This is a genomic window from Mucilaginibacter sp. (genome assembly GCF_028288225.1).
In the GTDB taxonomy this organism is placed as follows: domain Bacteria; phylum Bacteroidota; class Bacteroidia; order Sphingobacteriales; family Sphingobacteriaceae; genus Mucilaginibacter.
In genome coordinates, this window is sequence record NZ_JAQBOC010000014.1 from 1 (window position 1) to 57,671 (window position 57,671).

Here is a 57,671-nt window from a genome sequence, read left to right on the forward strand (position 1 = left end):
TCCCATTCTAATCGGGTCATCGGCTAATGCGCCTGATGTTAAAGTAAATGACCCTTTCGGATTGATGTAATGCTGGCCGATCAATACCAAATTAACCTGACCCATCAATTTACTGTTAACGCCAATCATGAAATCAGCATCCTTCATAAATGCCAAAGTCACGAACTGCGCGTCCCCGGCAGCACAAATTAAGGCATCAAATTTTCCTACCTGCTTGTAAAAGTTTTCTATCGACTCGGTTGATGATATGTCTACCTGTATATCACTGCTTTTTGAACCGGCCTTAATTACTTCATGATCTTTTTGTAATGCGGCAGTTACGTGTTTTCCGATGGTACCTGTGGCACCTATAATTAATATTTTCATATTCGCTTTTTTTGACAAAATTGATCCAAAACTTTACCTTTGTCAAGTAATGGCACATTTGTCAAGTATTGACATCAAAGACACTAATACACATTTTCAGCATGTTAGCAGAGAAAATAATTGAAAAAAAAGTAGCGCCGGATTGTGATTGCTCAATAATAGGATCAATCAGTATCATAAGTGGCAAGTGGAAACCCGTTATTATCTGGATGTTATTATCAGGCCCCAAGCGATTTGGTGAGCTTCATAAAGCAATTCAAGGTATAGCACTAAAGGTATTATCCAGGCACTTAAAAGAACTGGAGGCTGACGGTATCATCAATCGGAAGGTATATGCCGAAGTTCCGCCAAAGGTGGAGTATACACTCACTGAAAAGGGGATGTCGCTCAACGATATAATGCAGCTATTAGCAGAATGGGGTAAAAAGAATACATTAGCCGAATAAGATATTTTAGCATATATCAAAGAATACCTTCGCTATTCGGGATAGGGATTAGCATAAGTCATACCACCCATAGTTCAGTCGCATTAGTCGTTACGGAAGGGAAAATCGATTGAGTGTCTTCAAGCATAAATGAATTATTATCAGCTTGTTAACTTTTTCAAATCTTGCAAAAAGTGGTTCGAAAATTGTCCTGTCAAGACGACTTTAACGATACTAATTGTAAAACCTCTTCAGCGTAATTTGGAGAGGTTTTTTTTATATGACCATATGTAATAAATTACGACCTGGAATAGAGATCGTATACTTGATAAAGCTCGCCATGCAATTATTTCATAAAGTATTTGCGTAACTTTATGATAAAACCGTTTATCATTTCCTTTCAGTTTATTACTCAATATTATTGATTTATAGGTGGTGGTTTAATGAGTCCAAAATAACCCAATATGTTACAACAGGTTTTATCATACCAGATAGCTGACAGTATTGATATAAAAACGTTCAAATCTGCATTTAAGTCAGATTTGTATTTTAGCGATACTGATGAATTATTTTACATAATAGCTGAAGGTCAATATATTTATGTTTTTAAATATGGCGTTGTTTGCTTTTTAAACTATGATGCGATCAGGGTATCTGAATTTTTAAGGTTAATATCTCCTTATTGCAAAAACAAATTTGATCAAAGTTTGGAAGAGGAATTTAAGATCCAAACGAATTCCGTGAAAAATAAGATAGGTTTCAATTCAATTGAGATCATAGGATCAGATATTGAAGTGTTGCGTTTAATAATGCTGAATGTTTCACAATCAGTTGCACTTGACTATTATCTTGAGCAAACAACTAAACTGATGGAGGAAACAAACTACCATACTCAAATACTGGAAAGCAGGGGGCGTCTTGATCTTTCAGGAATAAACTTGAAAAAATACATAGGGAGAACACTGGTATTGAAAAACCGGATCGCTGAAAACCTCTATATTTTTGATTCTCCCCCTGAAACCTGGGAAGATGAAAATCTAAATAAAATTCATAATGATCTTAGCCGAACCTTTGACTTGAAAGAAAGGTTTAGAAACATCCAGGAAGGATTAAATATTATAAAAGATAACTACGAACTTTTCAGGGATCTGTTGCAATATAGAAATAGTTACAGGCTTGAATTAGTTATCATTCTGCTGATTTTAGTGGAAGTGCTTAACATTTTCGCTCAAAAAATATTCAGTTGAATTAATTGCGGGAGCTAAAATTATCAGGATTTACTTAACTTACTTAATCACATTGGGCGGCGCTTCGTTGTTTTGAAAGGCTTTAAAGATTCAACTTTAAACAGCCAAGCCTTACAACAAATCTTCACTTCATCATCTATATTAAACATTCAGTGTCGGACATTAATAACATTCCAACTTTAAAACATTTCAACGTTAGAACACAATACATATATTTGCCTCATGACTAAAGAACAGATCCAGGATTTAAGGGATAGAGTAACTTCCCTGAGGAGGCATCTTTGACATCGACAAGAAACTCGATGCCCTGCAATTAGAACAAGAAATAACTATTGGCCCCAATTTTTGGGACCACCCTAAAGAAGCTGAAAAAGTTCTGGCTTCAATCAAAGTAAAAAAAGTATGGACCGATGCTTTCCAAAAGGTAGTTGCCACGGTTGAAGATACAGGTGTGCTTTTTGAATTTTTCCAGGCTGGCGATGCCACCGAAGCTGAAATGCAGGAGCAATATAACACCGCCATTAAAGAGGTAGAAGAGCTGGAGTTTAAAAATATGCTCTCTGCTGAAGAAGACCAGTTTAATGCCGTATTACAAATTACCGCCGGAGCTGGCGGTACTGAAAGTTGTGATTGGGCAGGCATGCTGATGCGTATGTATATTATGTGGGGCGAAAAGCACGGTTATAAAGTAACCGAGCAGGATTTCCAGGAAGGTGATGTTGCCGGAGTGAAAACCGTCACGTTGCAAATTGAAGGCGATTTTACGTACGGTTATTTAAAAGGCGAAAATGGCGTACACCGTTTAGTACGGATCTCGCCATTTGATTCAAATGCTAAACGGCACACCTCGTTTGCATCTGTTTATGTATATCCGCTGGTGGATGATACCATTGAGATCGAGGTGAAAGATGCAGACATTGAATTTGAGACTTTCCGGTCAGGCGGTGCCGGTGGGCAGAACGTGAACAAGGTAGAGACTGCCGTTCGTTTATATCACAAACCATCAGGCATTATTATCAAAAACCAGGAATCGCGCTCACAATTGCAGAATAAGGAAAATGCAATCAGGTTGCTGAAATCGCAATTGTATGAGGCTGAAATGCGCAAGCGGATGGAATTAAGTAATGCGGTAGAAGGGAACAAAAAGAAGATAGAATGGGGCTCACAGATCCGCAACTATGTATTACACCCGTATAAACTGGTTAAGGATTTGCGTACAGATCATGAAACATCAAACGCTGCCGCAGTATTGGATGGCGACCTTGACGAATTTTTAAAGTCGTACCTAATGGAGTTTGGCGGCCCGAAGAGTTAATGTTGAGTTAATTAGGTTGATTTTGTGAGTGGTTGATTAAGTTGTATAATCAATAAGAACACCTAAAGAAATTATTAGTTATGAAAACAATAGTTAATCCGGTTGATAGTGTAGTTCAATCCATGCGAAAAATCAGAGATGAAATAAGTAGTGAGATAAAGGATATGACGTTTGCCGAAGAGCGCGAGTATCTGGATAAGCTGTTAAAAGATGGGCGCGAAAAAATCAACACACAAAGGATAAAGAGTAACTCGTCTAAAAGTTAATCATTATGAAGACAATTTTGTGTGCCCTGATGCTTATGAGTGCCGTTATTTTAACCCATGCGCAGGAAAAACCGTGGCCTTTGTATCCAAATGGGGTACCTAATGCAAAACCAACCCCCAAAACCTATATTGAAAAAATTGATAAGGATTGGATCTTCAAAGTAACCACCCCTACCATCACACCTTACTTGCCTGGAAAGGGAACTGCAAATGGCGCAGCAATAATTATATTTCCGGGCGGCGGGTACTCCGGTCTTTCAATGGAAAACGAAGGATCAAGTATTGCGCTGGCCTTTAATAAAATTGGGGTAACAGCCTTTGTAGTAAAATACCGTTTGCCCAGCGACAGTATTATGGTTGATAAAACCATTGGCCCTTTGCAGGATGCACAACAGGCTGTTTTAATGGTACGTAAAAATGCTGATAAGTGGGGTTTAAAGACGGATAGAATAGGTATCATCGGTTTTTCAGCCGGGGGACACCTGGCTTCAACAGAAGGAACACATTTTGATAAGGTTGTTATTGATAATAAAGATAACATCAGCGTTAGGCCTGATTTTATGATGTTGCTTTACCCGGTTATCTCTTTTGGCCCCATGGCCCACGCCGGCACACGCGAAAGCCTGCTAGGCAAAACCCCAACAGCCGATCTTTTGACCCTGTATAGTAATGAAAAGCAGGTAACAGCCAATACCCCGCCAACCTTTCTGGTCCACGCAGAGGATGATACCGTTGTTCCGGTACAAAACAGCCTGATGTTTTATGAAGCCTTGCTAAGCGCAAAGGTTAAAGCCGAGATGCACCTTTTCCAGGCAGGCGGCCATGGTTTTGGGTTAAATAACTCCAAAAGCAAAAACAAATGGATGGATTGGGCTAAGAATTGGTTGGAAGAAAATGGATTTATTCCCCCAGCCCCCTAAAAGGGGGAGCTTTTGAGTTGCCCCGGGCTTTATGCTTCCGTTCCCCCTTCAGGGGGTTAAGGGGCTATGTCTCAATTATCTCTAGCAACTCATTCAATTCGTCAACCTTATCTGATGATCCTAAATGCTCATAAGAGCTGATGAGGTTGCGGAGTACCCGCCTGATAATATCAGTATTTGAACAGGGCTCATAAAATTGTTTATCAAACTTTAAATTCAGCTGCTTTAAAAACATATCCACATCCCGGCGTCCAAAAATAAAGCCTTTGTTAAAAGCATTTATGTAAAATAAAATGCCGCCTTCAAACTCGCTTTGCAGGCTATCATCAAGATAGGCCAAAATAAAATGCTGTGGCAGGTTTACACCATAAACCGGAATGTCCAGCTTTTGGGCTATGATAGAATAAATTATCGCCAGCGAGATCTGGTTGCCCTTCTTTGTTTCCAGCACCTGGTTTATGTAACTGTTTTGCGGGTCCTGGTGATTGGTGGTATTGCCGCTAAAACCATAAATGTTGTAAAACACATGGTTTATAAGCTTGATCTGCTCCGCCGGACTCGCCTCATTCATCATCTGGATCCAGATATCGCGCTTAATGGTTTCTATCTGGTTAATAACCTTTTGTTCGTCAAGATCGGGGTATTGATAACGATTAATGATCAGGATGCCCTGCAGCAGGTCGAATGCGCCGCTTTGATGCCAAAGCTGGAGGTCTTTTTTTACGATATCAAACTGGATCTCGTGCACCAGGTTGGCTATGCGCTCCTGTTGGATAGTGTCAAAAGCCTGCTCCCAGGCTTGTTCTAAATATTCTATGGCTTCCGGCCCGTAAGAGAGTAATTTCTGATGAACGTGCTCAAATATCTCCCCATCCGGATCGTCCAGTAAACGTATCAATGAATTTACTTCTGTTGGATTTATCATGCTATACTGCTAAAATACTAAACGTTTGTATATTTTTACAGCCATGTTTAATTTAAGGTTCGCGAAAGACTACCTGTTTCATCGGCTTAAAGCAAAAAACAGGCATGGTGTGCACTCTCCATTTGTTTACCGGCTGATTGATAATGTAATTTACGATTTTGAATCAAAAAAAGTATATGCCGAGGTTGAGAATGTGCGCAAGCAGCTATTTATTGACAATAGAATTATAACCATAACAGACCTTGGCGCGGGATCACACGTAAATAATAACCGGCAAAAAAAGATCAGTGACGTTGCTCATAACGCCCTTAAACCGCCAAAGCTGGCTCAGTTACTTTATCGGCTGGTAGCTGATCTTAAGCCCAATAATATTATTGAATTAGGCACTTGCTTAGGTATTACAACCCTTTACCTGCAAAAGGCAGCGCCCGGTGCCAAAGTTTACACCATGGAGGGCTGCCCCGAAACTGCCAAAATAGCCAAAGAAACATTTAAAAAAGGGAGCATAGCAGCTGTTGAACCGGTAATAGGCAATTTTGATGATACCCTGCCCGGAGTTATTGAAAATTTAGACCAGCTTGATTTTGTTTTTGTAGATGGCAACCACCAGAAAGATGCCACGCTGCAATACTTTAAATGGTGCCTGCCCAAAGTGCACGAGAACACCATGCTTATTTTTGATGATATTTACTGGAGTACCGGCATGAAAGAAGCCTGGGCGCAGATAAAAGCGCATCCACAGGTTACCGTTACTATTGACCTGTTTTGGATTGGACTGGTATTTTTTAAACCGGGACAGGCAAAGGAAGATTTCCTTGTAAAAGTATAGTTAATGTGCAGATGTGCAAATTTCTGATATGCGGATAAAAGGATGGATAATCTTTTCAGTATACTTCAATAAAACTTCATCCGCACATTTGCGTATCGTTTCTCATTCGCACATTTGCATATCTGCGCATTCGCACATCGTTTCCTCATCCGCACATTTGCACATTCGAAATCCGCACATCAATCAAAAGCTTTGTCCCAGCGCTATATAAAACCCGCTTTCCCTTTTCTCGCCTGCAGGCTTTTGACCTACACCATAATCTAAGCGGATAGCGAGGCCTTTTTCAACATCAAAAAAGTAACGTACGCCGCCACCATAGTTAGGCTTTAACTGGGCTGTGCTAAATGTGGAATGAAATACTTCTCCTGTACCAACAAAGCCAACTATCCCAAAGCGGTTATCAACCCGGTAACGTAATTCCGTTTGTCCTGCAATATAATTCCTATCGCGGTAGCGGCCCTGGTAATAACCCCGCATCATTTCGTCACTTCCCATTTGTGGTAATAAATAAAACGGTGAGCGACCGCCGGTAAGGCTCTGTTCCTGGATATCGAACCCTAAAACCAGCTTGCGGGCCAGCAAAAAGAATTGTGAATATTCAATATTAAAAAAACCGCCCCTATAGCTGTTATTGGCATAAGTGCCATGCATTATGTTATAATAACTGCTGATGATCATCCCTTTAGTGGTGTAAGTGTTGTTATTACGGGTATCAAATGTAAAGCTCGGGCCTATGTAAGCACTTGCACCGCCATGCCCATCCTGAACCGCAGGATCGGAGTTTATCGTGCTGTTTAGATTAGGATCGTATTTGTAAAAATATTTTATTACGCCTGCCACACAACCCAGGTAAAAATAATCGCCAAAACGCTTTTCACCCGCGATGCCAACTTTATAACGCTTTTCAGCCACATGATCCAATGCAGACAGTTTGGTATTGTTACCCACACCATAAAAGCTAAAGGGGTAGTTGTAATAGCTGATTACCCCGGTATAGTGAAACTTGTTTTTTGGGGTCCAGTAATTGACATTAAGGCTAAGCTTTGCCTGCCCCTTTGTGGTGATGGTTGAATAGCCGAAAAGACTGGATACCCTGGTATCATGGCCAAGCGTATCGGTATAAAAAGACAGCAGTGCTGCGCCGCCAAACTCAATTCCGGTTTCGGGTGCTGAACTTAGCGCAGGCAATAATACAAAGCTGGGTTTACGGCTGCTATCTTTCTTAAAATACATTTGCCTGATAAACTTTGGCAAAAAATTCAATTGTGCAAAAACGCCCTGGAAGCTAAACAGGAATATGAGTAGAATAAAAAGTTTTTTCATGTAACGCAGATGTTGCGAAGATAAGGGCATTTTGGGTATAATAAATACTTAAGAGATAAAAAGCTTGTCTCCGTGTTGCCTCCGTGATAATGAATTAACCACGGAGATCACAAAGGACGCACAGTGATCACAGAGATCAAATTACAAGCAGAAATTGAGGCAGGGACGAACTTTTGCTTCTTCAAATCAATTATAATCCATCAAAATACCTACTTTTGCACCAAATTTATTGATCTGAAAAATGAGCACTACAAGAGGTCCGATATCGCAGTTTATTGAAAGAAATTACCTGCACTTTAATGCAGCAGCATTGGTTGATGCCGCAAAAGGTTATGAAACACATCTGCTTGAAGGCGGTAAGATGATGGTAACCCTGGCCGGAGCCATGAGTACAGCCGAGTTGGGCATTTCATTGGCCGAGATGATCCGCGAGGGTAAGATTGACATCATATCATGCACAGGCGCCAACCTTGAAGAAGACATTATGAACCTGGTAGCACACTCGCACTACAAACGTGTTCCCAATTACCGCGACCTTAGTCCGCAGGATGAGTGGGACCTGCTCGAAAATCATTATAACCGCGTAACTGATACCTGTATCCCGGAGGAAGAAGCTTTCCGCCGTTTGCAAAAACATATTCATAAGATCTGGAAAGATGCCGACATCAATGGCGAACGCTTTTTTCCGCATGAGTTTATGTACAAGATCTTAAACAGCGGCGAACTGGAGCAATACTACGAGATCGATCCAAAAAATTCATGGATGCTGGCCGCAGCAGAAAAAAATCTTCCAATTGTTGTACCGGGATGGGAAGACAGCACAATGGGTAATATCTTCGCATCATATGTTATAAAAGGCGAAATAAAACCAACCACCATGAAGAGCGGTATTGAGTATATGGCATGGCTTGCTGATTGGTATGTAAAAAATTCCGCAGGCAAGGGGATAGGCTTTTTCCAGATTGGCGGTGGCATTGCCGGCGATTTCCCGATCTGTGTAGTGCCAATGCTTTACCAGGACATGGAAATGCCTGAGATCCCTTTCTGGAGCTATTTCTGCCAGATCTCTGATTCAACAACATCATATGGCTCATACTCAGGCGCTGTACCGAACGAAAAAATAACATGGGGCAAGCTGGATATCCACACGCCTAAATTTATTGTTGAAAGCGACGCTACTATTGTAGCACCGTTGATTTTTGCGTGGATTTTAGGGCAATAGATTAAGATTTTTCGTCTTATAAGGGCCTGGTATTGTCAGTTGACAAGTACCAGGCTTTTTTGTTGGGTGTCGTTTTCATACAAAAAACATTCATAATTCTCCATTTAATTGATCCCTGATCATTTTGCCGATGTCGGTAAAATGATCCATTAGCTAAGATGAAAAGTCAAGTAAACGCCTCAGACCATTTTACCGATGTCGGTAAAATGGTTAGTTTGATAAGCGGCAAATGTGGACTTATATATTGCAGATCATTTTCGTGATGCCACGAAAATGATCTGTTAGTTAAGATAGAATTGGGGGTTCAAAAAGCACCATTTTCGTGACCTCACGAAAATGGTCGCTATAATGGCAAGTTGTGAAAGACACCGGCCTTGTTCAAACAAATGTGAATATATTCCGTATATTGCCTATACGATACCTCTTTATGAAAAATTACTGCCTGTATTTATTACTGATTTGTATTATAGCCATATCCGCCTGCTCGCCCAAAGGGCCTTATGCACTTACCAACAAAATATATAAAGACAAAACAAAAAATTTTACCGAAACCATAAAACAGGAACTGCCAGCGGCACTTGCTGATAGTACCGGGGCTGTTATCCCTTCGGAGTTTATAGGCACAGTGAACTTTGGCATCCGCAAGCCCAATTTTGTTATCATCCATTTTACTGCGCAGGATTCGGTGCAGCAAACGCTAAAAACTTTTACTGTTACCCAAACACAAACCAGCGCACATTACGTGATAGCTAAAAACGGCAAGGTGTTTCACATGGTAAATGATTACCTGCGTGCTAATCACGCCGGCGTAGGGAAATGGGGTAGTGTTACAGATATGAACAGCTGTTCGATAGGCATCGAGATCGACAATAATAGTAATGAACCATTTACCACTCCGCAGATAAACAGCCTGCTGGTATTATTGGCCCAGCTTAAAAAGGCCTATAATATTCCACAGGCAAACTTTATTGGTCACCAGGATTTTGCCCCCAAACGTAAACCAGATCCTGGTCCGTTATTTCCATGGAGCGTATTAGCACAGCATGGCTTCGGCTACTGGAGCGATGATATTTTGGAATTGCCGCCGGATAATTTTGATTATACCATTGCCCTGCGACTGATAGGCTACGACACTTCGGATATTAATGCCGCCATAGTAGCATTTAAGCGGCATTTTGTACAAACAGACATTAGTCCGCAATTAACGCAGCTGGATTTAAATGTGCTGTATAATGTATTTGTGAAATACAGTTTGCAGTAGGATTATAAATACTGCAAACTGTTTACTAACAACCACCGGCTACTTCTTAACCCAACCATCCTTTAATGTCACCGTTCTGTTAAACACCAGCTTATCAGCCGTCGAGTTTTTATCCAGCGTAAAATAGCCCTTACGCATAAACTGGTAGCCTTTACCGGGTATAGCTGCCGCCAAATCAGCCTCTATATAAGCATTGGGCAATATCTGCAGGCTGTCCGGGTTTATATATTCTTTAAAATCGCCATCTTCGTTTGATGGGTCTTCAACCTTAAATAAACGATCATACAAACGCACTTCGGCGGTTTTGGCATGTGCTACGCTCACCCAATGGATGGTGCCTTTTACATGGATCCCGCTGGTATCGTTCTGTGATTTTGATTCCGGGATATACGTACAATGGATCTCGGTCACATTCCCGTCTGCATCTTTAACAAAGCTATCGCATTTAACAATATAAGCACTTTTAAGGCGCACCATCAGCCCAACACCCAGGCGGAAAAATTTCTTTGGAGGTTCCTCCATAAAATCATCCCGCTCAATCCACAATTCATTGCTGAACGGGATGTCCCTGCCGCCTTCGCCGCCTTCAACCTCGGGGTTATTTTCACTGAAAAGCATTTCAGTCTGGCTTTCGGGATAGTTCGTGATCACCATTTTTATTGGATCGAGCACTGCCATGCGGCGCCAGGCTGTTTTGTTCAGATCCTCGCGAATGCAGAATTCCAGCAGACCTACATCTATCATATTCTCGCGCTTGGCAACACCAATTCGCTCACAGAATTCACGAATGGAACCGGGAGTATAGCCCCTGCGACGTAAGCCGCTAATGGTAGGCATGCGCGGATCGTCCCAGCCGTCAACAAAATTTTCCTCAACCAATTGCAGCAGCTTGCGCTTGCTCATTACTGTGTAGTTAAGGTTTAAACGTGCAAACTCGTATTGTTTTGACGGAAAGATCTCCAGTTTTTCAATGAACCAATTGTACAGGTCGCGGTGCGAAACAAATTCAAGCGTACAAACAGAATGGGTGATCTCTTCAATAGCGTCTGATTCGCCATGGGCAAAATCATACATCGGGTAGATACACCATTTATCACCCGTGCGATGATGATGTGTATGTTTAATACGGTACATCAACGGATCGCGCATCAGCATATTTGGCGAAGCAAGGTCAATCTTTGCACGCAGCACTTTAGCACCATCAGGATATTTACCGGCCTTCATATCGGCAAACAGCTGCAGGTTCTCTCCCACGCTGCGGCTGCGGTATTGGTTTGGCGTACCGGCTTCAGTAGGTGTTCCCTTTTGTGCGGCAATTTCCTCGGCTGTGCTGTCATCAACATAAGCCAGGCCCTTTTTTATCAGGTCAATAGCAAATTCGTAAAGCTTGTCAAAATAATCAGATGCATAAAGCTCATTGGCCCAATCAAAGCCAAGCCATTTTACGTCTTCTTTAATGCTGTCGACATATTCAGTTTCTTCCTTGCTGGGGTTGGTATCATCAAAGCGAAGATTAGTTTGACCGCCATACCGCTGTGCCAGGCCAAAATTTAAGCATATAGATTTGGCGTGCCCAATATGCAGGTAGCCATTAGGCTCGGGCGGAAAACGGGTAAGCACCCTTTTGCCGTTTTTACCGGCAGCTAAATCCTCTTCGACTATTTCTTCTAAAAAATTTAATGATCTTTCTTCGCTCATGATATTTGTACAATCCCGCAAAAATAAGAAATTCATATTGGTTAGGCTAATGGTATCAAAAAGCTTTGCTCAGGTCACAAACATTTTTTACCCCCTCCCAGCCTCCCCCTAAGCTTAGGGGGAGGAGCGATTTGCGAGGTGTAGAAAAAAAGTTGCAAGAAAAGTCTACCACATGTTTTTTTCCCTCCCCTTTTTAAGGGTAGGCCGGGTGGGGTAAGAAAAGGCTTATGGTTTCCACCGTTTCATGCCCTGGTTGAAGTTGCCGGAGCTTCTTCGCACAGGCATTTCTTTTATCACAAACATTTTTTACCCCCTCCCAACCTCCCCTAAGTTTAGGGGGAGGAGCGATTTGCGAGGTGTAGAAAGAATAAAATATTCTATATCTTTAAATTATCAACCATTCTTCTTCCTCCTCCCCCTTTTTAAGGGGAGGCCGGGAGGGGTAAAAAATGACTGTCAGAACCATGAACCCCGTCACAGCCTTATGTCGCCAGCTTAGAAACAATGCCACTCCTTCTGAAAAATTGTTATGGGCTGAAATAAGAAGACGCGACATCGGCGGTGAAAAGTTTTTGCGGCAGTTTCCCATATTTATTATCCAGGGGATGGGGCGAAAAGCTTTTTATATTGCCGATTTTTATTGTGCCCAACATAAGCTGGTTATTGAAGTTGACGGTCCGATTCATCTGTTAAAAAAAGAATATGATAATAACCGGGATCTAGTGATGCGGGAGTGGGGTTTTGATATTTTGCGTTTTACCAATGACGAGGTTGAGCGTAGTTTAAATAACGTAATAGGAAAGATTGAAGCATATATTTCGACCCGGTCAAAGAATATTAACACTTTAACCTAAATTATGATATGGAAACTAAAGCTATTCCTTTCAAGTAACTTCAGTTAAACTGTGGTAAATGCGATACAATACTTATTTCATTGCCGTCCCTTTTTAAGGGACGGATAAAATAGCCAAACATATAGGGGCTTTAGCCAAATTATTCGGTAAGCTTAGTCTTCATTTTGTTCTCAATTTTCTTCTTACTTTTACAGCCAACCAATCCGCTTTAAATGAGCACACCTTTTAATCGCCCTATCCGTGTTTTAGTTGCCAAAGTTGGGCTCGACGGGCATGACCGCGGCGCACGTATTATTGCTACTTCCCTGCGTGATGCAGGTATGGAGGTGATCTATACCGGACTGCGCCAAACGCCCGAAATGGTGGTAAATACTGCCCTGCAAGAGGATGTTGACGCTATTGGCATCTCTATACTTTCAGGAGCGCACATGACGGTTTTCCCAAAGATCATTAACCTTATTAAAGAAAAGGGCATGGACGATGTGCTGGTTACTGGTGGCGGCATTATTCCGCAGGATGATATGGATGCGCTTAAACAGATTGGCGTGGGTGAACTTTTCCCACCGGGCACCACCACACAGGATATTGTTAAATACATAACCCATTGGGTGCATCAGCACCGTAATTTTTAATTGCTGAACATCATGTTATTCCAAAATTTACTGATAGAAAATAAAGAACGGATCCGGTATATTATTATTAACCGCGAAAGTAAACTGAACGCGCTTAATAAAGCTACCCTTGCCGAATTACATACTGCCATTGTTGATGCCTTTAACACGGCAACCGTTGGCGGCATTATTGTAACCGGTGCCGGGCAAAAAGCTTTTGTTGCCGGGGCTGATATTGCAGAATTTGTTGACCTTGATGCCGCAGGCGGCCGTCTGCTGGCACAGCACGGACAAACAACTGTCTTCGATGTGATTGAGAATGGCAACAAACCCGTAATTGCTGCTGTTAACGGTTTTGCTTTGGGCGGAGGATTAGAGTTGGCCATGGCCTGCCATATCCGCGTAGCATCCGACAATGCAAAAATGGGTTTGCCTGAAGTTTCTTTAGGCTTGATGCCAGGGTATGGCGGCACCCAACGCTTAACCCAGCTGGTTGGCAAAGGAAAAGCTTTGGAAATAATCCTTACGGCCGATATGGTAACTGCAGCTGAAGCGCATCAATACGGTTTGGTTAACCATGTGGTAAGCCAGGATGAGCTATTACCTAAAGCCGAAGAAATTTTAAATAAGATCCTATTACGGGCGCCATTAGCAATAACGGCTGCAATAACCGCTGTAAATGCAGGCACAAAACATGGCGTTAATGGTTTTGAAACGGAAATAGAAGAGTTTGGAAAATGCTTCGGAACGGAAGATTTTAAAGAAGGTGTTTCGGCCTTTTTAGCGAAACGAAAACCCGATTTTAAAGGGAAATAGGCCAATTTTTACACTGTCCTGACTATTATGCCTCAATGGTCAAAAATTAATTTACTGTTAATCAAACGATTGAATAATCGTGACAATAGGATGAAAAATCGTGTTAATTTGTGATGTTACTTTGCTTCGTGTTTAATAAAAACACAACAATTTAATAACACATACAGTCATGAAAAGTACATTAAAAATTTCAGCTTTAATTTTAGCTTTTGCCGGATTAACACTGGGCGCAAAAGCACAAACATCAACAACAACTACTACTAAAACTTCAACTTCGTCAAACGGGGTAATTTTAAGCGTAGGCGTTGACGCGGGTATCCCTACAGGTAAATTATCAGATTCATACAACTGGAACATTGGTGGTTCAGTGCAGGCGGATATCCCGGTCGCACAAAACTTATTTGTTACTGTTAATGCAGGTTACAACAGCATCCAGGGTAAAAACAACATCACAGTTGTTAATCCGGGTGGTACGGCAACTTTTGATGCTGCCAACATCCAATTGTTACCAGTAAAGGCCGGTTTAAAATACTTCGTTGTACCTAACTTTTATGTACAGGGAGAAGCCGGTGCTGCATTTGCTTTAAACAAGTCAGACGTTGGTTTTGATAAATCAGCAGCATTTGTTTACGCTCCGCAGGTTGGTTACCAGTTTCCGTTAGGTGGCAAAAGCTATCTTGATGCAGGTGTAAGGTATGAAGCCTCAACCAAATTCAACAGCAATATTGATAACAGCAAAGTAAACTTCTTTGGCTTGCGCGTTGCTTATGCTTTCGGGCTGTAAGCAAGAAAAGAGCCAGGGAATCAAGCGTCAGGAATCAAGGAAGAAAAAAGAAATCAAAAATCAGGACAGAATAGTAAACTGCTAATTTTTCCGCTGTCCTGACTCTTGTCATCTTGATTCCCGACTCTTTTTTCCGCACACATCTACCTATAAAAGTGAGGGAGGCCGCAAGCCTCCTTTTTTAGTTTATATAACTTTTTATCGCTCAAAAACGTATGATGGGATATAATTTATAAATTAGCGGATTAACATGTCAATTAACGTGTAAAAAAGCCACTTATCAGTAAACAGTAATTGCTTTATGAAGAAAATACTCATCATTGATGATGAAGTTAATGTTGCGTTATTACTTTCAAAGTTTTTAACGCGCAATGGGTTTGATGTAACTACGGCCTCAACCGGAAGTATTGGTATGGAGTATCTTAAAAATGGAGATTTTAACCTGGTGTTATGTGATTTCAGGCTGGAGGATACCGATGGGCGCGAGATGCTTAAAAACATAAAAACGCAATATCCTAAAACCGGGGTGATCATCATCACCGGTTATTCTGATATTAAGATGGCAGTTGAGCTGATAAAGATGGGCGCCTATGATTATATCACCAAGCCTTTATATCCCGATGAGATTTTAAATACAATTACCAAAGCTATAGAAACACATTATGCCCTGGTTGAAGATAAAGCTGTACCGGCAAGTAATGACAAATCGAGCCGTGAGAGCAAAAAACAGGTTTTTGCTAATGAATTTGTAACCGGCACCAGCAAGGTATCAAAAGAGCTGACCAGGCAGATAGAGCTGGTTGCGCCAACTAATTACAGCGTAATTATATTAGGCGAAAGCGGTACAGGTAAAGAATCGGTTGCAAAAAGCATCCACTTAAACAGCCCGCGTTATAACCAGCCATTTATTGCGATGGACTGCGGCTCGCTTACCAAAGAGCTTGCAGCAAGTGAATTTTTTGGGCACGAAAAGGGCTCATTTACCGGCGCTTTATATACCAAAATAGGCCATTTTGAAATGGCCAATGGAGGTACTTTGTTTTTGGATGAAGTGGGCAACCTATCATACGAGATCCAGGCAGCCTTACTCAGGACTGTACAGGAAAGAAAAGTAAAAAGAATAGGCAGCACAAAAGAAATTAACCTTGATGTACGCATTATCATAGCTACAAACGAAAACCTGCAGGACGGGATCCAAAAAGGAAAATTCAGGGAAGACCTTTATCATCGCTTTAATGAATTCAGTATATTTATACCGCCCTTGCGCGAGCGTGGCAATGATATAATGCTGCTTGCAGATCACTTTTTAAAAATTGCCAACCACGAGCTCGGACGCAATGTAAGCTCGTTTTCGCCGGAGGTTGTTGAAAGCTTTATGAGCTACCGCTGGCAGGGGAACATCCGCGAGATGAAAAATGTGGTACGCCGGGCTACCTTGCTTACCGAAGGTACAGAAATAACTATGAAAGCCTTGCCGCTTGAAATTTCAAACTTTAAAATGCCTGTGTTTGATTATGCACCGGTTGCAGAAATGCAGGAAATAAGAGAGAACAGGCACGATTTAAAAAATGCAGCCCTTGAGGCCGAATATGAAACGATATTAAAAGTATTAAGGGAAGTTAATTTCAATAAAACCAGGGCCGCCGAAATCTTGAACATCGACCGCAAAACTTTGTATAATAAAATGAAGGCCATTAATATTAAGTGATATGAAGGTATCTGCAAAAGTTGACAAAGCACAACCCGCAGGCATTAATAATCAAACAATGCGGGCTTTAAAGCATGATGTTAAAAACCAGCTTTCAAATATTTTACTTGCCATTGAACAACTGCGTTATGAAATTCCCGAACCTACCGCCGATTGTATGTTCTACCTGGATTCCATCTCTCTGAGCTCGGCCAGGATTGACGCCTTATTGAAGGACGTTGATTGAATGAGTCCGAAAGACGGTAAAGTCCGGAAAGGCTGAAAGAAGCTTCAATTAACGGGTTTAAAATTTGATCTTATGAACATTCCAACCTTTCAACAGGCAAGTAACAACCAAATCAACTTAATCTAACCTAATCCAACTCAATCAACTAATTTATTTCTTCCCTCTCCAAAACATTTTTCGCTCCCTGCGTTTAATAGGTATAATTTAGGCCTTAATGTCAATTTTTAACTATAAGCAACGCAATAATATTATACTTACGGGTATTATAGTACTTGGTTGCTTTTTGGTTTATGCATTAAGCGGCCTGTTTAGTTCTATCCTCGGGGCCATTGTGCTTTTCACCATATTCAGGCCCGTGTATATTCACATGGTAGAAGTTAAAGGTTGGAACAAAACACTGGTTACAGTAATGATCATTTTAACATCGCTTATAGTGATCATTATTCCCATGATGTCATTAAGCATTATGGTGGTTGGCAAAATCAGCAGTATTAATAAAAATTCATTTAATTTACAGGAATGGGTTTCAAAAATTGACGACTATGCCGGGTACAATTTTAATCAGCCGCACATCGCCGAAAATACACTTCAAAAATTAGGCTCCTACGCAACTGAGTTGTTCCCTTCTATTTTAGGCAGCGCTGCCCAAATTATAATAACCTTGCTGGTAATGTATTTTCTGCTCTATTTTATGTTTACCCAAATGCGTGAATTTGAAACAGGGCTGTTAAAATATGCTCCCTTCCGGGAGCAGCATGCTGTAAAGTTTGCAATTGCTTTGCGTAATTCCACTTATTCAAATGTATTGGGCCAGGGTATAATTGCGTTAACACAGGGAACGTTGCTGGCCAACGGTTTCTGGATCTTTGGCATCCCCGACCCCGTATTTTGGGGTGTTATAGGCACTTTTATATCATTTTTACCTATTGTAGGGGCGCCCACCCTAACCATACCGGCCGGCATTATTTTAATTGCCGGCGGCCATAGTTTAAAAGGAATTTTACTAATGGCTTATGGCTTGCTGTTTATTGGCAATATTGATAATGTAATAAGGATGATAATTAACAAACGGGTTGGTAATACCCACCCTATAATATCCATAATCGGGGTTTTTATAGGCATCCCGCTTTTTGGAATTTTAGGATTGGTATTTGGCCCATTATTGTTATCTTATTTTTTGTTATTATTGGAGATCTATGAAACCAACCGAATGGCTGCCGACAGGCTCGAGCGTATCAGGACCGGGCCCGATGGATGAGTAGAAGAGAGTCCATGGCCCATAGTCGATAGTCCATAGAGAAGTAAAAGTTTAAAGAATATCATAAACCATGGACTATGGACAATATAACAATGAACTGTTATATTTGCAAATACGGGCAATTGAAAGACAAAAAGTCCGTTTTGGTAACATTTGTCAGGATATTTAATCATAATTAAAACAATTATTCAACTTAAAAATTTATAGTATATGAACGATAACTCAAAAGTATTTGTCGCATTGCTGGTAGGGCTGGCGGCAGGAGCAGCATTAGGCGTACTATTTGCACCTGATAAAGGTAACGAAACACGTGATAAGCTCGCCGAATCATTAAAAAACCTGGGCGATTCAATTAAAGAAACAGCTTCGGCCGAAATTGAAAATCTTATTAGTTTAAAAGATAAGGTTGTTGACAGCATTAAATCAAAAATTAGCAGCGCTGAAGAAGAATACCAAGACGATTTGGAACACGCATAATTAAGTCCTGGGTCTTAAGTCTTGAGTCATTAGTGGAACTGTTTACTGACTCCGGACTTAAGGCTTACGACTATAGACTTAAAAAAATGGAAGCCGGAAAAGAGACACCACCACCTATTATTGATCAGCTTAGAGAATACGCTGAAACGCGTATTAAATTGGCAAAGTACCAGGCAATTGAAGGAGGAACCTCAATTGCAGCAAGCCTTATTGCCGATGTTGTTGCAGTAATGAGCATGGTGCTGGCTTTTGTATTTGCCAGCTTTACCCTTGCGTTTTATTTAGGTAGTTTATTTGGCGCCGATTGGATGGGATTTGGATGCGTTGCCGTTTTATATTTAATAATAGCACTCACCATTAAATATAATAAATCGGCTATTGAAAAGCCAATTGTTAATGCGTTTATCCACAAGATCTTTAAAAACTAATGCAAATGGATGTACCTATCGGAAATATAAATGATCTAAGGAATGAAATATTAAGGCTGAAGGGGCAGGAGCGTGAGCAAAGCGTTGCCATTGGCCTGCGGTTTAAAAATTTCTCATCAACCATATCAACTTTAGGATCGCTGTTCCCCAGGTCATTTTCGGCTGATGGCAAATCTACCGGCTTTTTCGATCAGGACCTTGTAGGGCTAATTTCCCGCTTTGTTTTACCTTTCACGCTTAATAAGACCATATTCCGGCATTCAGGCTTTTTGGTAAAAGCCCTGGTAGGCCTTGTTTCACAAAAAGCATCACATTTTATATCTGAAGATTCTGTGATGGGCCTTTGGGATAAAATAAAAACTCTTTTTGCCGCGAAAGAAAAAAAGAGTAAAAATCCTGAACGTAACACTATCCCTCCTTTAAGCGAAACTTATTAAGTAAGTCATTAGCCCGGAGTCAAAAGTCATTAATCGTTTTAATGGCAATACTTATTACTATTGACTTAACACTAAAAACGTATATTCGAATAAATTTTTATTCGATGAACGCTTATCTCATTATCAAACAACTTCATTCGGGGTTCAGGTACATTGTATTTATATTAATACTGGTAGCCATTATTCAATCCCTCCTGGGCTGGCTGGGGCAAAAACCATACACCCAGCTTAACCGCAAGATCAATTTGTTTACCCTGATATCGGCACATACCCAGCTGCTTATCGGCTTGGTGCTGTTTTTTTTAAGCCCTCTTGTGCAATTTAACAGCGGCACCATGAAAAATGACGTTACCCGCTATTTCACTGTTGAGCATTGGGTAGGGATGATCATTGCCATTGTTTTAATAACCATTGGGCACAGCAAATCAAAAAAGATAATATTGCCCGAAAGCAAACACCGTACGGTTGCAATTTACTATATCGTAGCTTTTTTAATAATTGTGGCTACAATAATGGCTGGTAATCTGCCTGTTTTAGGTTCACAATCATAAAAAAATGCAGAAAAAATTTGCTAATTCAATTTTCTTTATAAATTTGTGACCGTAATGATCAAGATCAATCATAATAATAGCTGGTGGCACCAATTAATTTTGGCAGCCGGCTAACTTTTTGATCTGATCAACTAATCAATTGTAAACCTAATAGGAAACCCGGCGAACCTCATTCGCAGGGTTTTTTTTGTTTTTAAGACTTTTTTAAAAGGATATGAAGAAATATAAAATTATAACAACGCTGAAAAAAATGCTTGCCGATACCACAACTCCGGTAAGCATTTACCTGCGCTTGCGCGATGTTTTCCCCAACTCGTTACTGCTTGAAAGCTCTGACTACCATAGCCGTGAAAACAGCATGAGCTATGTTTGCTGCGAGCCGATAAGCGGCTTTGTTTTAAATGATGGCGCACTTAAAGTAACTTATCCGGATAGCACTGAAGAACACTTTACGCCAGGCAATTTTGATCTTATCAGCAAGATCAATGAATTTATAAGCAGTTTTGAAACCAATCCAATCCCCGGTAAAATTATATCCAATGGCATCTTTGGCTATTTTACACATGAAGCCGTTGAACATTTTGAAACCATCCGCCTGAAACAAAGTGCAGATACCGCCCGCAAGGTGCCGGTTATGCAGTACCATATTTACAGGTATATCATTGCTATTGACCATTTTAAAAATGAGCTCTATATTTTTCATAACCAGCCGGAAGGCGAAGCAGATAATAACGGCCTTGAAAAATTAGCTGATCTTATCCGCAACAAAAACTTCCCTGAATATCATTTTGAAAGCAAGGACGGGGAGCAATCAAACCTAACCAACGAAGAGTTTATGGCTGTGGTTGAAAAAATGAAGCAGCATATTTACCGTGGCGACGTGTTCCAGATTGTTCCTTCGCGCGGATTTTCTAAAAAGTTTTTGGGCGATGAATTTAATGTGTACCGGGCATTGCGCTCCATAAACCCATCGCCTTATTTGTTTTATTTTGATTATGGCGATTTCAGGATCTTCGGCTCATCGCCCGAGGCGCAGATAACGGTAAAAAATGGAATAGCCAATATATTTCCAATAGCCGGCACATTTAAGCGCAGCGGCGATGATGAAAAGGATGCCGAAATAGCCCGTCAGCTGGAAAACGACCCTAAGGAATCTGCCGAACACGTTATGCTGGTTGATTTGGCCCGTAACGATTTAAGCCGCCACTGTGGTGAAGTTGAAGTTAAGGCCTTTAAAGAAGTGCAATATTACTCGCACCTCATTCACCTGGTATCACATGTGAGCGGTAAGCTGCTGCCTGGTGTATCATCCTTTAAAGTAGTTGCCGACACTTATCCCGCGGGTACTTTAAGCGGCGCACCAAAATACCGTGCAATGGAGATCATCGACGAAAATGAAAAAACAAAACGCAGCTTTTACAGTGGGGCAATAGGCTTTTTGGGTTTCAATGGTGATTTTAATCATGCCATTATGATCCGCTCGTTTTTGAGTAAAAACAGCACCCTGCATTACCAGGCGGGTGCAGGCATAGTTGCCGGCTCAATAGCAGAAAGTGAACTAAAGGAAGTTGATAATAAGATAGCTGCTTTACGGAAAGCGATAGAATTGGCTGAAGAGCTTTAAGGCGGCCCCCTAACCCCCTAAAGGGGGAACAGGAGATGAATAATTAAAAAATAAAATGACAAATAGCAATGATATAAGCTCCACCTCCCCCTTTAGGGGGCCGGGGGGCCGGATTTTAATAATAGACAATTACGATTCATTCACCTATAACCTGGTGCACCTGGTTAACGAAATTGGCATGCAATGTGAGGTGTGGAGAAATGATAAATTTAATATTGATGATGTGGACGCTTACGACCGCATTATCCTGTCGCCCGGCCCCGGAATACCAAGCGAGGCCGGTTTGCTGCTGGAAGTAATTGAAAAGTATGCACCAACAAAAAGCATCTTTGGCGTATGCCTTGGTCAGCAGGCTATAGCCGAGGTTTTTGGCGGCAAGTTGTATAACCTTAGTCAGCCGATGCATGGCATTGCAACTCCTATTAAAGTAACCGATAAGCAGGAAAAGCTTTTTTTAGGCTTGCCCGAAAGCTTTAAGGTGGGCAGGTACCACTCATGGGTTGTAGATGGAGATGCGCTGCCGGATTCATTGACTGTTACCGCAATTGACGAAGCCGACAACTCATTAATGGCCCTGAGCCACAAACAGTATGATGTGCGCGGCGTGCAGTTTCACCCGGAATCAATATTGACTGAGCATGGGAAAGAGCTGATGCAGAACTGGTTGAAGCCGGGCCCCCCGACCCCCTAAAGGGGGAGAGAATAGCGGGGTGGCTTTTCTGAATATTAATTAACATATTGCAAATCAAAAACTCCCCCTTTAGGGGGTTGGGGGGCTAATGAACATTTTAGATAAAATCGTCATCAACAAAAAGCGCGAAGTACTGGCTGCCAAACGCCGTACATCATACACAAAGCTGGAAGAATCAGACTTTTTCCAAAGGGATTGCTATTCTTTTAAAGATTTTTTGCTTGATCCCGGGCGGACTGGCATTATTGCTGAGTTTAAGCGCAAATCGCCCTCAAAAGGAGTAATTAATGATAGGGTGAGCGTTAAGGCGGTTACCAATGGGTATGCAACAGCGGGCGCTTCGGCGTTATCGGTCTTAACAGACCGCAATTTTTTTATGGGCAAAAAAGCAGATCTTGTTGCTGCCCGCCAGGCCAATAGCATTCCCATTTTGCGTAAGGATTTTATGATTGATGAATATCAAATAATTGAAGCAAAATCATTAGGTGCTGATATTATTTTACTGATAGCGGCTATCCTTACACCCGCCGAAATTCAAACGCTGGCATCACTGGCGAAAAACCTGGGATTAAATGTATTGTTGGAAGTGCATAACCTCGAAGAACTGGAGAGAAGCATCAACCCCAACCTGGATGCTATTGGTGTAAACAACCGTAACCTGGCAGATTTTACAGTATCCGTTGAAACCTCTTATAAGCTGGCCCCATATATTCCTTCTGAATTTTTAAAGATCTCGGAAAGCGCCATCAGTAATCCTGAAACCATCAAACAACTAAAAATAGCCGGCTTTAACGGGTTTTTAATAGGCGAGAATTTTATGAAACAGGAAGATCCCGGATTGGCCATGCAGGAATTTGTGAAAGAACTGTAGAAGATGTGCGGATGTGCGAATTTTAAATGTGCGGATGATTGAATAGTATTTGGTATTATTGAAAGGCATCCGCACATATGCATATCCACACATCCGCACATCATCTTCACATCATTTGCCAATCCACCCCAAATTCCCTATTTTCACAAATCACATTCATCCCCGTAAATATGAAAAAAAAACTTACGCTCGCTTTTATTGCAATAGCTGCAGCAGCAAGTGCCCAGCAAAAAACCATCAGCGGTTTTACAGCAGCTTCGGCAGCTAAAGAACTGCAAACCGAACAAGCTTTTGATGCCTCATTAAGCGCTCCGCGTATAGGCGAAACTATTAAGGAGCTTACAGCATTTCCGCATAACGTGGGCTCGCCGGGAAGCAAGGCGGTGGCCGAAAAGATCCTGCAGAAATACAAAAGCTATGGGCTTGATGCTCATCTTGAAACGTATACAGTGCTTTATCCTACCCCAAAAACGAGGGTATTGGAGCTTATCGGTCCAACAAAATACAGCGCGCTGCTAAAAGAGCCGGCATTGACCGAAGATGCCACATCCGGCCAGGCTGATCAATTGCCAACCTATAATGCCTGGAGTGCCGATGGTGATGTAAGTGCGCCACTGGTATTTGTAAACTATGGCTTACCCGATGATTACGAAACGCTTGCCAAATTGGGCATTGATGTTAAAGGTAAAATTGTAATTGCCAAATACGGCCGTTCATGGCGTGGAATAAAGCCTAAAGTAGCCTATGAACATGGTGCAATTGGCTGTATTATTTACTCCGACCCTAAAGATGATGGCTATACTGCCGGCGATGTGTACCCTAAAGGCGCATATAAGAACGAATATGGCGTTCAGCGCGGTTCGGTGATGGATATGGTGATTTATCCCGGCGATCCGCTTACACCCGGCATTGGCGCTACTAAGGATGCCAAACGTTTAGACAGGAAAGATGCCGCAACCATATTAAAGATCCCCGTACTCCCAATTAGTTATCATGATGCCCAGCCATTGCTGGCGGCATTGGATGGCACTGTTGCCCCGCGCGACTGGCAGGGTGGCTTGCCTATAACCTATCATGTTGGCCCGGGAAAAACAATGGTACATTTAAAGCTTGAGTTTAACTGGGATATGGTGCCGGCTTATGACGTTATAGCCAAAATAAAAGGCTCGAAATGGCCGGACGAATGGGTAATGCGCGGCAATCATCATGATGCCTGGGTAAATGGCGCCGGCGATCCTATAAGCGGTCAATCGGCTATGCTTGATGAGGCAAAAGCACTTGGCGATTTGTTAAAAACAGGCTGGAAACCAAAACGAACCATAATTTATTGTTCGTGGGATGGCGAGGAGCCGGGATTGCTGGGCTCAACAGAGTTTGCCGAAGGGCATGACAAGGAACTGCAGGAAAAAGCGGTTGTATACATTAACTCAGATGGTAACGGACGCGGTTTTTTAGGATCGGGCGGCTCACAGGCGCTTGAACCTTTTATGGACGAGATAACCCAAAATGTAAACGACCCGCAAACTAATGTAAGTGTGTTTGCACGTAAAAAAGCGCATGAGCTTGTTGGTGCATCATCAGTAAAAGACAAAAAAGAAATACTGGACAGGAAAGGCGGTAAATTGGAATCATTAGGCTCCGGATCTGACTATTCTTCATTTTTACAACACCTGGGGATCCCAACTTTAGACCTGGGCTTTGGCGGTGAAGACGGCGGAGGAGAATATCATTCAATTTATGATTCATATGATGATTACCGCAGATTTAAAGACTCATCATTTAAGTATGGTGTTGCTTTATCACAAACTGCCGGGCATGCTGTTTTACGTATGGCCAATGCCGAGCTGCTGCCGTTTGATTTCCGCAACCTGCAATCCACCATTAATAAATATGTTACCGAATTGAATGAGCTGGTTGATAAAATGCACGAAAACACCGCTATGGATAACCAGCTTATAAAAGCAAACGACTTTGCTTTAGCCGCCGATCCGACAAAACACGAGCAGCTTCCGGTTGCAAAAGACAGCGTACCAAAGCTTGATTTTACCGCTTTAAAAACCGCGGTTGATACGCTCAAAAAAGTTGCTGATAAACTGGCAGCAAGCTGGACAATTGCATCACAAACCAATGGCAATAATGACAAGCTGAACAAATTGCTTTACCACGCCGAACAGCAATTACTATCTGCCGGCGGTTTGCCACGCCGCCCGTGGTACAGGCATACCATTTACGCCCCTGGCTTTTATACCGGTTATGGTGTAAAAACCCTGCCCGGCATCCGCGAAGCAATTGAACAGCGCAACTGGAAAGAAGCACAGGACCAGGTTGGCGTTGTAGCAAAAAGTATAAATAATTTGGTGGAATATTTGAGCGCGGGGAGTTAAGATTTTTTAATTCCCCTCCCTGGAGGGGGCGCGTTGGACAGTGAAGTGGCAGGGGTGGGTTTCTGCGCCATGCATTTACGCTAATGCACTGGCGTAAATGTATGGCGAACACACCCCTGCACTTCTCTCAAGAGAGGAATCGCATAGGCCTTGCTTTTGATTATGCTTCATCAAACACCACCAACGCCTTCTCAATTCTTTTAACAGTCTCTTCTTTCCCCAGCAGCACAGCAATATCAAACACATGCGGGCCAAACTTACCGCCCACCAGCATAATGCGGAAAGGCAGCATTAACTCCCCTGCTTTTATACCCTTTTCTTCAGCTAAGGCCTTAAATGCAGTTTCCAGTTCAACAGGTTCGAACGTTTCGGTGGTATTTACGGTATTGATAAAAGCGTTAAAGAAATCTGTTTTAGCATCCGTCCATTTTGGCTTAACAGAGTTCACATCGTATTCCTTTGGCTGCTCAAAAAAGTAAGCGGCCTGGTGGTAAAAATCCGGCAGTAACACGCAGCGGTCCTTTACCTTATCAATAACCTGCAGCAGGTAATCATCATTAGTAACAACAATTCCTTTATCCTCCAAAATTGCTTTCACTTTTGGCTTTAAGCTTTCAGCTTTCAGCCTTTTAATCCACTCCGCATTGAACCATTTGGCTTTTTCAAAATCAAACTTAGCCCCTGCCTTGCTAACGCGATCTATTGAGAATTTTTCAACCAGTTCATCCAGTGTAAAGATCTCCTGATCGGTGCCGTCATTCCAGCCAAGCATCGCCAGTAAGTTCAAAAACGCTTCGGGTAAAAAACCAAGCTCGCGGAAACCTGGGGTAAGCTCGCCTGTTTTGGCATCAAACCAATTCATGGCGTAAACCGGGAAACCCAGGCGTGCGCCATCGCGTTTGCTGAGCTTGCCATGACCATCAGGTTTTAATATCAGTGGTAAATGCGCCCATTGCGGCATATCAGCCTTCCAGCCTAAATATTCCCACAGCAATAAATGCACAGGTGCTGATGGCAGCCATTCTTCTCCGCGAAAAGCATGTGTAATTTTCATCAGGTAATCATCAACCACCACAGCCAAATGATAGGTAGGCATTCCATCGGCCTTTAATAAAACCTTGTCATCAACCTGGTTGGTTTCAAAGCTTACATGACCGCGGATCATATCGTTAAAGCTCACCCTTTCGTCAGCAGGCATTTTTATGCGGATAACATGAGGCGTATGGGCATCAAGCAATTGATCAACCTCATGCTCTTTTAGTGATAATGAGTTGCGCAGTCCATCGCGGTAGGCTTGTCCGTATTGAAAGTTAGGAATCTCCCTGCGGTTTTGTTCCAGCTCTTCGGTAGTATCAAAGGCATAATAAGCGTGCCCTTCTCTTACCAGCTTTTCGGCGTATTCGCGATATAGACATTTGCGTTCGCTTTGGCGGTATGGGGCATAAGGGCCACCCACAACCGGACTTTCATCAGGGGTTATTCCGCACCAGTTCAGGCAATCCAAAATATATTGTTCAGCACCTTCCACATAGCGGCTTTGGTCGGTGTCCTCTATCCTTAAAACAAAATCGCCGCCATTTTTTTTGGCGAAAAGATAATTAAACAACGCTGTGCGTACACCACCCAGGTGCAACCCACCTGTAGGACTTGGTGCAAACCTTACTCTAACTTTTTTATCAGACATAGTTTGGCAAAGATAGGTTTATAGTCCGAAAGACGGAAAGTCCAGAAGTCGGAAAGTCGGTAAAGACTGAAAGTTGAATTTGGAATGATAGACGGGGGTATACCATAGCGATATATCTATATACGCAGGGCGTTACCCTGCGCTAGTATATTGGACTCTTTCAGGGTCAGGAAAAATGGAAAATACAAAGCCCTGAAGGGTGAAATCCATCAGCGCAGGTCGCAGGCCTGCGTTAAATCCGGGTTTGAAACCCAGCAATACAAGATTCCCCGTCCCGCATTTTTCTCTTTTTCCGACTTTGATACTAAATACGTATTTTGGGCGGATATAAGAAAGCTGTTTTTCTGACGTTCCATCTTTCGGACTTCCGGACTTTTCGACTTTCGGACCACACCCATGAATCCATACCAACAAAAAAAACGCTGGAAATATTCACTGCTCACATTTGCAATGGTAATTGCCAGCGGGTCATTATTATATACCAGCTATCTTGTGCGCAACATTGCAAGATCCGAGCGTACACGTGCCGAAGTATGGGCGTTTACCATGAAACAGCTCACCATATCAGATGATAATGATTTTTTAAATTACGTTTTTGCTGTACGCGACAGCCTCACCGTTCCCGCTATTGTTACAAACGATAAGGGCGATATCCAGCTTTCAAGAGGTTTAGATCAAACCAAAACATTTATAAAACTCGCAGCAGAGGGTAATAAAAAATTGACTTATGACCCGGAATATTTTAAGCGCGAACTGGCCTATATGCAAGACCAGCACGCCCCCATAAGGCTTAATGTTTACGGTGAAAAATGGCTGGTTTACTATAAAGACTCAGCGTTGCTTACCCAGTTAAAGTATTTTCCTTATATCCAGCTCTCGGTAATAGCTATATTTTTATTGCTGGCTTATACAGCCTTCAGCTCATCGCGTAAATCGGAGCAGAACCAGGTGTGGGTTGGGCTTGCCAAAGAAACCGCGCATCAGTTGGGTACGCCCATATCGTCATTAATGGCCTGGATTGAACTCATGAAGGAAAAATATAGCGCAGGGGATGATTCATTAATTGCTGAAATGGAAAATGATGTTAAACGGCTGGAAATTGTTGCCGACCGTTTTTCCAAAATAGGGTCTACACCAAAGCTGGAGGAGCACAAGGTTTACGAGGTTGTAAAAGATTTTGTTGATTATTTTAAGGTAAGGGTAAGTAAAAATATAAGCATGGAACTAACTGGCAACCCGCATTTAGAGGCGGGCTTAAATGTGCCTTTGTTTGATTGGGTATTGGAAAACCTGCTAAAAAATGCGGTAAACGCAATTGAAGGCAAGGGATCAATACAGGTTGATATATCGGGGAATAAAATAAAAAAACAGGTATTTATCGATGTATCTGATACCGGCAAGGGCATCCCACGCTCAAAATTTGATACCGTTTTTCAGCCGGGCTATACTACCCGTAAGCGGGGCTGGGGGCTGGGCCTGTCATTAACCAAGCGCATGATAGAAAACTATCACAACGGGCAGATCTTTGTGAAGGATTCGGAATTAGGAAAAGGGACAACTTTTAGAATTGTATTAAAACACACACGCTATGATAAACAGACCAATCCCTGATGAATATTCAGCATATGCTGCCAGGTATCTTGACCTTGTTGGCAATGACCCTATATTGGAGATCCTGGAACGCCAGAAAGAAGAGAGCTACAACTTATTTACAAGCCTAAGTGCTGATAAAGCATCGTACACATATGCCGAAGGCAAATGGACCATTAAGCAGGTTGTTGGCCATATGGCCGATACAGAAAGGGTTTTTGCTTACCGTGCGCTTGTTTTCTCGCGTGAATCTATCACCCTGCCGGGTTTTGACCAGGATGTTTATATGGAGCAGGCGACCTTTAACAGCCGCCCGCTTGAAGATCTGGCAAATGAATTAAAAACCGTGCGCGAATCAAGCCTGTATCTTTTCCGCTCATTAACAGAACAGCAATCAACGCAGAAAGGGATTGCCAGCGGCAGTCCGTTTTCTGTTAGGGCTTATGCTTATATGATAGCAGGTCATGAAATGCATCACATGAAGATTTTGAAAGAGAGGTATTTAGTTAGTTGATATTAAATTACTGTAGTTATTCTTGCGAAGACTTTTTTGATAAATATTTCATATCTACTAAATACGAAACAAAAAGGCCTAACCCTCCGAATACTGCTATTAGCGCAAAGTAAATAGCTACATTGGCATCGCTGTCAAAATCACCGTTTACGTGTTTAAATGCGGTATTGTCTAACAGGTAAGCGAAAAATAAACCTAAGCCAGATCCTATAAGCAGCAATCCCCATCTTAAATTAGTATGCGGCTGCGGCAAGTCAATTCTTGGGTTCATTCCGCGTTCAATCATTGCCATTCGTTCTCTTTTGTAAAGGTAAACGATTCCAAAAATCATTGCGAAGAATGCCAGCGGTACTATAATTGCCACCATTACTCCGAGTTCTTTTGCGTGATCTTCCATGATATTTAATTTTTTAAAAGTTAATAAATATTTTTTGTTTTAAACACCGTTGTGGTGTATTTGTATGCTATGACCACATGGTTATGACGGAGGTTACAGTCTTTTGAAAAAAAGTTGTAAGGGTTGTTGTTGTAATGATGGCAGATCACCCGTAGGGGCGTATCGCATACGCCCTTGTACTGCAGTCAACCCGTTGGCAAGGGCGTATGCGATACGCCCCTACATAAATATACCTTCCCCTTTTCTAATCCAACTTTACAACATTCCAACCTTACAACAAATAATAAACTATCTTTACAAAAGGGTGTAACCTCCAACAAAAATACATCGTCAGAGAGCTATAGTAGATGCAGAGCAAGCTTTCAGATATAGAGTTGATAGACCAGGTGCTGGCGGGGAACCAGTCGGCATACGCCGATTTGGTTAAACGGCATCAGCGCTTTGTATTTACATTGGCTATGCGTTTTGCAAAAGGGAGAGAAGACGCCGAGGAGATTGCGCAGGATTGCTTTATAAAAGCCTACCGTTCACTGGCATCTTTTCAAAGGCAATCAAAATTCAGCACATGGCTTTATAGTATTGTATATACTACCGCCATGACATTTTTAAGGAAGAAAAGAGTGGATACTGATTCGATAGATGACGAAAACACTTATATACAGGTAGAAAACCATTCCTCTGCATATGATGTTAATAATGCGGAGAACAGATCAAGGTCGTTTTACCTGAACCAGGCTATAGAACAGCTTTTGCCGGATGATGCAACCATAATTACCCTGTTTTACAAAGGCGAGCAATCGCTGGAGGAAATTGGACAGGCATTGGGGATAGAAGCCAATACGGTTAAAGTAAAATTATTCAGGGCGCGCCAGCGTTTAAAAGAAAAGCTGGAACGCAATTTAAAACATGAGGCTAAAGAACTGATATGAATAACATAGAAGAAACACTTTGGAACTATATTGATGGCAATTGCACACCGGATGAGCAAAGCGCCATCAGCAAGCTAATAGCAGGCGATGAAGCATACCGCATAAAATACCAGGAACTGCTGGCCCTTAATAAGGAGTTTGCTGCTATTGAGCTGGATGAGCCGCCTATGGCCTTTACTTACAATGTAATTGAAGCCATCCGTACCGAACAGGCGCAGGTACCGCTTAAGGCGGCTATTAACAAGCGCATAATTATGGGGATAACGATATTTTTCGTGCTAACGTTAACCGGGTTTTTAATATATGCTTTAACAAGCATGAATTGGTCAGGCCAAAGCATCCCGGATCTTGCTGTTAAGGTACCTGCCAATTTTAAAATGCCCGATGTTAGCGCGCATATATCAAAGCCGGTTGTTGAAGGCTTTATGTTTTTTGATGTGGTGCTGGCCCTGTATCTGTTCGACACTTTTTTACGCCGCAAAAACGTTCCAAAACAAGTAAATTAGTGTACAAAAAAAACAACAAAGTATTTGCTGTTGTATACACTTTGTAAAGCTGCTTTCAGTATTTTCCATTTAAAGCACATGTATATTGTTTCGTTAAATTGTCAAAAAAAGTTGATTGGCAATTATTGGTATAGTAATTGATAAATATAACGCGGACCGGCACTCGTCGGTTCAATTGTGATAAGGTTTAGGTTGAAAGTCCCCTGCAGCAAGTGCGGGGGGCTTTTATTTTTTATAGACTTTACTTTTGCGATAATTTTCAGTCTGATACTTTGTCATAATCCAACTACAATCTATAACTTCGTGTAAAAATTTAGATATGAGAAAGTGTTACCTGTATGTACTTGCTATACTTTTAGCAGGGGTCAGTTTTAAAAGCAATGCCCAGGCGCCGCGCATTCCGGAAGCAAGTCCGATGCAAACCATTATCCAGGATTTTGGCTTAGGGAAAATAACCATAACCTATTCAAGGCCCAGTGTTAAAGGGCGTATGATTTTTGGGGGAATAAACCCTTACGGACAGGTTTGGCGCACTGGTGCCAATGCCGCTACTACTATAAGTTTTACCGAAAATGTAATTGTTGAAGGGCACAGTGTACCGGCCGGCACTTATTCATTATTTACCATACCGGATAAAAATGAATGGACAGTTATACTGAATAAAACTGCTAAACAATGGGGTGCCTATAGCTATAAACAAGCTGATGACCTTTTGCGCTTTAAGGTAAAACCTACTTACCGCGCCGAAAAACGTGAAAGCTTTACCATACAGTTTGCTGATGAAACCACTCATTCTTCTGATCTGCATTTGGTTTGGGACCATACAGCTATATCTATAAAACTAAATACTGATGATGATGCCAAGATAACAGCTAACATTGACGAGCTGATGAAAGGTGACCGTAAACCTTATTACTTTAATGCCATACAATATTATTATGAAAATAATAAGGACATGAAAAAGGCATTAGGCTGGGCTTTGGAGGCCGAAAAGGTTGAGCCCAAGGGTCCATGGTATAAATTATGGGAGGCCCGGATCCGGCTTAAAATGGGTGACAAAGCGGCTGCCATTAAAGCAGCACAGGAAGGCATTGAGCTTGCAAAGGCGAGCAATGACGATGAATATGTACGATTAAACCAGGCGGTTATTGACCAGGCAAAGAGCTGATTTGATTTCGGATGTTCGATTTCGGATTTTTGAACCATGATTAAAAGATTTCTTGATTATCTGCATGATAAGCATCAGGAAATCGCACAACCCTTTAATCATGGTTCAAAAAATAATGTGCAACAACCACTAACCCTCACCCATTGAACATCATAAAATCGTTAGGAATATTCCTATTAGCCGGCCTTTGTGAGATAGGCGGCGGGTATTTGATCTGGCTCTGGCTAAAGTCTGATAAGCCGGTATGGTACGGTATTTTTGGCGGGCTTATCTTGATTATGTATGGCGTTGTAGCTACGTGGCAAACAGCAAACTTTGGCCGCGTATATGCCACTTATGGTGGGGTCTTTATAGTGATGGCCTTGCTTTGGGCCTGGAAGGTAGACGGCTTTAAGCCTGATAAATATGACATTATCGGGGCCGGCATAGCTCTGATTGGCGCGTGTATAATTATTTATATGCCAAGGAAGTAGTTATTGTTTTTTGTCAATGCGAGCGAAGCGCGGCAACCTCGTCGCAAGCAGGGCCGGTCTGTATAGCTACGAGGTGGCTTCGTCGTTCCTCCCCGCAATGACACGGTTTTTATTATCCGGCATTAATGGATTAATCGCCGCTGCTATTACAATCACCAAAATACAACCTATAGCATTCAGCCATAAATAAGCTACCAGTTCAAAGTATCCCATGATACATATTAATGCTTCGGTAATTACAGCGGCTATAAAAACTGCATTGCCCCGTATGTTTTTTAAATAAAAGGCAACTACAAATACCCCCAGTATGGTGCCATAAATATATGATCCTAATTGGTTAACAAACTCCAGCAAATTGCCAACCTTACTGGCGTACAGCGCCATCAGCACACATATAACTCCCCAAAATATGGTTGCTAACCTCGACGCAAGTAAATAATTTTTATCGGTAGCGCCGGGATTAATAATGCGTTTATAAATATCGACAACACTGGTTGATGCTAATGAATTCAAAGCGCTTGCCGTTGAACCCATTGAGGCCAGGAAAACTATGGCTACAAGTAAACCTATTAATCCCCTGGGCAGGTAGTGCGTAACAAAGTTCAGGAACACATAATTGGTATCGTCCCCATTAGCTTTCACATTATTTTTTTTCATCAAAGCAATAGCTTCCCTGCGGATCTCCCCTGACGTTTTGTCAACAACCTTTAAAGCTTGCTGCGCCTGGCTTATTTGCGTCTTGTCCTTACTGTCCAAAGCATTTACTAAATTCTCAGCCTTGCTTTTACGCTGCTCAAAAATTGCGGTGTATTTATCTTCAAGCTGGTTATACTGACCGGCATAATTGCTTTTCTTTACCTGTTCAACCTCGTACCTGTTAAAAAACATTGGCGGCCGGTTAAATTGGTAAAATGCAAAAACCAGGATCCCTATCAATAAAATTAAAAACTGCATGGGGACCTTTAACAGGCCATTCATAATCAGTCCCATACGGCTTTGGCCAATTGAGCTGCCGGTTAAGTAACGGCCAACCTGGCTTTGATCTGTACCGAAATAAGAGAGCTGTAAAAAGAAACCGCCGATAAGGCCGCTCCACACGTTGTAGCGGTTGTTAGGGTCAAACTTCCAGTCTATAACGTTCATGCGGCCCAATTTGCCGGCAAGCTTAATTGCTTTTACAAAGCCAACCCGTTCGGGCAGCAGGTGCACTACCATCGCGCCGGCAAAAAACATCCCTAAAAATATAATGCTCATTTGCAGCAGTTGTGTGTATGATACCGCTTTGGTGCCGCCATAAACCGTATAAAATATTACCAGCCCCCCAATAAACAGGGTGGTATAAACCGTATTGATATTAAGTATGGTTGATAAAATAATGGATGGCGCATAAATGGTAATACCCGTTGAAAGGCCGCGCTGGATCAAAAACAGAAAGGAAGTGAGCGCCCTTGTTTTCAGATCGAAGCGGTTCTCTAAAAACTCATAAGCGGTATATACCTTGAGCCTATGAAAAATAGGGACGAAGGTAACGCAAAGCACTATCATGGCCAGCGGCAGGCCCAAGTAAAACTGAACAAAGCGCATCCCGTCTGAGTAAGCCTGGCCCGGTGCCGATAAAAAGGTGATTGCACTGGCCTGTGTTGCCATTACCGATAGGCCCACATGGTACCACGATAACGAGCGGCCGCCCATAAGGTACTGGTCGATATTTTTGTTAGCGCCGCTTTTCCATACCCCATATATTACAATGGTAAGCAGTGTAACGCCAAGAACGATCCAGTCGGTTAAGCTCATTCAAAAAGGATTGTAATGAGCCAGAAAATAAAAATTAACAGAACCAGCCAGCCGGCGACGATGCCGTAAAACTGGTTCCAGCTATGTATAAATGATGGTAGCTCAGGATCAGGCTTTGCCACGACCTCTGACAAAAACATTCAGGAAAAAGCCTGCAAATAATAAGCCTACAATTCCTAAAATAGGGGTCAATATAAAATTAGTATCAATAACGAAACCTGTAAAAAGGCCGCTAAGTAAGCCAATTAGGTAATATAGGTAATCGTAGCTGTTGTCTTCTTCTTCGTGATGTTTCATAATACGCTGTGTGTTATGGGGGGCAAAAATAACGGATTAAATGATGTATAGCAATAGGGTAACATTAATTGTTTTAGATCTGATTACGCAATGTATTCGGGCAATTACGATTTTCGATTTGCCCCGGCTGTTGCACGTTGCCCTATAAAGTACGCCCAGGCGGCACAGTATCAGGATATACTGCATACGCCCTGCTATATTACGGTATTGCCTGTGTTTTAGGCTTGCTTAGCAAATTTATAAACAGCTTATATGCACCGGGAACCCCGGCGGGCAACTGCCTGAAAAATGCCAGCGAAGTATAAATAAACCGCCCCTCGCCATAATTGCCGGTTATTAAAGCGCCGTTATTGGGTGTTTCGCCCGGGTCATTCATCTGCAATACCTGTTTATAATCAGGAGCAATATCGCCCACAAAATATAAACCCCGCTCCTGGATCCATCCATTAAAATCATCCTGTGTTATAGCGTTTGGATAATTTAAAACCGGGTTTTGTTTATCCAGTATAGTGATCTTTGCATTTTCATCTGTAACCCGCTGATTTATCGGTTTAAATGGATAGGGGCCTATCTGTTTGGTTACAAGGCCGTTATTGTTATTGTATTGTACAACCAGGTTGCCGCCATTTTTTACATATTCAAGCAACTTTGGCTGCTCAATGGCAAGGCGCTCATTCACATTGTAAGCGCGCACACCGGTAACTATGGCGTCATAACCGGCAAGGTCGCCATTCATTATTTCTTTTTCGGTAAGCTCATGCACATCATAACCTACCTGCCTTAATGCCTCGGGCACCAGGTCGCCGGCACCTTCAATGTAGCCAATTTTTTTGCCGGCAATTTTCAGATTAACATCTATCAGTTTTGCCTGCGATGGCGGAAACAAAGTAATATTGGGAATATGATCATATTTTATATGCTGAATACCCAATGAAAATGGTTTGCCGTTGACCGTTACAACAGCGTCTAAAACCGTAGTTCCGGGATGCTGCCCGGCAGGGCTTACACTAAAGGTCACTGTCCATTCATCGCCTTTGTTTTTATCCGAAAAATCAAACTTATCCGGGCTGATCTTCCAACCCGCTATTGGTTTTATGCTGATGTTTCCGTTGCTTTTGGTATAGCTTTTTAATTTTATTTGGACAGATTGCGGACTGCTGTTATTAAAAATATAGTCCTGGCTGGTAATATTTGCGGTTACCGGTGGTGTTATTTCAATGGGCTGATAGATCTCGCCATTAACCGGTGTTACATATTTATAAACCAAACGGCGTTCAAAGCGGATAGGCTTACCTTCAATTATAAATTCAAAGGCAACCGTTGGCAAATCGGGGTTTTCAGGGTTGCCCACAAACTGTTGGCCCGGAATGTTATAAGCCCCAATACTGTGTGCCGTTTCAAGCCAGTAAGGCTGTGTAATTTTATTGGCTAATGCGCTGGTATTTAACGTTTGTAATTGATTTGCAGGGATAGCCTGGCTGTTAAAGCTTTTTTCTGTTTGATTTATGCTGATGCTGTTCAGTTTTATTTTATCGTTGTAACGATCAAGCACTTGTGAGCGAATGTGGATGCTGTCGCCCAATGCATAGGACGGTTCGGCGGCATAGCTTTCAAACCACAAACCGGCGCAGGCCGCAATAAGGTTATCCAATTCTTTAGTTTTTTGAGCCCGCCAGTAGGTGTCTGAAATTTTCTCAACCCTGCCGAGCAGCTTTATCAGTGCTGGCACCGATTGTTCGGGATTATCAGCATCAAAGCTTTTCCGGATTATATTTATACCGGCATTTATTGCTTCTCCATCGTTAACTCTTTTCCATGAAGTATTTATCCCATCGAACAGGTCTTTTTGCGGGGCATCACCCAAAATAGTTTTAAAATATTCAAATGATTCACCACGCTGCCTTGCCGATCCAAAGCCCTGGGTTTTATGGTTCGAGCGGCTTTCGGCAGCCAACTCCCCATAACCTTTGCCAAGTGTGGGGTTATAAACGCCTACATCAATCTTAAACTGATCGGGGCTGGTAGTATTTGTTGTACCAAAATTAAAGGTGTTCCAAAGTAAACGTTTGGCCTGCCATGGTTGCACAAACTGTAATTGTTCAGGGAAACGTTTCGGGTCGGCAGCAGCAGCAAATGCTTCCTGGGCAAGAATGGCCGATGAGGTATGATGCCCATGACCGCCTTCGCCTGTAGTAGGAAATCTGCATATAATTACATCGGGCCTGAATTTTCGGATCACCCAAACCACATCGCTCAAAACCTTTTCCTTATCCCAGATCTTTAATGTTTCATCCGGCCCTTTCGAAAACCCAAAGTCGTTTGCGCGGGTAAAAAACTGTTCGGCGCCATCAACTTTACGTGCAGCCAAAAGCTCCTGCGTACGGATCAATCCTAAAAGTTCACTTTGCTCGTTACCTAATAAGTTTTGGCCTCCATCACCACGCGTCATGGAAAGATAGCCGGTACGGTAATGCTTTTCCTGTGCCAGGTAGGCCAGCAAGCGGGTGTTCTCATCATCAGGGTGTGCTGCTACATACAGCACGCTTCCAAGCACATCCAGCTTTTTAAAATTTTGCTGTATGGAGGCTATATCAGTCGGCGGAGCTGTTTGGGCAAATGCAAAAGGAGCAACAAATAACAGTGTGGCAATAAGTTTGATGCGGTTCATGTAAGCAAATATATTAAAGATGTGCGAATGTGCGGATTTGGAATGTGCGGATTAAAAAATATGACGCTGCCGCGAGTTTAGCGCAGCGTAACCCGTGGTGCGGCATGGCGACAGTTTTCAACTTCCTAAGCATAGTGTATGTTTACTGTTTTCATTATTTGCTGTATTTATTCATCGATCACTAATTCACTAAATCAGCAATTCACTAATTATTATGTGGTAGTCCGAAAGTCGGGAAAGTCCGGAAGCCCGAAAGATAATATTGTTACGAAGTGTTGACGATTGGCGCACCCATATCATCTTAGTGCCTGTCTTTACTTTCATTATTTGCTGTATTTATTCATCAATCACTAATTCACTAAATCAGTAATTCACTAATTATTATGTGGAATAGTCCGGAAGTCCGAAAGATAATATTGTTACGAAGTGTTGACTATCGGCACACCCATATCATCTTAGTGCCTGTCTTTCCTTTCATTATTTGCTGTGTTTATTCATCGATCACTAATTCACTAAATCAACAATTCACTAATTATTATGTGGAATAGTCCGGAAGTCGGGAAAGTCCGGAAGTCCGAAAGATAATATTGTTACGAAGTGTTGACTATTTGCACACCCATCTTAGTGCCTGTCTTTACTTTCATTATTTGCTGTATTTATTCATCGATCACTAATTCACTAAATCAGCAATTCACTAATTATCGTGGCACGTTTATTATTATAATATTATCCCCAAAACAATATTTATCTCAATTGATTAATCGATTGATTGATTTTTTGCTGCTGATTGTCAGCTATTTATAAAAACATTACAAAAACATGATTAACTCAATCAATCGTTTGATTAACTTTGTGCTGTTAAAATTATGGAAAAAGAGAAGATAGATAAAAAAGATCATATTCTGGATGTTGCCGAGCGCATATTTTCAGAAATGGGATTTGACGGCGCATCAACCCGTTTAATATCGGGTGAAGCCGGTGTAAACATGGCCATGCTGAATTATTACTTTGGCTCAAAAGAAGGTTTGTTCCTGTCCGTATTTGAACGAAAAATAACAACCTTCCAGGGGATCTTACAAAATATAGGCAACGACGAATCAATAAGTTCATGGGCTAAACTGGAAAAATATATTGAAGTATACGGCGACAGGGTGTTTACAAATAACTGTTTCCAAAAGTTGCTTTACCAGGAAATGAGCATGAACCGCCGGTCGGACATTTCTGATAAGATCCGAAACATTTTGATGAAAAGCGTATCAGAATTATGGAAGATCCTGAAAGAAGGGGTCGATAAAAAAGAATTTAAAAAGGATGCTGACATTGAAATGGTAATAGCCACGCTTTATGGCACCAAGAATTTTATCGTAAACACGCCGCTTATGTCATCTGCCCTGCTTGGCTATGATATCCAGGACGAAAAAATATTGGAAGAAAAACTAAAACCACGCATCAAATTATTTTTGAAGAACCTGTTAAAAGTATACTTAGTGAACGACAATGATAACACAAAATAATAACACCGACCTACACCCTTTAAAAAGCACGCTAAAAAATTTCGTGCGGATCCTTATCCCTGCCATACTGCTAACACTGTTGCTTGGCATAGCAGCAAAAGCGCAAGACAGGACAATTACCCTTGACGAAGCCATTAAGCTTGGCCTTGATAACAGCAAGGTTTTAAAGCTCTCGAAAAACAAGATCGACCAGGCTATATCGCAGTTTAACCAGGCAAAAGATCAGGCTTTACCAACCGGGAATGCGAGTTTTGATTACAACCGGGCACAGATCCCGGCAAACAAGCTTGCTTTTGGCGACCAAAACATATCATTACCCAAAAGTGCCAATGCTTACTTAGGTATTGTTTCGCTTAATGAAACAATTTTTGGCGGTAATAAATTGAAATATGCAAAGGAGTCAACAACCCTGCTTACCGAGGTTGCACGTTTGGATGCAGATAACGATAAGGACCAGATAACCTATGATATTATTAATGCCTACTACAACCTTTATAAGGTTTTACAAAGTAAAAAGGTAGTTCAGCAAAACCTGGCTTCAATTGATCAGCAGATCAAACAATCGCAACGCTTTTTTGAGCAGGGGCTTGTGACTAAAAATGATGTGCTGCGCTTTCAGCTGCAACGTTCGAACATAGAGCTGAACGGGATTGACCTTGAAACCAACCGTAAGATAATAAACTATAATTTGAATGTTCTTTTAGGGTTAAACGAAGGTACCCAGCTTGCCATAGCACAAATAAATGAAGCCGAAAGGCAGGTTGCACCGCTGACTAATTATATTGATACTGCCCTGAGCACCCGGATCGAGGTTAAGCAGCTCGACCTGCGCACAAAGGTGGCTGAAACCAATATCAAAAATGTCCGTGCTAATACCTTACCAACACTTGGCGCATCGGTAAGTGGTTATTATGTTGATGTTTCTGCAAATCCGCTGCCTAAAAGCGGCAGCTATATTACCCCCATAACAATAGGACTGGGCTTAAAATGGAACTACTCGTCATTATGGACAAACAAAAACAAGGTTGCAGAAGCTAAGATCCAGCGCGAGGAAACCATCATCAATAAAAACATTGAGCTTGATAATGTAAAAAAAGAGGTTAACCAGGATTATCAGAACTATACAATGGCTTTAGGTAAGATAAAACTTTTACAAACCTCCATTGATCAGGCCGGTGAGAATAATAAGATCCTCGAATCGAAATATAAAAGCAATATAGCTTCGGCAACAGACCGGGCAGATGCCGAAACATTATTATACCAGGCTCAGATCAATTTAGAATTAGCAAAAGCTGACGCAGGCCTTGCATATTATAACTTACTAAAATCAACCGGAAAACTTAACAAATAATAATCACAACCAAACAATTCATACAATGGCAAAGGCACACGAAACACAGGAAAATGAACCTAAAAAGAAACCAAACAAAGTACTTCCTATTATACTGGGATTAATACTTGTAATAGGGATTATTTTCGGGATCAAAGAATATATATACTACGGCAAACACGTAGACACGGATGATGCACAAATTGATGGCGATATAAGCCCGGTAGTTGCACGTGTTGGCGGCTATGTTGACAGCATTTACTTCCAGGAAAATACACATGTTAACAGGGACCAGGTGCTGGTAAAAATTGATGACCACGATTACAAAATTAAACTTGAACAGGCTTTAGCTGCCGAAACCGGCGCAAGCGCAGGTATAAATGTTGGCCAGTCGCAAATTTTTGCAAACGCAGCAAACTCATCAAGCGCCAAAGCACAGGTAGCATCAGCAGCTGCAAGGCTGGATAAAGTAAAAAAAGATTATGACCGCTATGCTAACCTGGTAAAGGATGGCTCAGTAACCCAGCAGCAGTTTGACCAGGCCAAGGCCGACCTGGACGTGGCACAGGCCACCTACAGCGCCTCGCAGGATGAATATAAAGCAGCACAGGAACAAGTAGGCACTACACGCAGCCAGCTTAATGTAACCCACACCGGCGTAAGTCAAAAGCAAGTTGATGTCGACTATGCAAAGCTGCAGCTATCATATACTATTGTTAAAGCGCCATCAAGTGGTATCACATCAAAAAAGAATGTACAGGTAGGTCAGCTGGTGCAGGCCGGGCAAACTTTGTTTTCTATAGTTAACGACAACAGCATATATATCACGGCTAATTTTAAAGAAACACAATTAGATAAGATCCGTAACGGGCAAAAAGTGAATATTGAAGTTGACGCTTATCCTGACCTGAAACTGGAAGGAAGTGTTTTCAATTTTTCACCTGCAACGGGCGCTAAATTCTCCTTATTGCCGCCGGATAACGCAACCGGTAACTTTGTTAAAGTTGTACAACGCATCCCGGTTAAGATAAAAATAAGCGGATCAAAAGAAAATATGGATAAACTGCGCCCGGGAATGAGCGTAAATGTATCAGTAGTAGTGAAAGAATAAGTCAGTAGTCGAAAGTCGCTTTTGACTCAAGACTGCTGACTCAGAACTTAAGACTATTTATTAAATAAGATATACTAAAGAAATGGCTGAAACTGGCTTTAAAAAGTGGATCATTACCATTACGGTTATCGTAGCTTCGTTACTGGAACTGATAGATACCACGATAGTAAATGTGTCCCTGCCCGTCATCCAGGGGAACCTGGGTGCCACACTTGAAGACGTAGCCTGGGTTGTTACAGGTTATGCAGTTGCAAACGTAATTGTATTGCCAATGTCCGGCTGGTTGGGAAGCCGGTTTGGACGAAAGCAATATTTTATTACATCAATTATCGTATTTACCATCGCATCATTTTTGTGTGGTAATGCTACCAGCCTTGATGAGCTGGTGCTTTTCAGGATATTACAGGGAATTGCAGGCGGGGGACTAATATCAACCTCACAGGCTATCCTTGTTGAAACCTGGCCACGCGAACAAATAGGCACGGCTACTGCATTATTTGGTTTGGGGGCGGTTGTTGGGCCAACCGTTGGGCCAACCATCGGAGGCTACATTACTGACCACGCCTCATGGAGGTGGATCTTTTATGTGAACATTCCTGTTGGGGCTATTGCTGCCTTCTGTGCGTATACATTTATACACGAAACACCAAAGGAAGGGAAGGGAAAGCCGGTAGACTGGTGGGGCATTGGCTTGCTGGCGGTGGCAGTTGGCAGCTTACAAACCATTCTTGAAAAAGGCGAATCGGAAGATTGGTTTGCTAAAACGTATATCCTGGTGCTTACCATAACCGCCGTAATTGGAACAATATGCTTTATATGGCGCGAGTTGAGCATTGAGCACCCGATAGTGAATTTCGGCATTTTGCGGCACCGAAGTTTCGCGGTTGGCATGTTTACTTCATTTGTATTGGGCTTCGGCCTTTACGGATCGGTATTCGTGTTCCCGGTATTCTGCCAAAACTTGCTCGGCTTCACAGCGCAGCAAACCGGCGAGCTGCTGTTTCCGGGAGGGTTATGTACCATTATAATGATGCCATTTATTGGTAAAATGCTTAACAAGGGCATTCCAGCCCAGTTTATGGCTACGGCGGGTATGTTCCTGTTCTTTGTGTTTACCACCATGCTCAGTAACTCAACCCTTAGTACCGGGCAGGGTGATGTGCTTATCCCGCTGCTAATACGTGGTGTAGGTATGGCATTACTGTTTGTTCCGCTAACCACATTGGCAATAGCTGATTTGAAGGGCCCTGAGTTAGGGCAAGGCACAGGATTAAATAACATGATGCGCCAGCTGGGTGGTTCATTTGGTATTGCGGTGTTAACTACAATTATCCATATCCGTTCAGGATTTCACCGGAGTAACCTTTTAACTAATATTAATCCGTATAATCCCAACTTTAATCAGCGCCTTGACATGTTAACGCACAGTTTTATGGCAAAAGGAAAGTCTTTGCTGGATGCCACCCACATGGCTTATGCCGCTATTGAAGGTGCTGTGATAAAGCAAACGCTATTATTAACTTATGATGATGCTTACTGGATCTCAGGGCTTGTAATGCTTTTTTCAATCCCGCTGCTTTATTTGCAGCCGTTTAAAAAGGCTGTAAAGATGCCTGTAGATGCCCATTAATGACAAAAAGCTGTTCATTTTAACATGAACAGCTTTCCCCAAAAAACTACAATTAAAATTTTATTATCACCCCGGTAACAAATTATATTGTCTGAAGCCAGGATTTATTTAATCTAAGGCCTAAATGTACAATTTTTTAAGCGAAAAACGCAAATTTTATTGCCGATAGAAATGCGATTAATGAAAAATAGATGAAATTTAAGCTGTTAGCTATTTTGAAAAAATAAAAACAGCACTAAATTTTATTCTTTGTGCATATCTCGCCCACATTTAAATCTCCTTTTAAAATATTATTGGGTCAACATAAAACCCCTATATTGGTGTTATGAAAACCAAGCCTTTCCTGAAAGCCGCAACCGGCATAGTTGCTATTACGGCTATATTATTAATGGTGAAATGTAAAACCACCGAAAAAGTACAAAAAATAGAAGTATACGAATTTTTAAAGGCCTTTAATAAACATATTGTGGCCGGCAATACCGACTCCGCGCTTGCTTGCTTTGATGCAAGTAAACGGCATAAAGTTTTTGCCAGGCTTACCAACTTAATAGAAGGTAAAAAGGATTTGAACAGCAATTCAAAACCGCTTGCCGGTATAAGCCTGGATGTTGACGGAGCAACTATAAAAGTTATTAACGGCGGCCTTGTGGTGGCCAGCGTGCCGGTAAAGCTCAGTCACGAGGCATTAACCGGCAAACAATCGTTGCTTAAGTTTACTATACATAAAACCAAGGGGCACCACTACAAAATAATGACGGTTGATGCGAAGGGCTTTATTGCTGATTATATTGCTTACGAAAGCTTTATCAAATCAAAAACCTTAACCGATAAGGATATTTACAGCCCCGCTACGCTTGCCGCTTTTAAAACGGCCGAATCGTTAAAAGCCGCTTACGATAGCGTTATTTGGTTTGCTCATATAGATAAACAAACATTTTTTTATGTGGTTAAGGGAACCTGGGATATGTATAAGGACCTGAACCGCGAAAAAGACTCGGTGATACAGCCCTATAAAATGGGGCTGGTTAACGCGGATTTGAAAGAGGTAATTTCGCCTGGTTACGACCTTATATACAATATCAGCGGGACATTCCCTGGCCTGGTTGAGGTTGAAAAAGATGGCAAAAGAGGCTTTTATAATTTGGACGGAAAAATTATAATCCCGGTTGAATATGACCAAATACTGCCGCTAACCAACGATGCAAACCTGGCCGTTTTACGCAAAGGGAAAGATTACTTTTACCTGAAGCCCGACATGGCCATCTCTGAAAAGGTCGACCTGAAGATAGCCGATTTTATATCCAGGGTTAAAAGCCTGGCCAGTTCATCCGACCTGGTTAAAAATACCACAGGTGTTGTTACTGAATATAATTCGAGAGAGGAGAATGGTGGGCTTTACATAGCGCCGTCCTACCTGGTGGATTTGAATTTGACACCCAGATGGGTGGATTTTAAAAACCCGCTGCGCAATGTTGCTGATGACAATATCCACACAAATTACGAAGTAAAACACCGGGGCACCGACAAACAGCCTGAAAATTGGCTGGTAGCATCGTTTTACTCGATAAGGGATTATTTTTTAGGCGGCCGGAGCGAGTTTTACGACAAAAAGAACATTTTAATTGTTGATAACAAAAATAACAGGATACTTACCCAGGATTTGGAAACGGATTTCAGCCCAATGGGTGGAAACTCGTTAGAAGGTTTGTGCGATGTAAACAGCATTAAGGTAATAAACGATTCGCTGTATGAGGTAAAAGCGGGCGCGGTTTTATGGTTTGAGCTTTACGACAGCACAAAAACGGTAGAAGGCGGGCCGTATTACCATTACCTTGCCGTTAAAAACAACAAACTGGTTGAGCTGCCCAACGGCCGCAATTTTGGTTTTACCAAATATGTTAAAATGGATGACTCGTACTTAAACGCTTGTTACAACGTGGATGTAAGCGGGCCCAATGATAAAAAAGCCCGGAAAACGATAATTAACCGGGTAACGCCCGAAATGCTGCGCTACATGAAAAACGAGATATTTGCCGACTATGGCTACCAGTTTAAGGATAAAAGATGGGACTTTTTATTTAGCGATAATGGCGCATACCAACAAACTGCCGACGGTAAAAAACCAGGCCTGGCCAATGTTGACGACTCATTAACCGTAGTTGACAAATACAACATCAACTGGATTAACGAGCGGCTTAAAGGTACGGCCAAGCCGCCTCAAAACACCATTGCCGCTAAATGAAAATTGCGCTGAAGGTATTGTGGTATGCGGCGTTTTTTTGGGTGGCTATATTGTGCGCCGGTACATTTTTACAGTATTACGATTTTAAGGGCCAGTCATCGTTTTTGCACATAAAGCAGGCGGCAGTTAAAACCGGCTGGTACCTGCCCGCCTTTTATTGCCATATCATTGGCAGCAGCATTATTTTATTGGTTGGCTTTTTTCAGTTCTCAAAAAAGGTCTATAATAACCGGGCATTACATAAGTCGCTGGGCAAACTTTATGTATTCGGAGTCTTGTTTTTTGCCGCACCGGGGGCTTACATTATGACCCTGTTTGTTAATCGGGGTACAGGTGTATGTATATCCTTCCTGCTGCAAAACACCCTATGGATAACATTTACCCTCGCCGCATGGCTGCTGGTAATGAACGGCCGCATTGAAGACCATATTAAAATGATGCGAAGAAGCTATGCCCTGGCTTTGGGAGCAGTAACTTTACGATTATATATCTGGCTCTTCACCGTGTTAGGCAGTGGTGTAGGTTTTGAAAATAACTATCTCATTATAGCTTTTTTAAGCTGGGTCCCTAACCTTTTAGTAGCCGAGTGGATAAACTACAGCTATAAAGAGCATCGATTTAACATTGGCGAATGATTTTTTATAGTACAAAAGCCTATTTCAAGAGTAATTCAGGCGTGTTTTTTTACATAAAATTAATTTTTTTAAAAAACAGCTTGTGTAAAACAAAAAGGTGCGTATATTTGCCATCCCAAACGGAGTGGTAGTTCAGCTGGTTAGAATACATGCCTGTCACGCATGGGGTCGCGGGTTCGAGTCCCGTCCATTCCGCTGAAAACAATGTCAAAATTGCCTAAAAGCCTGTAAATCATCGATTTACAGGCTTTTTTGTTTGGCCGAAAATGCCAAAATATGCATGTTTTAGCATAAAAAAGGTGAGCAATTCGGTGAGCATATTAAAGCTAAAAAGATGCTCACCAGAAAAGCCATAAGTAACTGATTTAGAAGATGTTCAGCGAGTGAACATCTTGATTGCAAGTGATGGAATAATCAATTTTGTTTCACTATTTAATTCATTTGTAATGAGAACTAACATCAATTTGCTTTTTTATTTAAAGAAGCGCTCTACCTACAAAAATGGCCCGGTAGCCATTTATCTGCGGTTTACCGTTGATGGACGACGGGCCGAAGCCTCAACCGGTAATACTTGCGATCCTTCCCGCTGGAATGCACAAGCCGGCCGTGCTATTGGCACCAAAGAAGACGTTCGCACACTAAACGCTTATCTCGACACCTTGCAGGCCAAAGCCCAGGATTTTCATCGCTGGATGACGGTTAATGACGAAATGGTTACTGCCGAAAGCCTCAAAAATCGCTTTATTGGTAAAACTGAAAAGGGACGCACCTTGGTTAGCGTTTTTGAAGATCATAACCAAAAGATGCGTAGCCTGGTAGGGCAGGAATTTGAGAAGAGCACGCTGCAGCGTTATGAAACAGCTTTAATGCATACCAAAGATTTTATGCAATGGCAGCACAATGTTTCTGACATACCTATCACAAAAATCAATTTCGAATTCCTTAATGACTTTGAATATTATCTTAGAAGCGTGCGCAAGTGTGCGAACAATTCTGCGATTAAGTACATCAAAAATCTTGGGAAAATTGTCCGTATCTGTTTGGGAAACGGCTGGCTTACGGTCGACCCGTATTTGAATTATAAGCCCAAAACCAAAAAAGTTCACCGGGTTGTGCTGACCAAGGAAGATTTGACGGCCATCGCAGAAAAGGAATTTTCCGTAGATCGGCTGCGTTTAGTTAGGGATATTTTCCTATTTAGTTGTTATACCGGGCTTGCCTATGTCGATGTTAAAAAGCTTAAACGTTCCGAAATGGCTAAGGGAATCGACGGCAACCTATGGATCCATACCAACCGCCAAAAAACAGATACTTTATCCCGCATTCCCATTTTGCCGGCAGCATTAAAAGTTATTGAAAAATACGAGGATAATCCGCAATGTATTGTCGATGATCTTTTGCTACCGGTGATGAGTAACCAAAAAATGAATGCCTATTTAAAGGAGATAGCCGACTTGTGTGGCATTTCCAAATTACTGACTTTCCATATAGCCCGGCATACGTTTGCCACTACCGTAACGCTTAATAATGGCGTTCCGATAGAGAGTGTGGCTAAGATGATGGGGCACACCAGCATCAAGACCACACAGATCTATGCTAAGGTAATGGATCATAAGATCAGTTCTGATATGGCCGCACTTAAAGTTAAGCTGTCGGCAATTAATTAAACCCATCAATTGACAAATATTCACAAATATTAGGCAGTTCGTATAGTTTTTAGTTAATTTTGGGTATGATAAAAGAGATCAATAAAAGAGTAGTATTAGTTCATTGGAAACGCTTTGCAGGAATCGATATTGATGTATTTTCAAGCCTGAAAGGTTTTTGCGACAGCTACCCTGATTTTAATTATCATACCCTCAATAATTACCTTTCCAAGAAAAAAATCCCATTTGAAAATGATGATGTTAAAATAGAGCGGCAGCCATTGATACAAAAAGTCACCAGGCCTAACCTGCCGCCTGTATTATTCTGGGATTTTGATTTTGATAAAATTGATTGGAGAAGGTCAAGGCTGACGATTATGGAGCGGGTGCTTAATAAGGGCAACAAATCAGAATGGGAAGAAATGATACGATTTTATGGAAGGGACAACCTTATCCATTCTCTGAAAGAAGAAATCAATTATTTAACCGATATGACCGTTGATGCTGTTTGTGAATATTTTCAGTTGAGCAAAAATGAGCTCAAATGTTACACGAAGAAACAGTTAAACCAGGGACACTGGATCTAATCAAAAAGCTGATGCGAGATCAGCAGTTCAATTCTTTTCACCTAGTTGGAGGAACCGCTTTAGCACTGAAGCTTGGTCACCGGGAGTCTATAGATATAGATCTTTTTAATATCGGGGATTTTGATGGTGAGGAATTAGCGGGCCATTTGAAAAAACAATATCACGCCGAGATCAGGGGACAAAAAAACAATTACGTTAGTGGAAGTATTTTTGACGTGGATTTTGACCTGATAAGCCACAAATACCCGCCGGTTAAGCAAATTGAAACTATTCAAGGGATTCGGATGATGTCATTAGAGGATATTGCCGCGATGAAAATAAATGCTATAGTTCGTAGTGGACATCGAATCAAGGACTTTATAGATATCCATTACCTCCTCCAGGAATTTGGTTATGAAGACATACTGGATTTTTATTGTAGTAAGTATCCTGATGTGAATCAATCCATGGCTCGGAAATCCCTTCTTTATCATAACGATATTGACTTTAGCGTTCCGGTAATTCTTAAAGATAAAAGTCTAAAATGGCAGGATGTAAATAAAAGCATTACCAGCGCCATAGCCGAATATGATAGGATGCAACAAAACCCAGGATTTGATCGGGACGATGATGATAATTCTGAAGATATAGAACGAGGCAGAGGGGGGTATCGAAGATAAGTGACACACACATTGTCAATCCTTACAAATCTGCGGAGAATAAATTCCAGATTCTCCGCAGATTTGCGGAGAAAGAGCTTGGCGGTGGACGAAATACCACCTATGCATTAACGACTTAATACTTATTGCGAAATAACCAAACCACCAATTTCTAAATTCGCAAATCGCGAATTTAGAAATTGGTGGTTATATTCGTATATGAAAGCACATAATGGGATGAGGCCGCATGATTTGGTCTTACTGCTGAAAATAACCTCGTCAGATAAAAACTGGCTGAACAAAGATCTTGCGACTAGTTTATACATCAGCAATTCTGAGATCAGCGAATCCTTAAATCGTTCCATGATTGCCAAATTGATCAGTCCTGATAAACGGGTTGTTTTTAAAACTGCCCTGTATAATTTTATTGAACACGGGTTGAAATTTGTTTTCCCGGCTGAGCCAGGCGCAATTGTTCGCGGGCTGCCAACCGCACACAGCGCTCCCATTCTGAAGCATTACTTTGTATCTGATGAAACCTATGTATGGCCAAGTGCTGATGGGAAATCAAAAGGCCAGGCGATAATACCGCTATACCCCAATCAAGTGATGGCGGCAATGAATGATGAACGGCTATATGATAAACTTGCTTTAGTCGATGCGATCCGCGTGGGTAAAGTTAGGGAGCAAAAAAAAGCCTTAGAGCTGTTAAAAAAATCTTTTGAATTGGTTTTTTGAAGAGGCAATCGAAGCCATTCTTGATAGTCAATTAGATAAATATCCGAATAAATTAAGAAAAGCGGCTGTATCATAATATATATATGATACAGCCGCTCTGGTGTATTAGAATCAGTTGCCGTTAAAAGATATCCTTATCTCCTTCAGTCATCCATTCATCTTCAGCCATTGTAACTGGGTCGAGCCAATCTGCTTTATGCCTGGCCCAAGCCAGCCAGTCATTATTGGGGCTGGGTATTGCAGCAAGGTACCCGCGAATAAGCTGGGCCTGCTTCCAGCGTTTGGCCTGCGTTATTAACTCTTTAAAACTCTCTCGCTCTTCATGCTGGTGTGCATCACGTTTTGCCTGAAGTTTACGTTGCTTTTCCCAGTTCTTCTGCCATAAACTTGCGTTTTTTAAATACTCCTCTTCTTGTTTAGCAGATATATCCAACTTAGCCAGTATTTTTGGCAGCTGGTCTTCTAATAGTTTGGTTTTCGAATCCCCCCATTCAGACTTTAACCTGTCATCAAGTCGAAACACTATTTTACCATTTGGCCGCCACTCAAATTCCTGATAGGGTTTATCCGCCTTGAATTTGGTTGTTCGTTCTCGAAAATTGACCCTGAGTTTTACCTCACCAACAACAATATAATTCCCATCTATAGTTATCTCATAAATGTATCCTCGGGCACGTACGCATTTAATTAGCGTATCCATAAAACGAAGTGCCCGCCCAACATTAGATGATGCCACGCGAATGTCCAATTGCCCTTTGGTCGTTACAGCCATTCCAGGGTAATTGATATCAGTCAGTTTTTCCAAACTTTCTTTTGCAGCTATAATTAGCGGATCAGGATTTATCAACCGTCCTGGTACCTTAAATGGTAATTTCTTCTGTGTTATTTCCTTAACGAGCTGTATTCGTTCGGAAGTTTTTTTAACAGGTTGTTCCTGAGGACGTTCTTTGAGTTCAATAAAATTTTGTCCGTCCCACTTTGCCGGCAACTTAGGTTGGCGCCTATGATGCCCTGCCTTAACTTTAGCCCAGGAACCTGTTTTGGGAACAGGAATATTCATACGGAGACATATTTTACGAAAACCAACATCCGATATCTTATATTTCTTAGCAATCTCTGTCATTGGTAGCTCCCATACCATCTGGTAGATTTCTTTACGTGTAAATCTGATCATAAGACTGGCGCTGCTGACTTTAACTCATCCATGTTAAACTCACCCAGGCTTCGCAGATATTTCATCGTTATAAGTACTGACGAATGTCCCATCATCTTCTGAACCATATAAACATCCTTCGTACGGCGAAATACATCTATCGCGGCGGTATGTCGAAAAGAATATAATGTTTGTTTAGGGTATATCAACCCATGGCTCAATAATATCTTCTTTTCCCGTGACCATTGTTTGCTGAAGTAATCATCGTTAAATGGCTCGTTAATTAAACTGAATATATTGTCATCTCTTTTAATCCCGTCAAGAACCGGCTCCAGTTCGTGCCTTACATAATCGGGTACATAGACAACCCGGATCTTGCCGCCCTTATTCTCACTGCCATCCAAATGGATCTCGGTATTGTTAATCTTAAAATGCTTTTTAGTCAGTAGCCGTATCTCCTCATGAGGGCGTAATAAGCAGCCATAGGTTATCAGGCAGCAGCGATAAAGATTGGTTTGCCTGGCTTTTAGAAAATTGAGCACTGGTTTTAGTTGATCCTTTTCATAGGCTAAATGAAGTGTAGGCTTGATTTTCTGTACTTCTGTTTTCTTAACCGTCATTAAAGATTCATCGATTAGTCGTGTAGCCGCATTAAAAAGGGAACTCAATTCACGCCTTTTATTCATATAGCTCGTAGCGGATGAATTGTACCGTTGGAGAAATTCTTCGATTGTAGATGTCTTTAATTTCTTGATTGACATTTCACGGCCTTCTGGCCCTAAAAAGATCATGAACTGATTGTAGGCATACCGAAGGCTATCTCTATGCAGTTTACTGATGTCGGATGTAAGTTTTCTGTCGAGTGCCTGCTGAAAAAGCAAGCCAATGGATTTGTTATTTTTTTTAATTTTCATCCGGCAAACATGCGCTTATAGCACATATCGACTTTATTAAATTCTTTTTCTTTTTTGACAGCTATGAGCAATACAGCCTTAATCACTATGTAAGCAACTAAAAGCAAAGCCGGATAAAATGTCAAGGGCGAGCCGGCCGCTGAAAGCTTACAATACGGCTCGCTTGTATACCCTTGACATTTTATTCCGGCTTGGACTACCTTTGCGATAGTGGTGAGTAAGGTAATCCCACGATAGTAATTTATTTGTTGTTGCCCATCTAACTAATCAGGAACAACGCTTTCTTGCAATTTTTTAAAGGCTTCCAAGAAAAAATGAGTTGCGAATTTTTTTAAATCCTCCCGGGAGGGCAAGAGACTTTTTGTGTGACAAAAAGACATCTTGCAGTTACAAAAGCAATGTGTTTTTTGATAATGATTTTAAGTTATTTGATGTCTGAAAAAGTGACAGGGTGATTTTCGGAAGCATATAAAAAGCCGTTTTCGAGATTCTCGAAAACGGCTCGTCCAGTTTGGGCTTAGATAGACAGATAACGTGATCGTAAGATTTGCAGATCACACGATTTAACGATATTAAGATCTACTGATAGCATGATCTACCGATCTTATGATCGTAAGATCGGTAGATCTCAAGATACTTCCTCCTGCCAGGAAATCAGGCTGCCTTTTATAGGATGGTAAGATGGGTTATATTTAATACAACCTAATTCAACCAACTTCTTAATACATTTATGATAGGTACCGGTAGATCTAATATTGCTATAGCACATCAGTTTCCTACGACTAACTGAAAAAGGAGTAATCCCATCATTCTGCTGTAAACAGATAAACAAAGCATTGTAAAGACTTGAATGACTTATAGATAAACTAGGATCTTCTTTCATTTTCATCACCCGCTCATTGTACACCTTGAATTTATTGACTTTAACAGAGGGTGTCATTGTTTACCTCCTTCCAGGACTTTTTGAATGTCCTCCAATTTGTAATACATCATGCCGCCCACTTTGGTAAATGAAAGTGTGCCATTAATGCGCAGATTTTGTAAAGTGCCTGGTGAGATATCTAACAGTTTTCTCACGTCCTTGCTCTTTACCCATTGCTTGCTTTGTCTTTTTTCAGGCTGAAGAAGAGCTTCAATTTTTTCCAGGATTCTTTTTTCAAAGGCATCCAGAGCCTCTGTTGTTACTAATTCATTTGGTCGCATTTAATTTAGTTAATAAAATAGTTTGTCGCGCCATTCGCTGACCTATGGGAATGGCGAGTTTTAATCTGCAATTGATTTAATTGCAGCAGTTTTTATTTAAAACAAATATAAAATATTGTTTTGATAAATTAAAATACATCAAAACAAATGATTAGCTTTGACTTATTCAATTAGCAAACGGCATAATTGCGATTGATCGTTTTTGGTAATTCTGATTAACTATTTCGGTTTAATCAAAAGCGGCGAACATCAAAAGCAGTCAAATCGTATCAAAAAATATTTTTAAAAAAAAAGTGAATAAGATCAGTTATAAGACCTACCTAAATGATCGTTTGAAGCAGGTGGATTTCTACGGCCAACTAACCCATCCATTATACGTTCAGGTAACTTTTGAGCGGAAGACGATATTTTTTAAAAGCTATTATTTTGAATTGTTTTCTAAAACAAGATATGCCAGGGACACACCTGCTGGCACTGGCAAAGGGCCAGAAATGGAGCAGGTCATCAAAAAAGAAAATGAAGTGATTCAATATGTCATTGATAAACTGAAGGATGGATTTTCATTAGAAGCATTTAAAAATCTCTATTCTTATTTCAGTACAGATCTTTGCGATGTAACCGAATTTGACTTTATTACTTATATGTGCTCATTCTTTGACGACAAGGGGATGCTGCATATTGCAGAACTAATTAAGTGGGGTACGCCGCATGTGGTAACTTATGACCTGGCAATAGACTTAAAAAAAATGCTCAAGAAATCTTTATATGATGAACTCATTGAGCAGGCTTTTCAAAAAGCACCGCCATATTTGCAATTATATAGTTTTATGATACATTCCAAGAAATGGCCGTTGCTTTGCCTGACAGCGATGGAATGGGATGATATTAAAATTATCGGGTCTTTTAAGGAATACGTGGAATTGCATTATCCAGATATGCATTCCAATATATTAGTTGCACAGGTGAATAGTTGGCTGAACTATCGAAGAAAAGTAGCTAATTACTAAAACTAATTATTTCGAAGTGGTCTATAATTAACTATTCGTTAATGTAAGTAGCTTTGTCAGGATTTTAGATTATTGATAATTAATGTTTTATCTTTTATCGTTCGTACAATATCTTTGATCACTGGATTTAAAAATTTTAATATTTCAGCCACATATTGGCAATCCTCTAAGGTTTCCAATTTGGGCTTAAAGAAAGCAATCTTATGATATTTGCTACTTTTACTTTCGAACGACCACGGCAGGTTATATTTGTCCCTTGAGGTCAATTCCTTAATGACCCTTTCTTTCAATTTGTTTTTGATGTCATTTGGAATTCCTGCACCATGTATCCTAATCATGAGTTGCAAATCCAGCATTTCTTGATAAATTTCAAAATCATGTCCCCTATACCTGAACTTCGTCCATGACCTGTCGTCATTTAGTATGTAAGAGGCCCCACCTGCGTTATTGACTGAATAAATATAAAAACATTCATCTAAAAGATAGCGCTTGATTTTACTGTAAGCCGAATAAGATTGGAAATGTCGGTGCGCTGTAGGATTAAGCCAGGCGTCATCCAGCGAATCTGCTTGCTTGCGCAAAGCATTTTTATAATCGCAGGCAATAACCGCCACTGGCAACGAAGGATCACACATTTCTCCAAACTTATCAAGGACAGCGACTAATTCATTATAGCCAATTTTACAACTATGTTCATATGTATGTTCTGCCAGCTCATCATAATTTGCGTCTCGGTGGAACTGCAGGTCTGAAGTTCCCAATAGTATGTGAATGCCCGCGCACCGTTGATTTTCCAAATATTTCCATTGCCGCTCTAATTGAGTATTGGAAAGATTCGACCACATCTTTATCTCGATCAAACAGATATAAGTTTCATTGGATTCGTAAATGCCAATATCAAATAGCCCACCAAGCGGTTCCAACTGCACAGTATAAGAACTTACCGATATGCCGGTCATAACCTTTAGGAACAACGCGTCATTCAACAGGCATTGCAGAATAAGCTGATGCGTGCGTTCAAAATTTAAGGAAGTTGTAAGAAAATGTTTGAAAGGCATAATTGTAAAACTACCAGTGAATAAAAGAAGCGAAGTTGCTGTTTTTGCCGTTTTCGAATTCTATAAAATCGTTTAGCCAGTGGTATTTTGATTTAATATGATCACTATCTGTCCCAGAAATAATATGATCGCAAGTTTTCTTGATATCAGCCATGCTTGTTATTTTATTTTGTTGATCCCGTTCAAAAAAACTTGCTCCACTAAGCATTCCGTCAATTCCGATTGCCTTCATAAGTGCGGCGACTTCGCCATCTTGTAGTGCTGCATCCATCAGAGTGTAATTGAAATGATTTAAAAAGACAATGCCTTCTTGGTCCCTGACTAACATATAGTCCAGCGTTCGCTCATTACTTTCCTGGTTTTTTTGAATTTCTTCTATCAACCTGTCACTAAGAATGATTCTAGGATAGACCGCTTTGGCGCATTCAAGCTGGTGTGCCTCAACAAGACCGCCTGAAAAGATCATATTTTCGTCAGCAAAATGTGATCCTATCGTTATGCCCCCTCTGCAAAAGAAGCCGTTTGCCATCAATAAGGCCTGGTACCCCATCAAATATTTGTAGAAGAAAGTTAATTGCTCTATGAAACCATAAGTTTTAAAGTTCAACGGCGCCGCTGCGCAAAGGCAGTCTGAAAATAAACGTATATCTAGGCAATCTTTCCATTCAAAAAATGGACCGTCTTTAGCCAGCTCAAAACTTTCGCGCATAAATTTTGCAGCCGGGTCTATGGCTTGTTTTAACAAATCGAATATCTGGTCGTTTTTTCCGGCATCAAATCTTCAATCAATTTCGAAAAACCGAGAATATCGATGAACGCGACAAGTTTTGTTTCAATTTGAGGCATGTAGCAAAGTGGTTGGGTTTGTAAATGTATCAGTTACAAATCCTTTATACAAGAAACATTCAGAATCGCTACTTTATGTCTGCGATCTTTTATGGTTGGAACAATATTAGGACTGAACTGAGTTAGAAACTAAAACTTTTTTAAACCTGCAACACGGTTGATTTTGGTTAAAAAATGAACATTGGCTTTATCTGGTTTTTTGTAATAGACATCTTCCAGGGTATTGCTGATATTCTTGAATTCGGGAATCTGCTTGATCAGTTGTCTGCCGCTTTGCCGCAACACTGCGTATGCCGTGCCTAATCCAATTGCATTTGAAAGCGCACCAATACCGTCTATGATACCATTGCTCAAAAGGTCTATACTGAACGCTTTTCTGTTTTGTCGTTGGATCGCTTTATTTACCTGTCGGTTGTATTCTGCAATCTTAGCTTCACGTTTTTCCGGACTGAGTACGGCTAAAGTGTCCATGAGTCTTTTACCGGCAGGATATGCACGGTTTTCATCCATGATGTTTTCAAACTCTAGGATTGGCGTGTAAGAATTAACATCAATAATATCTATAGGATTTAGTATGATCGGTGTAACGGGTAACTCATTATCGGTTTTGGAAAGCATACTAATATGCTCAGGGGTAGCAAGCTTGAACATATTGAGATAGATCCCCATTACATGTGTAAAAAAACGGTCGCTGAATTTATGGTCAGTTTGATAAGGATAATAAGTTGCGTTGAGTGCATGGGCAAAATGGATATTTGCCGCGCTTACAGAGAACTCGAAATCATAGTTCTTCCCTAATCGTTGTTCTATGATTTTGCTTGCAAAATTATTAACCCCAAAAGCAGCAGTAGCAATGTTGCCTTTCTGATGCAGCATTTCAAACGAGTTTCTTCTTGCTTTGATTGGCCAGGTCAGCATTTCATAGTAGATTTTTGGGTTTTGACCAATGAGCGGTGCGGCGGTTTCGCTGAAGGCTTTTAATTCCCTTAAAAGCGACAGGTCTTTAAATAAAAAGTTATCAGATAATTCAATCAGATCGATCTGCTGCAACGCCGCCACAGCACGGCGGGTAATTATCGAATCAGGTGCGATCTTGTACATTTCATTAAACAACTCCATCCGGTATCGTGACTCAGGTTGTGTCAGGACAATTTTGATACGACCTTTTGAAACCAGTTCAAAGTATTCTTGTTCCGTTATGCGTTGTTCTGCGAGCCATTGTTTGATGTCTTTCTCATACGGTGGTGTGACGAAGATCGTTTGATATAAAAGAAGAAAATTACGAATATCTATATGTTTACTACCGCCTGTGTAATCAATATAACAAGCATAGTCGTCGGGTTTATAAAAATAAAGCTTGTCCTTTTTAAATGTCCCTTCGTAAATATCCTCAATATGGTCGAACCACAACGATTCATCGCGGTCGCTGAATTCGCCTATGTTCCTTGTCCATAATTTATTGGAGTTCAAAAATTGAATGGGATTTTGCACCAGCTTTTTGTCGAGTTCCGGAGCGGCAACCACTTTGTCTTCAATGATCTCCCAGGTTGTAGCAACTCCCAAGTTGGTCAAAAACAACATCAGGCGGTTACGCTGTTCAATACTTATAAAATGTTGTGTAATTCCCATTGCTGTAGTCTCTTCATAAGCATAGACATGAACAACAAGTGGTTGGGCACCGGTAATTTTATAGATATTGATATCGGGAAATTTACTCAGCAATAAATTGTAGAGATCTATAATAGTCATTGGTACACCTTCAAAATTCTGGGGAATTTGTTTGTCGGTGATCCCTGGAATTATTGCTTGGTATTCTAAAACCGGGTCCCTGGTAAGTTTAACAGGCGAATTCATGAACCGGATCTCTTTATCAAATTTACGC

General features: G+C 41.3%; 55 protein-coding genes and 1 tRNA gene. 41 read left to right on the forward strand and 15 right to left on the reverse strand.

Annotated features, from left to right (window positions below; all coding sequences use genetic code 11):
* The coding region (locus JWQ54_RS03195; protein WP_299580099.1) for a short chain dehydrogenase at positions 1-366 on the reverse strand (366 nt) is incomplete at its 3' end.
* 101 nt (positions 367-467) lie between these two features.
* On the opposite strand from JWQ54_RS03195, the gene JWQ54_RS03200 reads away from it, so the two are divergent.
* From JWQ54_RS03200 to JWQ54_RS03220, 5 genes are all read left to right on the forward strand, one after another.
* The gene (locus JWQ54_RS03200; protein WP_299580102.1) at positions 468-812 is read left to right on the forward strand and encodes a helix-turn-helix domain-containing protein; all 345 of its coding nucleotides are present in this window, start codon (positions 468-470) and stop codon (positions 810-812) included.
* Between the two features lie 443 nt (positions 813-1,255).
* On the forward strand, positions 1,256-2,038 hold the full coding sequence (locus JWQ54_RS03205) for an RMD1 family protein (RefSeq protein WP_299580105.1): 783 nt from the start codon (positions 1,256-1,258) through the stop codon (positions 2,036-2,038).
* Positions 2,039-2,260: 222 nt separating this feature from the next.
* A protein-coding gene (prfB, locus tag JWQ54_RS03210) for a peptide chain release factor 2 (RefSeq protein ID WP_299580108.1) occupies positions 2,261-3,353 on the forward strand; the annotation gives its coding sequence in 2 pieces (ribosomal slippage) (positions 2,261-2,320 and positions 2,322-3,353; 1,092 coding nt in all).
* An 80-nt stretch (positions 3,354-3,433) separates the two neighbouring features.
* Entirely contained in the window at positions 3,434-3,619 is a 186-nt protein-coding gene (locus tag JWQ54_RS03215) for a hypothetical protein (RefSeq protein ID WP_299580111.1), read from the forward strand.
* A 5-nt stretch (positions 3,620-3,624) separates the two neighbouring features.
* The gene (locus JWQ54_RS03220) at positions 3,625-4,539 is read left to right on the forward strand and encodes an alpha/beta hydrolase (protein WP_299580114.1); all 915 of its coding nucleotides are present in this window, start codon (positions 3,625-3,627) and stop codon (positions 4,537-4,539) included.
* Between the two features lie 64 nt (positions 4,540-4,603).
* Here the strand turns inward: JWQ54_RS03220 and JWQ54_RS03225 are convergent, their stop codons facing one another.
* Positions 4,604-5,464 (reverse strand): transglutaminase-like domain-containing protein, encoded by an 861-nt coding sequence (locus JWQ54_RS03225; protein ID WP_299580117.1) that lies wholly within the window; start codon positions 5,462-5,464, stop codon positions 4,604-4,606.
* Between the two features lie 43 nt (positions 5,465-5,507).
* On the opposite strand from JWQ54_RS03225, the gene JWQ54_RS03230 reads away from it, so the two are divergent.
* Positions 5,508-6,293, forward strand: a complete 786-nt coding sequence (locus JWQ54_RS03230; RefSeq protein ID WP_299580120.1) for an O-methyltransferase — start codon at positions 5,508-5,510, stop codon at positions 6,291-6,293.
* A gap of 183 nt (positions 6,294-6,476) precedes the next feature.
* On the opposite strand, the gene JWQ54_RS03235 is transcribed toward JWQ54_RS03230, so the two are convergent.
* Positions 6,477-7,616, reverse strand: a complete 1,140-nt coding sequence (locus tag JWQ54_RS03235) for a polymerase (protein ID WP_299580123.1) — start codon at positions 7,614-7,616, stop codon at positions 6,477-6,479.
* Positions 7,617-7,857: 241 nt separating this feature from the next.
* Between JWQ54_RS03235 and JWQ54_RS03240 the strand changes: the two genes are divergently transcribed.
* Positions 7,858-8,838 (forward strand): deoxyhypusine synthase family protein, encoded by a 981-nt coding sequence (locus JWQ54_RS03240; protein ID WP_299580126.1) that lies wholly within the window; start codon positions 7,858-7,860, stop codon positions 8,836-8,838.
* 427 nt (positions 8,839-9,265) lie between these two features.
* On the forward strand, positions 9,266-10,099 hold the full coding sequence (locus JWQ54_RS03245; RefSeq protein WP_299580129.1) for an N-acetylmuramoyl-L-alanine amidase: 834 nt from the start codon (positions 9,266-9,268) through the stop codon (positions 10,097-10,099).
* Positions 10,100-10,138: 39 nt separating this feature from the next.
* On the opposite strand, the gene JWQ54_RS03250 is transcribed toward JWQ54_RS03245, so the two are convergent.
* A complete protein-coding gene (locus JWQ54_RS03250; RefSeq protein ID WP_299580397.1) occupies positions 10,139-11,797 on the reverse strand; it encodes a glutamine--tRNA ligase/YqeY domain fusion protein in 1,659 nt (552 codons plus the stop codon).
* A gap of 449 nt (positions 11,798-12,246) precedes the next feature.
* Between JWQ54_RS03250 and JWQ54_RS03255 the strand changes: the two genes are divergently transcribed.
* The 15 genes from JWQ54_RS03255 (at position 12,247) to JWQ54_RS03325 (ending at position 25,517) form a co-directional block, all read left to right on the forward strand.
* A complete protein-coding gene (locus JWQ54_RS03255) occupies positions 12,247-12,651 on the forward strand; it encodes an endonuclease domain-containing protein (RefSeq protein ID WP_299580132.1) in 405 nt (134 codons plus the stop codon).
* Positions 12,652-12,863: 212 nt separating this feature from the next.
* Positions 12,864-13,283 (forward strand): cobalamin B12-binding domain-containing protein, encoded by a 420-nt coding sequence (locus JWQ54_RS03260; protein ID WP_299580135.1) that lies wholly within the window; start codon positions 12,864-12,866, stop codon positions 13,281-13,283.
* 12 nt (positions 13,284-13,295) lie between these two features.
* On the forward strand, positions 13,296-14,078 hold the full coding sequence (locus tag JWQ54_RS03265) for an enoyl-CoA hydratase-related protein (protein WP_299580138.1): 783 nt from the start codon (positions 13,296-13,298) through the stop codon (positions 14,076-14,078).
* Between the two features lie 169 nt (positions 14,079-14,247).
* Complete coding sequence (locus JWQ54_RS03270; RefSeq protein WP_299580141.1) at positions 14,248-14,862, forward strand: outer membrane beta-barrel protein; 615 nt, start codon at positions 14,248-14,250, stop codon at positions 14,860-14,862.
* Positions 14,863-15,163: 301 nt separating this feature from the next.
* On the forward strand, positions 15,164-16,570 hold the full coding sequence (locus tag JWQ54_RS03275) for a sigma-54 dependent transcriptional regulator (protein WP_299580144.1): 1,407 nt from the start codon (positions 15,164-15,166) through the stop codon (positions 16,568-16,570).
* Position 16,571: 1 nt separating this feature from the next.
* Positions 16,572-16,796 (forward strand): hypothetical protein, encoded by a 225-nt coding sequence (locus JWQ54_RS03280; protein ID WP_299580147.1) that lies wholly within the window; start codon positions 16,572-16,574, stop codon positions 16,794-16,796.
* Between the two features lie 214 nt (positions 16,797-17,010).
* On the forward strand, positions 17,011-18,054 hold the full coding sequence (locus JWQ54_RS03285; protein ID WP_299580150.1) for an AI-2E family transporter: 1,044 nt from the start codon (positions 17,011-17,013) through the stop codon (positions 18,052-18,054).
* Positions 18,055-18,264: 210 nt separating this feature from the next.
* The gene (locus JWQ54_RS03290; RefSeq protein WP_299580153.1) at positions 18,265-18,531 is read left to right on the forward strand and encodes a YtxH domain-containing protein; all 267 of its coding nucleotides are present in this window, start codon (positions 18,265-18,267) and stop codon (positions 18,529-18,531) included.
* An 86-nt stretch (positions 18,532-18,617) separates the two neighbouring features.
* On the forward strand, positions 18,618-18,959 hold the full coding sequence (locus tag JWQ54_RS03295) for a phage holin family protein (protein WP_299580156.1): 342 nt from the start codon (positions 18,618-18,620) through the stop codon (positions 18,957-18,959).
* A gap of 5 nt (positions 18,960-18,964) precedes the next feature.
* A complete protein-coding gene (locus JWQ54_RS03300; RefSeq protein WP_299580159.1) occupies positions 18,965-19,396 on the forward strand; it encodes a hypothetical protein in 432 nt (143 codons plus the stop codon).
* A 104-nt stretch (positions 19,397-19,500) separates the two neighbouring features.
* A complete protein-coding gene (locus JWQ54_RS03305) occupies positions 19,501-19,947 on the forward strand; it encodes a cytochrome B (RefSeq protein ID WP_299580162.1) in 447 nt (148 codons plus the stop codon).
* Positions 19,948-20,161: 214 nt separating this feature from the next.
* Entirely contained in the window at positions 20,162-21,571 is a 1,410-nt protein-coding gene (locus JWQ54_RS03310; protein ID WP_299580165.1) for an anthranilate synthase component I family protein, read from the forward strand.
* A gap of 55 nt (positions 21,572-21,626) precedes the next feature.
* Positions 21,627-22,262 (forward strand): aminodeoxychorismate/anthranilate synthase component II, encoded by a 636-nt coding sequence (locus JWQ54_RS03315; protein WP_299580168.1) that lies wholly within the window; start codon positions 21,627-21,629, stop codon positions 22,260-22,262.
* Between the two features lie 88 nt (positions 22,263-22,350).
* Positions 22,351-23,133: an indole-3-glycerol phosphate synthase TrpC gene (gene trpC, locus JWQ54_RS03320; protein ID WP_299580171.1), complete on the forward strand. Its 783-nt coding sequence runs from the start codon at positions 22,351-22,353 to the stop codon at positions 23,131-23,133.
* 170 nt (positions 23,134-23,303) lie between these two features.
* Positions 23,304-25,517, forward strand: a complete 2,214-nt coding sequence (locus tag JWQ54_RS03325; RefSeq protein ID WP_299580174.1) for a transferrin receptor-like dimerization domain-containing protein — start codon at positions 23,304-23,306, stop codon at positions 25,515-25,517.
* Between the two features lie 160 nt (positions 25,518-25,677).
* Here JWQ54_RS03325 and gltX read toward each other — a convergent pair whose 3' ends face one another.
* A complete protein-coding gene (gene gltX / locus JWQ54_RS03330) occupies positions 25,678-27,201 on the reverse strand; it encodes a glutamate--tRNA ligase (protein ID WP_299580177.1) in 1,524 nt (507 codons plus the stop codon).
* Between the two features lie 396 nt (positions 27,202-27,597).
* On the opposite strand from gltX, the gene JWQ54_RS03335 reads away from it, so the two are divergent.
* Together JWQ54_RS03335 and JWQ54_RS03340 are read left to right on the forward strand one after the other, a co-directional pair.
* Entirely contained in the window at positions 27,598-28,812 is a 1,215-nt protein-coding gene (locus tag JWQ54_RS03335) for a HAMP domain-containing sensor histidine kinase (RefSeq protein WP_299580180.1), read from the forward strand.
* The gene (locus tag JWQ54_RS03340) at positions 28,790-29,305 is read left to right on the forward strand and encodes a DinB family protein (protein ID WP_299580183.1); all 516 of its coding nucleotides are present in this window, start codon (positions 28,790-28,792) and stop codon (positions 29,303-29,305) included. The genes JWQ54_RS03335 and JWQ54_RS03340 overlap by 23 nt, the downstream gene beginning before the upstream one ends.
* Positions 29,306-29,321: 16 nt before the next feature.
* On the opposite strand, the gene JWQ54_RS03345 is transcribed toward JWQ54_RS03340, so the two are convergent.
* Positions 29,322-29,702, reverse strand: coding sequence for a DUF6249 domain-containing protein (locus JWQ54_RS03345; protein WP_299580186.1), 381 nt, complete (start codon positions 29,700-29,702; stop codon positions 29,322-29,324).
* A 347-nt stretch (positions 29,703-30,049) separates the two neighbouring features.
* On the opposite strand from JWQ54_RS03345, the gene JWQ54_RS03350 reads away from it, so the two are divergent.
* The 4 genes from JWQ54_RS03350 to JWQ54_RS03365 all read left to right on the forward strand — a co-directional run bounded on the left by JWQ54_RS03350 (position 30,050) and on the right by JWQ54_RS03365 (position 32,778).
* The gene (locus JWQ54_RS03350; RefSeq protein ID WP_299580189.1) at positions 30,050-30,631 is read left to right on the forward strand and encodes a sigma-70 family RNA polymerase sigma factor; all 582 of its coding nucleotides are present in this window, start codon (positions 30,050-30,052) and stop codon (positions 30,629-30,631) included.
* Positions 30,628-31,137, forward strand: a complete 510-nt coding sequence (locus JWQ54_RS03355; RefSeq protein WP_299580192.1) for a hypothetical protein — start codon at positions 30,628-30,630, stop codon at positions 31,135-31,137. Before JWQ54_RS03350 ends, JWQ54_RS03355 begins: the two co-directional genes overlap by 4 nt.
* Before the next feature lie 319 nt (positions 31,138-31,456).
* Complete coding sequence (locus tag JWQ54_RS03360) at positions 31,457-32,305, forward strand: DUF2911 domain-containing protein (protein WP_299580194.1); 849 nt, start codon at positions 31,457-31,459, stop codon at positions 32,303-32,305.
* Positions 32,306-32,448: 143 nt separating this feature from the next.
* Positions 32,449-32,778 carry a YnfA family protein gene (locus tag JWQ54_RS03365; protein WP_299580197.1) on the forward strand — a complete coding sequence of 110 codons (330 nt, stop codon included), beginning with the start codon at positions 32,449-32,451 and terminating at the stop codon, positions 32,776-32,778.
* Between the two features lie 66 nt (positions 32,779-32,844).
* Here JWQ54_RS03365 and JWQ54_RS03370 read toward each other — a convergent pair whose 3' ends face one another.
* From JWQ54_RS03370 to JWQ54_RS03380, 3 genes are all read right to left on the reverse strand, one after another.
* Positions 32,845-34,572 carry a sodium:solute symporter gene (locus tag JWQ54_RS03370; RefSeq protein ID WP_299580200.1) on the reverse strand — a complete coding sequence of 576 codons (1,728 nt, stop codon included), beginning with the start codon at positions 34,570-34,572 and terminating at the stop codon, positions 32,845-32,847.
* A 108-nt stretch (positions 34,573-34,680) separates the two neighbouring features.
* Complete coding sequence (locus tag JWQ54_RS03375) at positions 34,681-34,869, reverse strand: hypothetical protein (RefSeq protein WP_299580203.1); 189 nt, start codon at positions 34,867-34,869, stop codon at positions 34,681-34,683.
* Positions 34,870-35,068: 199 nt separating this feature from the next.
* Positions 35,069-37,537 carry a PIG-L family deacetylase gene (locus JWQ54_RS03380; RefSeq protein ID WP_299580207.1) on the reverse strand — a complete coding sequence of 823 codons (2,469 nt, stop codon included), beginning with the start codon at positions 37,535-37,537 and terminating at the stop codon, positions 35,069-35,071.
* Between the two features lie 866 nt (positions 37,538-38,403).
* Between JWQ54_RS03380 and JWQ54_RS03385 the strand changes: the two genes are divergently transcribed.
* From JWQ54_RS03385 to JWQ54_RS03435, 11 genes are all read left to right on the forward strand, one after another.
* Entirely contained in the window at positions 38,404-39,051 is a 648-nt protein-coding gene (locus tag JWQ54_RS03385) for a TetR/AcrR family transcriptional regulator (protein WP_299580210.1), read from the forward strand.
* Positions 39,035-40,402, forward strand: coding sequence for a TolC family protein (locus JWQ54_RS03390; protein ID WP_299580213.1), 1,368 nt, complete (start codon positions 39,035-39,037; stop codon positions 40,400-40,402). The genes JWQ54_RS03385 and JWQ54_RS03390 overlap by 17 nt, the downstream gene beginning before the upstream one ends.
* A 25-nt stretch (positions 40,403-40,427) precedes the next feature.
* Complete coding sequence (locus JWQ54_RS03395) at positions 40,428-41,492, forward strand: HlyD family secretion protein (RefSeq protein WP_299580216.1); 1,065 nt, start codon at positions 40,428-40,430, stop codon at positions 41,490-41,492.
* An 82-nt stretch (positions 41,493-41,574) separates the two neighbouring features.
* Positions 41,575-43,122 (forward strand): DHA2 family efflux MFS transporter permease subunit, encoded by a 1,548-nt coding sequence (locus JWQ54_RS03400; protein WP_299580219.1) that lies wholly within the window; start codon positions 41,575-41,577, stop codon positions 43,120-43,122.
* 325 nt (positions 43,123-43,447) lie between these two features.
* Positions 43,448-45,364: a WG repeat-containing protein gene (locus JWQ54_RS03405; protein WP_299580222.1), complete on the forward strand. Its 1,917-nt coding sequence runs from the start codon at positions 43,448-43,450 to the stop codon at positions 45,362-45,364.
* On the forward strand, positions 45,361-45,999 hold the full coding sequence (locus JWQ54_RS03410) for a DUF2306 domain-containing protein (protein ID WP_299580225.1): 639 nt from the start codon (positions 45,361-45,363) through the stop codon (positions 45,997-45,999). The genes JWQ54_RS03405 and JWQ54_RS03410 overlap by 4 nt, the downstream gene beginning before the upstream one ends.
* Positions 46,000-46,120: 121 nt before the next feature.
* Positions 46,121-46,194 (forward strand) — tRNA-Asp (locus JWQ54_RS03415).
* A gap of 251 nt (positions 46,195-46,445) precedes the next feature.
* Positions 46,446-47,666, forward strand: a complete 1,221-nt coding sequence (locus JWQ54_RS03420; protein WP_299580228.1) for a site-specific integrase — start codon at positions 46,446-46,448, stop codon at positions 47,664-47,666.
* A gap of 65 nt (positions 47,667-47,731) precedes the next feature.
* A complete protein-coding gene (locus JWQ54_RS03425) occupies positions 47,732-48,232 on the forward strand; it encodes a hypothetical protein (protein WP_299580231.1) in 501 nt (166 codons plus the stop codon).
* Positions 48,190-48,891 (forward strand): nucleotidyl transferase AbiEii/AbiGii toxin family protein, encoded by a 702-nt coding sequence (locus JWQ54_RS03430; protein ID WP_299580234.1) that lies wholly within the window; start codon positions 48,190-48,192, stop codon positions 48,889-48,891. Before JWQ54_RS03425 ends, JWQ54_RS03430 begins: the two co-directional genes overlap by 43 nt.
* 198 nt (positions 48,892-49,089) lie before the next feature.
* Positions 49,090-49,608, forward strand: a complete 519-nt coding sequence (locus JWQ54_RS03435) for a hypothetical protein (RefSeq protein WP_299580237.1) — start codon at positions 49,090-49,092, stop codon at positions 49,606-49,608.
* 121 nt (positions 49,609-49,729) lie between these two features.
* Here the strand turns inward: JWQ54_RS03435 and JWQ54_RS03440 are convergent, their stop codons facing one another.
* From JWQ54_RS03440 to JWQ54_RS03450, 3 genes are all read right to left on the reverse strand, one after another.
* A complete protein-coding gene (locus tag JWQ54_RS03440; protein WP_299580240.1) occupies positions 49,730-50,782 on the reverse strand; it encodes a hypothetical protein in 1,053 nt (350 codons plus the stop codon).
* On the reverse strand, positions 50,779-51,675 hold the full coding sequence (locus JWQ54_RS03445) for a site-specific integrase (protein WP_299580243.1): 897 nt from the start codon (positions 51,673-51,675) through the stop codon (positions 50,779-50,781). Before JWQ54_RS03445 ends, JWQ54_RS03440 begins: the two co-directional genes overlap by 4 nt.
* 936 nt (positions 51,676-52,611) lie before the next feature.
* Entirely contained in the window at positions 52,612-52,878 is a 267-nt protein-coding gene (locus tag JWQ54_RS03450; RefSeq protein WP_299580246.1) for a helix-turn-helix domain-containing protein, read from the reverse strand.
* Between the two features lie 293 nt (positions 52,879-53,171).
* Here JWQ54_RS03450 and JWQ54_RS03455 point away from each other — a divergent pair, with 293 nt between their 5' ends.
* Complete coding sequence (locus JWQ54_RS03455) at positions 53,172-53,885, forward strand: hypothetical protein (protein WP_299580249.1); 714 nt, start codon at positions 53,172-53,174, stop codon at positions 53,883-53,885.
* Positions 53,886-53,941: 56 nt separating this feature from the next.
* Here JWQ54_RS03455 and JWQ54_RS03460 read toward each other — a convergent pair whose 3' ends face one another.
* The 3 genes from JWQ54_RS03460 to JWQ54_RS03470 form a co-directional block, all read right to left on the reverse strand.
* Positions 53,942-54,943: a hypothetical protein gene (locus JWQ54_RS03460; protein ID WP_299580251.1), complete on the reverse strand. Its 1,002-nt coding sequence runs from the start codon at positions 54,941-54,943 to the stop codon at positions 53,942-53,944.
* A gap of 10 nt (positions 54,944-54,953) precedes the next feature.
* Entirely contained in the window at positions 54,954-55,688 is a 735-nt protein-coding gene (locus JWQ54_RS03465; RefSeq protein WP_299580254.1) for a hypothetical protein, read from the reverse strand.
* A 230-nt stretch (positions 55,689-55,918) separates the two neighbouring features.
* On the reverse strand, positions 55,919-57,643 hold the full coding sequence (locus tag JWQ54_RS03470; RefSeq protein ID WP_299580257.1) for a hypothetical protein: 1,725 nt from the start codon (positions 57,641-57,643) through the stop codon (positions 55,919-55,921).
* Positions 57,644-57,671: the final 28 nt, after the last annotated feature.

Bases quoted from the DNA above. Each gene is read 5' to 3' on its own strand.
- JWQ54_RS03200 (WP_299580102.1), top strand. From the start codon at position 468: ATGTTAGCAGAGAAAATAATTGAAAAAAAAGTAGCGCCGGATTGTGAT.
- JWQ54_RS03205 (WP_299580105.1), top strand. From the start codon at position 1,256: ATGTTACAACAGGTTTTATCATACCAGATAGCTGACAGTATTGATATA.
- JWQ54_RS03215 (WP_299580111.1), top strand. From the start codon at position 3,434: ATGAAAACAATAGTTAATCCGGTTGATAGTGTAGTTCAATCCATGCGA.
- JWQ54_RS03220 (WP_299580114.1), top strand. From the start codon at position 3,625: ATGAAGACAATTTTGTGTGCCCTGATGCTTATGAGTGCCGTTATTTTA.
- JWQ54_RS03225 (WP_299580117.1), bottom strand. From the start codon at position 5,464: ATGATAAATCCAACAGAAGTAAATTCATTGATACGTTTACTGGACGAT.
- JWQ54_RS03230 (WP_299580120.1), top strand. From the start codon at position 5,508: ATGTTTAATTTAAGGTTCGCGAAAGACTACCTGTTTCATCGGCTTAAA.
- JWQ54_RS03235 (WP_299580123.1), bottom strand. From the start codon at position 7,616: ATGAAAAAACTTTTTATTCTACTCATATTCCTGTTTAGCTTCCAGGGC.
- JWQ54_RS03240 (WP_299580126.1), top strand. From the start codon at position 7,858: ATGAGCACTACAAGAGGTCCGATATCGCAGTTTATTGAAAGAAATTAC.
- JWQ54_RS03245 (WP_299580129.1), top strand. From the start codon at position 9,266: ATGAAAAATTACTGCCTGTATTTATTACTGATTTGTATTATAGCCATA.
- JWQ54_RS03250 (WP_299580397.1), bottom strand. From the start codon at position 11,797: ATGAGCGAAGAAAGATCATTAAATTTTTTAGAAGAAATAGTCGAAGAG.
- JWQ54_RS03255 (WP_299580132.1), top strand. From the start codon at position 12,247: ATGACTGTCAGAACCATGAACCCCGTCACAGCCTTATGTCGCCAGCTT.
- JWQ54_RS03260 (WP_299580135.1), top strand. From the start codon at position 12,864: ATGAGCACACCTTTTAATCGCCCTATCCGTGTTTTAGTTGCCAAAGTT.
- JWQ54_RS03265 (WP_299580138.1), top strand. From the start codon at position 13,296: ATGTTATTCCAAAATTTACTGATAGAAAATAAAGAACGGATCCGGTAT.
- JWQ54_RS03270 (WP_299580141.1), top strand. From the start codon at position 14,248: ATGAAAAGTACATTAAAAATTTCAGCTTTAATTTTAGCTTTTGCCGGA.
- JWQ54_RS03275 (WP_299580144.1), top strand. From the start codon at position 15,164: ATGAAGAAAATACTCATCATTGATGATGAAGTTAATGTTGCGTTATTA.
- JWQ54_RS03280 (WP_299580147.1), top strand. From the start codon at position 16,572: ATGAAGGTATCTGCAAAAGTTGACAAAGCACAACCCGCAGGCATTAAT.
- JWQ54_RS03285 (WP_299580150.1), top strand. From the start codon at position 17,011: ATGTCAATTTTTAACTATAAGCAACGCAATAATATTATACTTACGGGT.
- JWQ54_RS03290 (WP_299580153.1), top strand. From the start codon at position 18,265: ATGAACGATAACTCAAAAGTATTTGTCGCATTGCTGGTAGGGCTGGCG.
- JWQ54_RS03295 (WP_299580156.1), top strand. From the start codon at position 18,618: ATGGAAGCCGGAAAAGAGACACCACCACCTATTATTGATCAGCTTAGA.
- JWQ54_RS03300 (WP_299580159.1), top strand. From the start codon at position 18,965: ATGGATGTACCTATCGGAAATATAAATGATCTAAGGAATGAAATATTA.
- JWQ54_RS03305 (WP_299580162.1), top strand. From the start codon at position 19,501: ATGAACGCTTATCTCATTATCAAACAACTTCATTCGGGGTTCAGGTAC.
- JWQ54_RS03310 (WP_299580165.1), top strand. From the start codon at position 20,162: ATGAAGAAATATAAAATTATAACAACGCTGAAAAAAATGCTTGCCGAT.
- JWQ54_RS03315 (WP_299580168.1), top strand. From the start codon at position 21,627: ATGACAAATAGCAATGATATAAGCTCCACCTCCCCCTTTAGGGGGCCG.
- trpC (WP_299580171.1), top strand. From the start codon at position 22,351: ATGAACATTTTAGATAAAATCGTCATCAACAAAAAGCGCGAAGTACTG.
- JWQ54_RS03325 (WP_299580174.1), top strand. From the start codon at position 23,304: ATGAAAAAAAAACTTACGCTCGCTTTTATTGCAATAGCTGCAGCAGCA.
- gltX (WP_299580177.1), bottom strand. From the start codon at position 27,201: ATGTCTGATAAAAAAGTTAGAGTAAGGTTTGCACCAAGTCCTACAGGT.
- JWQ54_RS03335 (WP_299580180.1), top strand. From the start codon at position 27,598: ATGAATCCATACCAACAAAAAAAACGCTGGAAATATTCACTGCTCACA.
- JWQ54_RS03340 (WP_299580183.1), top strand. From the start codon at position 28,790: ATGATAAACAGACCAATCCCTGATGAATATTCAGCATATGCTGCCAGG.
- JWQ54_RS03345 (WP_299580186.1), bottom strand. From the start codon at position 29,702: ATGGAAGATCACGCAAAAGAACTCGGAGTAATGGTGGCAATTATAGTA.
- JWQ54_RS03350 (WP_299580189.1), top strand. From the start codon at position 30,050: ATGCAGAGCAAGCTTTCAGATATAGAGTTGATAGACCAGGTGCTGGCG.
- JWQ54_RS03355 (WP_299580192.1), top strand. From the start codon at position 30,628: ATGAATAACATAGAAGAAACACTTTGGAACTATATTGATGGCAATTGC.
- JWQ54_RS03360 (WP_299580194.1), top strand. From the start codon at position 31,457: ATGAGAAAGTGTTACCTGTATGTACTTGCTATACTTTTAGCAGGGGTC.
- JWQ54_RS03370 (WP_299580200.1), bottom strand. From the start codon at position 34,572: ATGAGCTTAACCGACTGGATCGTTCTTGGCGTTACACTGCTTACCATT.
- JWQ54_RS03375 (WP_299580203.1), bottom strand. From the start codon at position 34,869: ATGAAACATCACGAAGAAGAAGACAACAGCTACGATTACCTATATTAC.
- JWQ54_RS03380 (WP_299580207.1), bottom strand. From the start codon at position 37,537: ATGAACCGCATCAAACTTATTGCCACACTGTTATTTGTTGCTCCTTTT.
- JWQ54_RS03385 (WP_299580210.1), top strand. From the start codon at position 38,404: ATGGAAAAAGAGAAGATAGATAAAAAAGATCATATTCTGGATGTTGCC.
- JWQ54_RS03390 (WP_299580213.1), top strand. From the start codon at position 39,035: ATGATAACACAAAATAATAACACCGACCTACACCCTTTAAAAAGCACG.
- JWQ54_RS03395 (WP_299580216.1), top strand. From the start codon at position 40,428: ATGGCAAAGGCACACGAAACACAGGAAAATGAACCTAAAAAGAAACCA.
- JWQ54_RS03400 (WP_299580219.1), top strand. From the start codon at position 41,575: ATGGCTGAAACTGGCTTTAAAAAGTGGATCATTACCATTACGGTTATC.
- JWQ54_RS03405 (WP_299580222.1), top strand. From the start codon at position 43,448: ATGAAAACCAAGCCTTTCCTGAAAGCCGCAACCGGCATAGTTGCTATT.
- JWQ54_RS03410 (WP_299580225.1), top strand. From the start codon at position 45,361: ATGAAAATTGCGCTGAAGGTATTGTGGTATGCGGCGTTTTTTTGGGTG.
- JWQ54_RS03420 (WP_299580228.1), top strand. From the start codon at position 46,446: ATGAGAACTAACATCAATTTGCTTTTTTATTTAAAGAAGCGCTCTACC.
- JWQ54_RS03425 (WP_299580231.1), top strand. From the start codon at position 47,732: ATGATAAAAGAGATCAATAAAAGAGTAGTATTAGTTCATTGGAAACGC.
- JWQ54_RS03430 (WP_299580234.1), top strand. From the start codon at position 48,190: ATGTTACACGAAGAAACAGTTAAACCAGGGACACTGGATCTAATCAAA.
- JWQ54_RS03435 (WP_299580237.1), top strand. From the start codon at position 49,090: ATGAAAGCACATAATGGGATGAGGCCGCATGATTTGGTCTTACTGCTG.
- JWQ54_RS03440 (WP_299580240.1), bottom strand. From the start codon at position 50,782: ATGATCAGATTTACACGTAAAGAAATCTACCAGATGGTATGGGAGCTA.
- JWQ54_RS03445 (WP_299580243.1), bottom strand. From the start codon at position 51,675: ATGAAAATTAAAAAAAATAACAAATCCATTGGCTTGCTTTTTCAGCAG.
- JWQ54_RS03450 (WP_299580246.1), bottom strand. From the start codon at position 52,878: ATGCGACCAAATGAATTAGTAACAACAGAGGCTCTGGATGCCTTTGAA.
- JWQ54_RS03460 (WP_299580251.1), bottom strand. From the start codon at position 54,943: ATGCCTTTCAAACATTTTCTTACAACTTCCTTAAATTTTGAACGCACG.
- JWQ54_RS03470 (WP_299580257.1), bottom strand. From the start codon at position 57,643: ATGAATTCGCCTGTTAAACTTACCAGGGACCCGGTTTTAGAATACCAA.